At 72.2% G+C, this 53619-nt stretch carries 56 protein-coding genes, 1 tRNA gene and 1 riboswitch (1 of these 58 cut by a window edge); of the genes, 30 read left to right on the forward strand and 27 right to left on the reverse strand.

Annotation, left to right across the window (positions count from 1 at the left end; translation table 11 throughout):
* Positions 1 to 63 carry the 5' end (the start) of a uracil phosphoribosyltransferase gene (gene upp / locus AC5020_RS07760; protein WP_377018783.1) on the reverse strand. Its footprint begins 576 nt before the window's first position, so 63 of the gene's 639 nt are visible here — the first part of the coding sequence; its start codon is at positions 61 to 63; its stop codon lies off the left edge, out of view.
* Positions 64 to 140: 77 nt separating this feature from the next.
* Between upp and AC5020_RS07765 the strand changes: the two genes are divergently transcribed.
* From AC5020_RS07765 to AC5020_RS07780, 4 genes are all read left to right on the forward strand, one after another.
* Entirely contained in the window at positions 141 to 1097 is a 957-nt protein-coding gene (locus tag AC5020_RS07765; RefSeq protein WP_464987839.1) for a helix-turn-helix domain-containing protein, read from the forward strand.
* The gene (locus AC5020_RS07770) at positions 1094 to 1645 is read left to right on the forward strand and encodes a dihydrofolate reductase family protein (RefSeq protein ID WP_464987840.1); all 552 of its coding nucleotides are present in this window, start codon (positions 1094 to 1096) and stop codon (positions 1643 to 1645) included. The genes AC5020_RS07765 and AC5020_RS07770 overlap by 4 nt, the downstream gene beginning before the upstream one ends.
* A 5-nt stretch (positions 1646 to 1650) precedes the next feature.
* Entirely contained in the window at positions 1651 to 2112 is a 462-nt protein-coding gene (tadA, locus tag AC5020_RS07775) for a tRNA adenosine(34) deaminase TadA (protein WP_464987841.1), read from the forward strand.
* Positions 2113 to 2186: 74 nt separating this feature from the next.
* On the forward strand, positions 2187 to 2417 hold the full coding sequence (locus AC5020_RS07780) for a hypothetical protein (RefSeq protein ID WP_464987842.1): 231 nt from the start codon (positions 2187 to 2189) through the stop codon (positions 2415 to 2417).
* A 30-nt stretch (positions 2418 to 2447) separates the two neighbouring features.
* Here AC5020_RS07780 and AC5020_RS07785 read toward each other — a convergent pair whose 3' ends face one another.
* Complete coding sequence (locus tag AC5020_RS07785; protein ID WP_464987843.1) at positions 2448 to 3164, reverse strand: SDR family oxidoreductase; 717 nt, start codon at positions 3162 to 3164, stop codon at positions 2448 to 2450.
* Between the two features lie 98 nt (positions 3165 to 3262).
* Here AC5020_RS07785 and AC5020_RS07790 point away from each other — a divergent pair, with 98 nt between their 5' ends.
* Positions 3263 to 3643 (forward strand): MerR family transcriptional regulator, encoded by a 381-nt coding sequence (locus AC5020_RS07790; RefSeq protein WP_464987844.1) that lies wholly within the window; start codon positions 3263 to 3265, stop codon positions 3641 to 3643.
* On the opposite strand, the gene AC5020_RS07795 is transcribed toward AC5020_RS07790, so the two are convergent.
* The 3 genes from AC5020_RS07795 to AC5020_RS07805 are packed head-to-tail and all read right to left on the reverse strand — an operon-like array spanning position 3644 to position 5956.
* Complete coding sequence (locus AC5020_RS07795; RefSeq protein WP_464987845.1) at positions 3644 to 4267, reverse strand: response regulator transcription factor; 624 nt, start codon at positions 4265 to 4267, stop codon at positions 3644 to 3646.
* On the reverse strand, positions 4260 to 5438 hold the full coding sequence (locus AC5020_RS07800) for a sensor histidine kinase (RefSeq protein WP_464987846.1): 1179 nt from the start codon (positions 5436 to 5438) through the stop codon (positions 4260 to 4262). The genes AC5020_RS07795 and AC5020_RS07800 overlap by 8 nt, the downstream gene beginning before the upstream one ends.
* Positions 5439 to 5467: 29 nt before the next feature.
* Positions 5468 to 5956 (reverse strand): hypothetical protein, encoded by a 489-nt coding sequence (locus AC5020_RS07805; RefSeq protein ID WP_377804415.1) that lies wholly within the window; start codon positions 5954 to 5956, stop codon positions 5468 to 5470.
* A gap of 260 nt (positions 5957 to 6216) precedes the next feature.
* Here AC5020_RS07805 and AC5020_RS07810 point away from each other — a divergent pair, with 260 nt between their 5' ends.
* Genes AC5020_RS07810 through AC5020_RS07820 form a run of 3 tightly spaced genes read left to right on the forward strand, consistent with a single transcriptional unit; the run spans position 6217 to position 8814 of the window.
* A complete protein-coding gene (locus AC5020_RS07810) occupies positions 6217 to 7245 on the forward strand; it encodes a methionine ABC transporter ATP-binding protein (protein WP_464987847.1) in 1029 nt (342 codons plus the stop codon).
* Positions 7242 to 7943 carry a methionine ABC transporter permease gene (locus tag AC5020_RS07815; protein WP_377018794.1) on the forward strand — a complete coding sequence of 234 codons (702 nt, stop codon included), beginning with the start codon at positions 7242 to 7244 and terminating at the stop codon, positions 7941 to 7943. Before AC5020_RS07810 ends, AC5020_RS07815 begins: the two co-directional genes overlap by 4 nt.
* Positions 7944 to 7968: 25 nt before the next feature.
* A complete protein-coding gene (locus tag AC5020_RS07820; protein WP_464987848.1) occupies positions 7969 to 8814 on the forward strand; it encodes a MetQ/NlpA family ABC transporter substrate-binding protein in 846 nt (281 codons plus the stop codon).
* Between the two features lie 17 nt (positions 8815 to 8831).
* On the opposite strand, the gene AC5020_RS07825 is transcribed toward AC5020_RS07820, so the two are convergent.
* The 3 genes from AC5020_RS07825 to AC5020_RS07835 all read right to left on the reverse strand — a co-directional run bounded on the left by AC5020_RS07825 (position 8832) and on the right by AC5020_RS07835 (position 15079).
* Positions 8832 to 9998, reverse strand: a complete 1167-nt coding sequence (locus tag AC5020_RS07825; protein WP_464987849.1) for an endo-1,4-beta-xylanase — start codon at positions 9996 to 9998, stop codon at positions 8832 to 8834.
* An 87-nt stretch (positions 9999 to 10085) separates the two neighbouring features.
* On the reverse strand, positions 10086 to 12197 hold the full coding sequence (locus AC5020_RS07830) for a S9 family peptidase (RefSeq protein WP_464987850.1): 2112 nt from the start codon (positions 12195 to 12197) through the stop codon (positions 10086 to 10088).
* A complete protein-coding gene (locus AC5020_RS07835; RefSeq protein ID WP_464987851.1) occupies positions 12194 to 15079 on the reverse strand; it encodes a helix-turn-helix transcriptional regulator in 2886 nt (961 codons plus the stop codon). Before AC5020_RS07835 ends, AC5020_RS07830 begins: the two co-directional genes overlap by 4 nt.
* A gap of 233 nt (positions 15080 to 15312) precedes the next feature.
* Here AC5020_RS07835 and AC5020_RS07840 point away from each other — a divergent pair, with 233 nt between their 5' ends.
* From AC5020_RS07840 to AC5020_RS07880, 9 genes are read left to right on the forward strand one after another with little or no spacing between them, the layout of a single operon-like run.
* Entirely contained in the window at positions 15313 to 16650 is a 1338-nt protein-coding gene (locus AC5020_RS07840; protein WP_464987852.1) for a sugar transferase, read from the forward strand.
* Entirely contained in the window at positions 16650 to 17708 is a 1059-nt protein-coding gene (locus AC5020_RS07845) for a glycosyltransferase family 4 protein (RefSeq protein WP_464987853.1), read from the forward strand. Before AC5020_RS07840 ends, AC5020_RS07845 begins: the two co-directional genes overlap by 1 nt.
* The gene (locus AC5020_RS07850) at positions 17705 to 18760 is read left to right on the forward strand and encodes a hypothetical protein (RefSeq protein ID WP_464987854.1); all 1056 of its coding nucleotides are present in this window, start codon (positions 17705 to 17707) and stop codon (positions 18758 to 18760) included. The genes AC5020_RS07845 and AC5020_RS07850 overlap by 4 nt, the downstream gene beginning before the upstream one ends.
* Positions 18757 to 19875: a glycosyltransferase gene (locus AC5020_RS07855; RefSeq protein WP_464987855.1), complete on the forward strand. Its 1119-nt coding sequence runs from the start codon at positions 18757 to 18759 to the stop codon at positions 19873 to 19875. Before AC5020_RS07850 ends, AC5020_RS07855 begins: the two co-directional genes overlap by 4 nt.
* On the forward strand, positions 19872 to 20477 hold the full coding sequence (locus tag AC5020_RS07860; RefSeq protein ID WP_464987856.1) for a YveK family protein: 606 nt from the start codon (positions 19872 to 19874) through the stop codon (positions 20475 to 20477). Before AC5020_RS07855 ends, AC5020_RS07860 begins: the two co-directional genes overlap by 4 nt.
* Positions 20474 to 21661, forward strand: coding sequence for a polysaccharide biosynthesis protein (locus AC5020_RS07865; RefSeq protein ID WP_464987857.1), 1188 nt, complete (start codon positions 20474 to 20476; stop codon positions 21659 to 21661). Before AC5020_RS07860 ends, AC5020_RS07865 begins: the two co-directional genes overlap by 4 nt.
* Entirely contained in the window at positions 21662 to 22822 is a 1161-nt protein-coding gene (locus tag AC5020_RS07870) for a DegT/DnrJ/EryC1/StrS family aminotransferase (RefSeq protein WP_464987858.1), read from the forward strand.
* The gene (locus AC5020_RS07875; RefSeq protein WP_377792609.1) at positions 22819 to 23514 is read left to right on the forward strand and encodes a PIG-L deacetylase family protein; all 696 of its coding nucleotides are present in this window, start codon (positions 22819 to 22821) and stop codon (positions 23512 to 23514) included. The genes AC5020_RS07870 and AC5020_RS07875 overlap by 4 nt, the downstream gene beginning before the upstream one ends.
* Positions 23511 to 24806, forward strand: a complete 1296-nt coding sequence (locus tag AC5020_RS07880; protein WP_464987859.1) for a lipopolysaccharide biosynthesis protein — start codon at positions 23511 to 23513, stop codon at positions 24804 to 24806. The genes AC5020_RS07875 and AC5020_RS07880 overlap by 4 nt, the downstream gene beginning before the upstream one ends.
* 50 nt (positions 24807 to 24856) lie before the next feature.
* Here the strand turns inward: AC5020_RS07880 and AC5020_RS07885 are convergent, their stop codons facing one another.
* Both AC5020_RS07885 and AC5020_RS07890 read right to left on the reverse strand, forming a co-directional pair.
* Positions 24857 to 25753, reverse strand: a complete 897-nt coding sequence (locus AC5020_RS07885; RefSeq protein ID WP_464987860.1) for a dihydrodipicolinate synthase family protein — start codon at positions 25751 to 25753, stop codon at positions 24857 to 24859.
* A 37-nt stretch (positions 25754 to 25790) separates the two neighbouring features.
* Positions 25791 to 27374: a CehA/McbA family metallohydrolase gene (locus AC5020_RS07890; protein WP_464987861.1), complete on the reverse strand. Its 1584-nt coding sequence runs from the start codon at positions 27372 to 27374 to the stop codon at positions 25791 to 25793.
* Between the two features lie 108 nt (positions 27375 to 27482).
* Between AC5020_RS07890 and AC5020_RS07895 the strand changes: the two genes are divergently transcribed.
* The 4 genes from AC5020_RS07895 to AC5020_RS07910 all read left to right on the forward strand — a co-directional run bounded on the left by AC5020_RS07895 (position 27483) and on the right by AC5020_RS07910 (position 30289).
* Positions 27483 to 28310 (forward strand): universal stress protein, encoded by an 828-nt coding sequence (locus AC5020_RS07895; RefSeq protein ID WP_464987862.1) that lies wholly within the window; start codon positions 27483 to 27485, stop codon positions 28308 to 28310.
* A 64-nt stretch (positions 28311 to 28374) separates the two neighbouring features.
* A tRNA-Ser gene (locus AC5020_RS07900) sits at positions 28375 to 28459 on the forward strand.
* Between the two features lie 117 nt (positions 28460 to 28576).
* Positions 28577 to 28966 carry a hypothetical protein gene (locus AC5020_RS07905; protein ID WP_464987863.1) on the forward strand — a complete coding sequence of 130 codons (390 nt, stop codon included), beginning with the start codon at positions 28577 to 28579 and terminating at the stop codon, positions 28964 to 28966.
* A 108-nt stretch (positions 28967 to 29074) separates the two neighbouring features.
* Positions 29075 to 30289 carry an MFS transporter gene (locus tag AC5020_RS07910; RefSeq protein WP_464987864.1) on the forward strand — a complete coding sequence of 405 codons (1215 nt, stop codon included), beginning with the start codon at positions 29075 to 29077 and terminating at the stop codon, positions 30287 to 30289.
* Here the strand turns inward: AC5020_RS07910 and AC5020_RS07915 are convergent.
* From AC5020_RS07915 to AC5020_RS07925, 3 genes are all read right to left on the reverse strand, one after another.
* Positions 30190 to 31059: a helix-turn-helix transcriptional regulator gene (locus tag AC5020_RS07915; protein ID WP_464987865.1), complete on the reverse strand. Its 870-nt coding sequence runs from the start codon at positions 31057 to 31059 to the stop codon at positions 30190 to 30192. The two genes, AC5020_RS07910 and AC5020_RS07915, sit on opposite strands and share 100 nt — an antisense overlap.
* Before the next feature lie 57 nt (positions 31060 to 31116).
* Positions 31117 to 31389, reverse strand: a complete 273-nt coding sequence (locus AC5020_RS07920) for an HPr family phosphocarrier protein (RefSeq protein WP_377018815.1) — start codon at positions 31387 to 31389, stop codon at positions 31117 to 31119.
* 241 nt (positions 31390 to 31630) lie between these two features.
* Positions 31631 to 32470, reverse strand: coding sequence for a hypothetical protein (locus AC5020_RS07925; protein ID WP_464987866.1), 840 nt, complete (start codon positions 32468 to 32470; stop codon positions 31631 to 31633).
* 49 nt (positions 32471 to 32519) lie between these two features.
* Between AC5020_RS07925 and AC5020_RS07930 the strand changes: the two genes are divergently transcribed.
* A complete protein-coding gene (locus AC5020_RS07930; RefSeq protein ID WP_464987867.1) occupies positions 32520 to 33200 on the forward strand; it encodes a TetR/AcrR family transcriptional regulator in 681 nt (226 codons plus the stop codon).
* Here AC5020_RS07930 and AC5020_RS07935 read toward each other — a convergent pair whose 3' ends face one another.
* Positions 33201 to 34562, reverse strand: a complete 1362-nt coding sequence (locus AC5020_RS07935) for a M20/M25/M40 family metallo-hydrolase (protein WP_464987868.1) — start codon at positions 34560 to 34562, stop codon at positions 33201 to 33203.
* Positions 34563 to 34634: 72 nt separating this feature from the next.
* On the reverse strand, positions 34635 to 35126 hold the full coding sequence (gene dps, locus AC5020_RS07940) for a DNA starvation/stationary phase protection protein Dps (protein WP_377018819.1): 492 nt from the start codon (positions 35124 to 35126) through the stop codon (positions 34635 to 34637).
* 127 nt (positions 35127 to 35253) lie between these two features.
* Here dps and AC5020_RS07945 point away from each other — a divergent pair, with 127 nt between their 5' ends.
* On the forward strand, positions 35254 to 36165 hold the full coding sequence (locus AC5020_RS07945) for a hypothetical protein (protein ID WP_464987869.1): 912 nt from the start codon (positions 35254 to 35256) through the stop codon (positions 36163 to 36165).
* 6 nt (positions 36166 to 36171) lie between these two features.
* Here AC5020_RS07945 and AC5020_RS07950 read toward each other — a convergent pair whose 3' ends face one another.
* Both AC5020_RS07950 and AC5020_RS07955 read right to left on the reverse strand, forming a co-directional pair.
* Positions 36172 to 36633, reverse strand: coding sequence for a SufE family protein (locus AC5020_RS07950; RefSeq protein ID WP_464987870.1), 462 nt, complete (start codon positions 36631 to 36633; stop codon positions 36172 to 36174).
* Positions 36630 to 37541 (reverse strand): sulfurtransferase, encoded by a 912-nt coding sequence (locus AC5020_RS07955; protein WP_464987871.1) that lies wholly within the window; start codon positions 37539 to 37541, stop codon positions 36630 to 36632. Before AC5020_RS07955 ends, AC5020_RS07950 begins: the two co-directional genes overlap by 4 nt.
* Before the next feature lie 128 nt (positions 37542 to 37669).
* Here AC5020_RS07955 and AC5020_RS07960 point away from each other — a divergent pair, with 128 nt between their 5' ends.
* From AC5020_RS07960 to AC5020_RS07970, 3 genes are all read left to right on the forward strand, one after another.
* A complete protein-coding gene (locus tag AC5020_RS07960; protein ID WP_464987872.1) occupies positions 37670 to 38092 on the forward strand; it encodes a VOC family protein in 423 nt (140 codons plus the stop codon).
* Positions 38093 to 38215: 123 nt separating this feature from the next.
* Positions 38216 to 39529, forward strand: coding sequence for an alkaline phosphatase family protein (locus AC5020_RS07965; RefSeq protein ID WP_464987873.1), 1314 nt, complete (start codon positions 38216 to 38218; stop codon positions 39527 to 39529).
* Between the two features lie 21 nt (positions 39530 to 39550).
* Positions 39551 to 40534, forward strand: coding sequence for an HNH endonuclease (locus AC5020_RS07970; protein WP_464987874.1), 984 nt, complete (start codon positions 39551 to 39553; stop codon positions 40532 to 40534).
* Here AC5020_RS07970 and AC5020_RS07975 read toward each other — a convergent pair.
* The 4 genes from AC5020_RS07975 to rlmC are packed head-to-tail and all read right to left on the reverse strand — an operon-like array spanning position 40503 to position 43792.
* On the reverse strand, positions 40503 to 40910 hold the full coding sequence (locus tag AC5020_RS07975; protein WP_464987875.1) for a (deoxy)nucleoside triphosphate pyrophosphohydrolase: 408 nt from the start codon (positions 40908 to 40910) through the stop codon (positions 40503 to 40505). The two genes, AC5020_RS07970 and AC5020_RS07975, sit on opposite strands and share 32 nt — an antisense overlap.
* A 51-nt stretch (positions 40911 to 40961) precedes the next feature.
* A complete protein-coding gene (locus tag AC5020_RS07980) occupies positions 40962 to 41948 on the reverse strand; it encodes an asparaginase (RefSeq protein ID WP_464987876.1) in 987 nt (328 codons plus the stop codon).
* Positions 41945 to 42583 (reverse strand): SRPBCC domain-containing protein, encoded by a 639-nt coding sequence (locus AC5020_RS07985; protein WP_464987877.1) that lies wholly within the window; start codon positions 42581 to 42583, stop codon positions 41945 to 41947. The genes AC5020_RS07980 and AC5020_RS07985 overlap by 4 nt, the downstream gene beginning before the upstream one ends.
* A 39-nt stretch (positions 42584 to 42622) precedes the next feature.
* The gene (rlmC, locus tag AC5020_RS07990) at positions 42623 to 43792 is read right to left on the reverse strand and encodes a 23S rRNA (uracil(747)-C(5))-methyltransferase RlmC (protein WP_464987878.1); all 1170 of its coding nucleotides are present in this window, start codon (positions 43790 to 43792) and stop codon (positions 42623 to 42625) included.
* A 61-nt stretch (positions 43793 to 43853) separates the two neighbouring features.
* Positions 43854 to 43969, forward strand: a riboswitch (SAM riboswitch).
* A gap of 29 nt (positions 43970 to 43998) precedes the next feature.
* Between rlmC and AC5020_RS07995 the strand changes: the two genes are divergently transcribed.
* Positions 43999 to 45003, forward strand: a complete 1005-nt coding sequence (locus AC5020_RS07995; RefSeq protein WP_464987879.1) for a hypothetical protein — start codon at positions 43999 to 44001, stop codon at positions 45001 to 45003.
* Between the two features lie 27 nt (positions 45004 to 45030).
* Here the strand turns inward: AC5020_RS07995 and AC5020_RS08000 are convergent, their stop codons facing one another.
* Positions 45031 to 45510, reverse strand: coding sequence for a DUF3817 domain-containing protein (locus tag AC5020_RS08000; RefSeq protein ID WP_464987880.1), 480 nt, complete (start codon positions 45508 to 45510; stop codon positions 45031 to 45033).
* Positions 45511 to 45613: 103 nt separating this feature from the next.
* On the opposite strand from AC5020_RS08000, the gene AC5020_RS08005 reads away from it, so the two are divergent.
* Positions 45614 to 46267 (forward strand): GOLPH3/VPS74 family protein, encoded by a 654-nt coding sequence (locus AC5020_RS08005; RefSeq protein ID WP_377804051.1) that lies wholly within the window; start codon positions 45614 to 45616, stop codon positions 46265 to 46267.
* Between the two features lie 33 nt (positions 46268 to 46300).
* Here AC5020_RS08005 and AC5020_RS08010 read toward each other — a convergent pair whose 3' ends face one another.
* The 3 genes from AC5020_RS08010 to AC5020_RS08020 form a co-directional block, all read right to left on the reverse strand.
* The gene (locus AC5020_RS08010; RefSeq protein ID WP_377792323.1) at positions 46301 to 46918 is read right to left on the reverse strand and encodes a flavodoxin family protein; all 618 of its coding nucleotides are present in this window, start codon (positions 46916 to 46918) and stop codon (positions 46301 to 46303) included.
* A gap of 133 nt (positions 46919 to 47051) precedes the next feature.
* On the reverse strand, positions 47052 to 49631 hold the full coding sequence (gene hrpB, locus AC5020_RS08015) for an ATP-dependent helicase HrpB (RefSeq protein WP_464987881.1): 2580 nt from the start codon (positions 49629 to 49631) through the stop codon (positions 47052 to 47054).
* 8 nt (positions 49632 to 49639) lie between these two features.
* A complete protein-coding gene (locus AC5020_RS08020; protein WP_464987882.1) occupies positions 49640 to 50182 on the reverse strand; it encodes a hypothetical protein in 543 nt (180 codons plus the stop codon).
* Between the two features lie 140 nt (positions 50183 to 50322).
* On the opposite strand from AC5020_RS08020, the gene AC5020_RS08025 reads away from it, so the two are divergent.
* A complete protein-coding gene (locus AC5020_RS08025; protein WP_464987883.1) occupies positions 50323 to 51132 on the forward strand; it encodes a hypothetical protein in 810 nt (269 codons plus the stop codon).
* A 181-nt stretch (positions 51133 to 51313) separates the two neighbouring features.
* Here the strand turns inward: AC5020_RS08025 and AC5020_RS08030 are convergent, their stop codons facing one another.
* Positions 51314 to 51943 carry a MerR family transcriptional regulator gene (locus AC5020_RS08030; protein ID WP_494564407.1) on the reverse strand — a complete coding sequence of 210 codons (630 nt, stop codon included), beginning with the start codon at positions 51941 to 51943 and terminating at the stop codon, positions 51314 to 51316.
* 107 nt (positions 51944 to 52050) lie between these two features.
* Here AC5020_RS08030 and AC5020_RS08035 point away from each other — a divergent pair, with 107 nt between their 5' ends.
* Positions 52051 to 52539 carry a DUF2306 domain-containing protein gene (locus tag AC5020_RS08035; protein ID WP_464987885.1) on the forward strand — a complete coding sequence of 163 codons (489 nt, stop codon included), beginning with the start codon at positions 52051 to 52053 and terminating at the stop codon, positions 52537 to 52539.
* 4 nt (positions 52540 to 52543) lie between these two features.
* Here AC5020_RS08035 and AC5020_RS08040 read toward each other — a convergent pair whose 3' ends face one another.
* Positions 52544 to 53176 (reverse strand): DUF4352 domain-containing protein, encoded by a 633-nt coding sequence (locus tag AC5020_RS08040; RefSeq protein WP_464987886.1) that lies wholly within the window; start codon positions 53174 to 53176, stop codon positions 52544 to 52546.
* Positions 53177 to 53619: the final 443 nt, after the last annotated feature.

Below are 53619 nucleotides of genomic sequence, written 5' to 3' on the forward strand. Positions count from 1 at the left end.
GCGATTGCGCAGCACCGTCAGCTTGTGGGCGACGAGCGGGTGGTCGATCTCCAGGACGCGCATGGTGCGAATCTACCGGACCACGCAGAACAGCAAGACCGGTCAAGCGCGCGCCAGGCACGCGACGAATACTGGATCACATGGACGAGAACGAGGAGAACTCACCGGATCCGCTGCACCGGCTGCTCGACGCAGTCCTGGACGAGCGCCACCGCACCCTCGGCGACATGGCGGGCGGCGCGTTCCTCTCCCCGTTCCACTTCACCCGACAGGTCAGCGGGCGCAGCGGCGAATCCCCGCTCGCCCTGCGCCGACGGGTGCTGCTCGAACAGGCGGCCTGGCGCCTCCAGCGCGGCACGTCCGTCACCGACGCGGCCTTCGCCGCCGGATACGACTCCGTCGAAGGGTTCTCGAGGGCCTTCCGTCGCGCCTACGGCCACGCGCCGAGCGATCTCCCGTCGGCCGACGTGCGCGGCCACTGGCTGCCCTCGCCCAACGGCCTCCATTTCCATTCACCGACGGCGTTGTACCTCGACGCCGGGACACCGGAGGAGATCTCGGCCGGGGACGTGGTCGGGATCCAGGTGCGCCACGACCTCGAGGACATCGACGCCCTGCTGGAGGCGGCCGGCGCGCTCGGGCCCGATGAACTCGCGCGGGTACGACTGCCCGGCAGCGCCCCGCGCGGCTGGGACGGGGCCGACGAGACGATCGGGCAGCTGCTACGCCACCTCGTCCTCAGCAAGGAGCCCTGGCTGGCCAGTATCGAGGCCCGCACCGCGCCGGACCTCAGCAGCGGCGAAGATCCCGATGAGCTGCGCGAGCACCACCGCGAGATCGGCGCGCGCTGGCTCGCCCTGGTGCGCGACATCCAGCGCCGCGACGCCTGGCAGGACAGGATCATCGACGCCCTGTGCGAGCCGCCGGAGTCTTTCCTGCTCTCCCAGATCATCGCCCACGAGCTCACCTTCTCCGCCCACCGCCGACTGCTGGCGCGCTGGATGCTCGCCGACGCCGGCGTCGACCTCTCAGCCCCCGCATTGGACCCCGATCCGATCCTCTGGCACCGCCGCACGACAGGAGAGCAGCCGCTATGACCGCCTACCGCTTCTACACCGCCACCACCCTGGACGGCTTCATCGCCGACGAGCACGCCAGCCTGGACTGGCTGCTGTCCCAGCCGGAACCCTCGGGCGGCATCCTCGACTACAACCGCTTCATCGCCGGGATCGGCGCGGTCGTGATGGGGTACACCACCTACCAGTGGGTGCTCGACCATCCGGAGGCGCAGGGCGACGGCCCGTCCCCCTGGCCGTACGAGCAGCCCACGTTCGTGTTCACCCACCGCGAGCTTGACCCGGTCGCCTCGAACATCCGCCTGCTCTCCGGAGCGCCGGAGGCCCACCGAGAGATGCTCGAGGCCGCGGCCGACGGGAGGGACGTCTGGATCGTCGGCGGCGGGGACCTCGCCACCCAGTTCGCCGACGCCGGCATGCTGGACGAGATCGACGTCTCGATCGCCCCGGTCACCCTCGGCGCCGGCCGACCCCTGTTCACGGGCAGGTACGACCTCGAGCTCGAGGAGTTCGGCCGCAGCGGGGCCTTCCTCGAGGCGCGCTACCGGGTGGCGGGCAGGCGACAATAGCGGCCATGAGCGACGAGGAGCTGATGGGGCTGGCCATCGACCAGGCGCGCGCCGCCGCCGAGCGGGACCCGGCCGACGTCCCCATCGGTGCCGTCGTCCTCGGGCCCGACCTCGAGATCCTCGCGGCCGCCGGCAACCGCCGCGAGGCCGACCAGGACCCCACCGCCCATGCCGAGATCCTCGCCCTGCGGGAGGCCGCCCGGGTGCGCGGCCGGTGGATGCTGCCGGACTGCACGCTCGTCGTCACCCTTGAGCCCTGCACCATGTGCGCCGGCGCGATCGTGCTCTCGCGTGTGCACCGGCTCGTCGTCGGCGCCCCGGACCCTAAAGCCGGGGCCGCGGGATCTCTCTACGACCTCGTCCGAGAGCCCCGGCTGAACCACCGCGTCGAGCTCACCGACGGTGTGCGCGAGGCCGAGTGCGGCGACCTGCTGCGGGACTTCTTCCGCGCCCGCCGCCGGAGCTGAGCGGCCCACATGGCCCTGGCCAACCGGATCGACAAGATCTGGTCGGGCGGTCAGCATCGTCGTACGCTCATGAGATGAGCACCGTCCCCGCAGACCCACAGAACGTCGAGAGCGCTGCGCACGTGGTCAAGGTGCAGGAGGCGACGACGGCGCCGGCCCGTCGGCCGATGGGCTTTCTCCGCTACCGTCTCCCCGACACCTTTTTCGACGCGCTGCCGGAGCATGAGCTCCGGGCGTGGGACGCCGGCGAGGTCAGCGCAGACTCAGTATTCGACGGACTGCCGGGACTCGACCGCGTCTGGTGACCCAGAGGGCGCGGCGAACACGGACTGCACCTAGCCCGCCATGGACCGGACGTAGTCATTGGGCTCGCCCGTCAGCGAGGCTTTCGCGGCCCGGCTCTCGTCGTCGACCAGCACCTCGGCGTTGCCCGCCTCCAGTCCGTCGAGCGACGCGCGCACGACGTCCTCCGGCGAGATCTTCGGGATGTCGAACCCGGCGGAGAAATCCGTGTCGACGGCGCCGAAGTGCAGGCCCTGCACGAGGACGCCAGCCGGAGCGAGCTCGGACCGCAGACCGTTGGACAGGCTCCACGCGGCCGCCTTCGTCGCCCCGTAGGCGCCGTTCTGCGGCGGTGAGAACCACGCGATGGCCGAGAGCACGTTGACGACGGCGCCGCGCGAGGCGCAGAGCGCGGGCGCGAAGGCCCGGGTGAGTTCCCACGGGCCGAACACGTTCGTCTCGAACAGCCGGCGCGCCGTCTCGAGAGACCCCGTGACCAGCGACTCGAAGGCCACGGCGCCGGCGTTGTTGACCAGGATGGTGGTATCGCCCGCTGCCCCTGCGGCGCTGGCGATCTCGGTGCGGTCGGTGACATCCAGACGCACGATCTCCACGCGTGGGTCGTGGCTCAGCTCGGCATCGATCGACAGCGGATCTCGCACGCCGGCATAGACCCTGCCCGCCCCCCGCTCCAGGAAACCTGAGACGAATGCGCGCCCGATACCTCGGTTCGCGCCGGTCACGAAAGCGGCCTGTCCGCTGATCCTCATCGAGCTCCTTCTCGTCGGTTCGCCTCGCCGCCTGCGAGACGTCACTGACGATAGGACCTAACATCGGTGTGAGGGGCAAGCCGTCGAAGGGATCGGACATGAGGATCGGAGAGCTCTCCCGCGCCACGGGGGTGAGCATCCGGTCGCTGCGCTACTACGAGGAGCAGCGACTGCTCGCAGCCGACCGCACGCCGGCGGGACAGCGTGTCTACGCCCCGGACGCGCCGGAGAGGGTGCAGCTGATCCAGTGTCTCTACTCGGCCGGTCTGCCCAGCACCTCCATCGCGTTGCTGCTGCGCTGCGAATCGACGGGGCTCGTCAGCGCCGGCATGCTCGATGAGATACGAGGGCAGCGCGAGCGCGTCACACGCCGGCTCGAGCAGTTGACCGTGGCGGCCGCCAGGATCGACGCTCTCCTCGATACCATGGCGGCGTCCGCCGACGGGCCGCACGGCGACGCCGCTGAGCTGCCCGACTGATCAGATCCAGCCCTGGCGCCGGGCGATGCCCACGGCCTCGTGACGATTGCTCGCCTGCAGCTTCGCCTGCGCGCTGGAGAGGTAGTTGCGGACCGTGCCCTCGGCCAGATGTGCGCGGCGGGCGATCTGTTCGACGGGTGCGCCGTCGGCCGCGTACTCGAGCACATCGGCCTCGCGCGGGGTCAGCGGCGAATCCCCGGAGGAGATCGTCTCCGCCGCCAGCTCGGGGTCGATGGCGCGGCGCCCGGCGGCGACCGCGCGCACCGCCTGGGCGAGCTGCTCGGCCGAGGTCGTCTTGGGCAGGAAACCCAGCACGCCCTGTGCGAGGGCACGTTTGAGGTACCCGGGCCGGGCGTGCGAGGTGAGGATCAGGCACCGGGTGGCGGGGGAGACCTCGCCGATGCGGACGCAGGCCTCCAGGCCGTCCCCGTCGGGCAGCTGCAGATCGACCACGGCCACGTCGGGCTGCTCGGCGCGAGCCAGGTCCACCCCGTCGCTCACGGTCCCGGCCTCGCCGCGCACCTCGAGATCCGCCTCGAGGGAGAGCATCGTGGCCAGCGCGGAGCGGATCAGGTGCTCATCGTCGACCAGGATCACGCGCAGCGGGGAGGAGGGGTCAGTCATGGCGGCCTCCGGCATCGTCGTAGCGGACATCGAGAGTGAAGGTGCCGCCGTCACGGTGCACCACGAGGGAAGCACGATCACCGAGGCGCTCCCGCATGCCCGTGAGCCCATCGCCCTCGACGACCTGCCCGCCGGTGGGGACGCCGTCGTTGACCAGGCGGAGCCCGTCGGCCCCGAGCGTGATCGTGACCTTGGTGGGATCGGCATGGCGCAGGATGTTGGTGCCGCCCTCGCGCAGCACCCAGGCTGCGCTGTCGGCGTGATCGGCCGGGAGGTCAGAGACGTCGCCCTCCACCTCGACCTGCACCTGCGCCGAGCGCAGCAGGGAGATGGTGCCGCGCAGCTCGGCGGCCAGATCCGCTTCCCGGTACCCCCGCACCAGCCCGCGGATCTCGGCGAGGGAGGCCCGTGCGATCTGCGCGACCTCGCGGCCGTGCTCGATGGCCCGGGGGTCCTCCCGTTCGGCCAGCTGCGCGACCAGCTCGGACTTCACGGCGATCACCGACAGGTCGCGCCCGGTGACATCGTGCAGGTCCCGGGCGAAGCGCAGCCGCTCCTCGGCGACCGCGAGCCGGGACTGGCTCTGCCGGGCCTCGTCCAGCTCTCGGACCATCGCGGCCAGCCACAGGGAGGAGCGGAAGGTGAACACGGCGATCACGGTGAAGCCGCCGCAGACGAGCGCCGCGCGGGGAGGGAGCCCGAGCGCCGCCGCGACGAGCGAGACGATGATCGCGATGATGATGCCGACGCCCCACGGCCACCGCAGGCAGACGGTCCCGGCCAGCAGTACGAGCGGGACGATGAGCAGTCGGGGCTCGGCCTCGGCGAGGAGCACCGAGGCGACGATCACGACGGAGAGCGCCGCCGTGGCCGCGAGGGTCCAGTCCGACGGCAGGCGCCCCACCCGGGGAAGATCCCACGGGCCGCGCGCGGCCGGCCCGGCGGTGCGCGACCAGGCGGCCAGCGCGCGCCAGGCCGACCAGGCACCCAGGGCGATCTGGGCCGCGATGAGGACGACGACCACAGGATGGTCGGCGAGGATCACCGAGGGACCCACGCCTGTGTACGCCAGGAGGCTGGCGGGGTACAGCACCAGGATCAGCACCACGGACCACGCGGTGTAGGAGAAGAAGACGCGCCACTGTCGACCGGCGGCATGCGCGGTGCTCATGGCTGTCTCCTTCCCTGCTGGTCGCGAGCTTACAGCGCCGTGGACAGCAGGTTCCCGAAGAGGCCGAACAGCAGACCCCAGGCGGTGATCGAGACGCCCATCCACAGGTAGACGCGGCTGCGCGTCGCGCCGAGGGCGATCATGGTGGGCGCGGTGATCTGGGAGGCGATGACGAACGGGCCCAGCAGGGCGACCCCGGGGACGCCGTACCTGTCCAGGGCGGCCGCCACCTTCTGACGGATCTTCGAGGTCTTCTTCTCCGGACGCTCGCGGCGGCCGGAGACGGCGTCGCGGGCACGGCCGGACAGGGCGATGACGGCGAAGGTCGAGATCATGTTCCCGACTACCGCCGCGGGGATGGCGATGGCCGGGTGGATGCCGGCTGCCGTGCCCAGCAGCGCCGCGAAGAAGGACTCGATGAAGGGGATCGCCCCGATCGGGATCAGCGCGAGGACCTGCTGCCAGGTCTCCATGCCGTCGACCCAGGTGGCGAGCTGCTGAAGGATGTCGTTGACCATGTGAAGCTCCTCGGGAGTGTGCAATCGGTATGGCTTCACTCTTCCGCCGCGCCGGCACCTCGGGTAGGGCGGTGGCTCACCGGCTGCTGTGGCGTCCTCACCGGGCGGCGATGACAGATGTCATGGCGCTGCCGCCCGCGTCTCGAGGTGAGGCGGCGGTGTGACCTGGCCCCGCCTTATGACCCCCGAAAGCGTGAGGTGTATTGCCTCGTGTGAACGAGGGTGCGGGATACCGCCTGGGGGATGTTTCAATCCCGAGTGTGATCACTCTCGACGGCCTCACGAAGGTCTTCCCCGCGCCCGGCGGGGGAGGCTCTGTCGCCGCGCTCGACGGCATCGATCTGCAGCTGGACGCCGGCAGGGTCCACGGCATCGTCGGCCGCTCCGGCGCCGGCAAATCCACCCTCATCCGCTGCCTGACCGGACTGGAGAAGCCCACCTCGGGCCGGGTGGAGGTCGATGGCACCGACGTCGCCGCCCTCGAGGGGGCCCGGCTCCGCGCCGCCCGCCGCAACATCGGCATGGTCTTCCAGCACGCGAACCTGCTGGACTCCCGCACCGCCGCCCAGAACATCGCCCACCCGCTGGAGATCGCCGGGGTGCCCCGCGAACGCCGCCGGCAGCGCGTGGCCGAGCTGGTCGAGCTCGTGGGCCTGACCGGTCGCGAGCACAACTATCCCGCCCAGCTCTCCGGCGGGCAGATCCAGCGCGTCGGCATCGCCCGCGGCCTCGCCGCCGAGCCCAAGGTGCTGCTGTGCGACGAGCCCACCAGCGCACTGGACGGCGCCACCACCCGCCAGATCCTCCGCCTCATCCGTGACCTGCGTGAACGCCTCGGCATCACCGTCGTGATCATCACCCACGAGATGGCCGTGGTGCGCGAGGTCTGCGAGACCGTCACCCTCCTGGCCGACGGACGGATCGCCCAGAGCGGGGACCTGGTCGACGTCGCCGCCGACCCGCACGGGCCGCTGGCCGCCGAGCTGATCCCGCTGCCGCCGGTGCCCACCGGCATCGACGCCACCATCGTCAACTGCAACTACGGCGACTCGCCCGAGCTGCGCACCAGCGAGGACCTGGTGCGCCTGGCCGAGCAGCACGGCGCCCGCGCCGGGATCGTCGCCGGCACCATCGAGACCATCGGCGGCCGCCAGGTGGGCCGCGTCCAGCTGGCGCTGCGCAACGACTCCGGGCGGCCCATCAGCCACGACGGCCTGGCCTCGTTCCTGCGCGAGCTGGAGTCGGCCGGCGTCGTCGCCCAGATCATCACCGAGGAGGTGGCGGCATGATCGAGACCCTCCAGCAGTGGGCGCAGAACCCCATCCTGTGGCAGTGGGAGGACGGCCTGTGGCAGGCCGTCGGCGTCACCCTCTACATGACCGTTTGCACCATGATCCTGACCGTGGTGCTGGGGCTGCCGCTGGGCATCGCCCTGTTCGAGACCGAGGGCGCCCGCTCCACCTGGCTGCGCGGGGTCAACCAGGTCGTCGGCTTCGTGGTCAACGTGCTGCGCTCGTTCCCCTTCTTCATCCTCATCATCGCGCTGATCCCGGTCACTGCGTTCATCGTCGGCCGCTCCACCGGCCCCAACGCCGCGATGCTCGCCCTGACCGTCGCCGCGGTCCCCTTCGCAGCCCGCCTGTTCGAGCTGAACCTGCGCGAGATCCCCGCCGGGAAGATCGAGGCCGTGTCGATGATGGGCGCGAGCCGCTGGCAGATCATCCGCCAGGTGCTGATCCCCGAGGCCCTGCCCGGCATCATCGGCTCCATCACCACCACCACGATCGCCGTGATCGGCTACACCGCCATGGCCGGCTCCGTGAACAGCGGCGGCCTCGGTCAGCTCGCCTACAACCGCGGCTACACCGGCTACCAGACCGAGATCACCGTGGCCACCGTGATCCTGCTGATCATCATCGTCGTCGCCGTGCAGATGATCGGCGCCCGCCTGTCCCGAGCCGTCGACCACCGTGCCCGCACCGCCTGACCCGCATCCCACCCCAGGAGAAACCATGAGCACCCTGAACCGCCGCACCCTGTTCGCCTCCGGCGCCGGCCTGGCAGCCCTGTCCCTCTCGGCCTGCGGCGCAGGCTCCCAGGGGGAGAGCCCCACGGCCGACGAGAGCGGCGTGACCACCCTGCGGGTGGCCGCCTCCCCGCAGCCCCACGCCGAGATCCTCGCTTTCATCCAGGACAACCTCGCCGCCGACGCCGGCCTGGAGATCGAGATCGAGGAGGTCACGGACTACAAGATCCCCAACCGCCTGCTCAGCGACGGCGAGGTCGAGGCGAACTTCTTCCAGCACCTGCCCTACCTCGAGACCGAGATGGAGGAGAACGGCTACGAACTCACCCCCTTCGAGGGCGTGCACATCGAGCCGCTGGGCGTCTTCGCCGACTCGCTGACCAGCCTCGATGACCTGGCCGACGGCGACGAGGTGGCGGTGCCCAACGACCCCACCAACCGCGGCCGCGCCCTCGCGCTGCTCGCCGAGAACGGGCTGCTGACCCTCGCCGAGGGCGTCGAGCCCACCGAGGCCACCCCGGACGACGTCGAGGACAACCCCAAGAACCTCACGTTCCCGGAGGTCGACGCCGCCCTGCTGCCGCGCACCCTGGCCGACTACGCGGCCGCGGTGATCAACGGCAACATCGCCCTGGAGGCGGACCTGAACCCGGCCGAGGACGCCCTCGTGCTCGAGTCCGGCGAGGACAACCCGTTCGCGAACCTCCTGGTGGTCCGCACCGAGGACGCCGAGAACGAGGCCCTGGTGACGCTCGACGAGCTGCTGCACTCCGACGACGTGCGCACCTTCATCGAGGACACCTACAGCGGAGCCATCATCCCGGCGTTCTGATCCGCGCCCGCTCGTCCTCAGTCCCGCAGAGCCGGGTGGTCCGCGCGGCCGCTGGCCTCGGCGAGGGCATCCTGGACGGCGTGATAGGCGGGCTTGCGGGTGTAGTCCTCCCACAGCACGCAGGCGGCTCCCTGGCCCTCGAAGGTCGCCGGCACCCAGGAGTAGGTGTCGACGAAGCCCCACAGGGTCAGGGAGTCGCAGCCGTCCACCGCGAGCGCGGCCTCGGTGACGCGGCGGTAGTAGTCCGCCTGCTGGGCGAGCTGGGCCTCGGTGGGCTCGGCGCCGTCCGGCAGCGGCATGCGCACGTCGAGCTCGGTGACGGCGGTGTGCAGCCCGAGATCCGCGAAGCGCTGCAGGTTCTCGGTGAGGTCGCCGGGGAACCCGTACTCGATTGACAGGTGCCCCTGGGTGGAGAAGCCGTCCACGGGCACCCCGTCGGCCAGCAGGTCCGGGATCAGCGCGTAGTACGCGTCGGACTTGGCATTGATCCCGTCGACGTTGTAGTCGTTGAAGAACAGCAGGGCGCCCGGGTCGGCGGCGCGCGCCCAGCGGAACGCGTCGGCGACGATCTCGACGCCGAGCTCGCGGATCCAGATGTTGTCGCTGGTGCGCAGGTTGCCGTCGTCGTCGAAGATCTCGTTGGCCACGTCCCACTGGGAGATCCGGCCCCGGTAGCGGCCGACGACCGTGTCGATGTGCTCCTTCAGCAGCGCGCGCAGTTCGTCGGCGCTGAAGTCGCCCTCCTCGAGCCAGGCAGGGTTCTGGCTGTGCCACAGCAGGGTGTGCCCGCGCACGTCCTGGCCGTGCTCGGTGGCGAAGTCCATGATCGCGTCGGCATCGGCGAAGGCGAAGGTGTCGCGGTCCGGGCGCAGGTGGTCCCACTTCATCTGGTTCTCGGCCGAGAGCGAGGTGAACTCGGTCGCGAGGTGCTCGCGGTAGGTCTCGTCGTCGGTGAATGGCGGCGGGTACGGCTGGCTGGTGTGGTGTCCGCCGCCGGCCACGGCGGAGCCGATCTTCAGCGTCGTCCCCGCGGCGAAAGCGAGGGTGTCCTTCTTCGCGAGGCCGGGCGGGGTGCGCTTGCCCCGGTCGTCCTGCTTCGGGCCTCTGGCCTGTGCGGCGGCGGGCACCGCGGCCAGGGCCCCGGCACCCAGGGCGCCGGCGGTGAGAATCTGGCGTCGGTTCATGTCGTCTCCTTCGTCGACTGGCGAAAACTTTCGATACGGTTTCGCCTCGCCGTGAGCGTAAGGTGACGTGCATTACGTGTCAAGGAGTCACAGCAGCTCCGTGGCCCCGAGCTGGTCGAGCAGCCAGGCCAGCTCGTCGGCCCGCTGCTCCCACTTGCGGTAGCGGCCCGACCGCCCGCCGTGCCCGGCCACCATCTCGCAGCGGAACAGGATCGGGCGCTCGGCCGGATCCGAGGTCACCGTCTCGCGCAGCCGCGCGATCCACTTCGCGGGCTCCACGAAGAAGACGCGGGTGTCATTCAGGGAGGTGGCGGCGAAGATCGCGGGGTAGTCCACCGCGCGCACGTTCTCGTAGGGGGTGTACTCCTTCATGTACCGGTACACCTCGGCGCTGTCGACGGGGTTGCCCCACTCCTCCCACTCGCCCACCGTCAGCGGCAGCGACGGGTCCAGGATCGTGGTCAGGGTGTCGACGAACGGGACCCCCGCGATGATGGCCCGGAACCGCTCCGGGGCGAGGTTGGCGACGGCGCCCATGAGCAGTCCGCCGGCGCTGCGCCCTTCGGCGGCGAGCCGGTCCGGGGCCACCAGCCCCGTCTCGACCAGATGCTCGGCCGCGGCGACGAAGTCGCTGAAGGTGTTCTTCTTCTCCAGCAGCTTGCCGTGCTCGTACCAGGCCCGGCCCATCTCCCCGCCGCCGCGCACATGGGCGATGGCGACCACCACGCCGCGGTCCAGCAGCGAGAGCCGGGTGGGCACGAAGGAGGGGTCCACGGAGACCTCGTAGGAGCCGTAGCCGTACAGGTAGCCGGGGGCGGTCCCGTCGGCCGGGACCTCCCGCCGGGCCACCAGGGAGATCGGGATCGCGGTGCCGTCGGCCGCTCGCGCCCACTCCCGCCGCTCCACGTACAGCTCCGGGTCGTAGTTCGGCACCGGGGTGCGGCGCAGGACGCTGACCTCGCCCCCGGCGACGTCGACCTCGGCGATGGTGGGCGGGGTGAGCAGGCTGGTGAGCTCGTACCGCAGCGAGGTCTGGTCCCAGTTCGGGTTCGCGTCGAGCTCGACGGTGTCCAGCTCGCCCCCGTGGCTGACCTCCCGCGCGGCCTCGAGGTCGAACGACCCGTCGGCCCGGCGGGGCAGGAGCCGCACGCTCGCGAGCCCGCCGCTGCGCAGCTCGAGCGCCGCGAAGGAGGCGAAGGCCTCGACCGCGAGCAGGCGCTCGCCCTCGCCCGGGACCAGGAGGTCCGTCCAGGCCGACGGGTCCTGCAGCGGCGCCTCGGCCAGGGCGAAACCTTCGGTGCTCGCGTTGTGCACGATCAGCAGGCGGTCCCCGGCGTGCTCGAGGGTGTAGTCCACGCCGTCGCGTCGGCCGCCCGCGGGACGCGGCGCCGAGGTGGGGTCGGCCAGGTCCAGCAGCCAGGCCTCCGACGTCGTCGTCGACCCCGCCTGGATCACGAGAGTGGAGCCGTCGCGGGAGCGGTCGAAGCCGATCATGAACCGCTCATCGCTCTCCTCGAGGACGAGCTCGTCGGTCTCCGCCGCCGCACCGAGGCGATGGCGCCAGATCTGGTGCTGACGCCAGGCCTCGTCCACGCGGGCGTAGAACAGCCACTGCTGATCGGCCGAGAAGGCCAGGCCGTAGCCGGCCCCGGTGACCGCCTCGTCGACGATCTCCCCGGAGCTCAGGTTCTTGATGCGGATCGTGAAGCGCTCATCGCCGGCCGTGTCCACGGCGTAGGCGAGCAGGGAGTGGTCGGGGGAGGGGGCGAGCCCGCCGAGGGAGTAGAACTCCGCGCCGGCGGCCTCGGCCTGCGCATCCAGCAGCACCTGCTCACCCTCGAGCATGGTGCCCGGCTCCACCTGCGGCATCGAGCCGGTGTCCGCGACCCGCGTGAAGGCGGGATAGTCGTTGCCGGCCGTGGTGCGGGTGATGTACCACCAGTGATCCCGGCGCACCGGGACGGACAGGTCCGTCTCCTGGGTGTGGCCGACGAACTCCCCGACCAGGGCCTCTCGCAGCCCGGCCAGGTGCGCGGTGCGGGCGTCGGCGTAGGCGTTCTCCGCCTCCAGGTGCGTGATGACCTCAGGGTCCGTCTTGTCGCGCATCCACGCGTAGGGATCGATGACGGTGTCGCCGTGGACGATCCGCTCGGTGGGACGGCGCGGCGGGACGGGCGGCGTGGGCAGAGCGTCGGTCATGGACGCGAGCCTACGGGCTCCTCCCTGTGCTCGCCGTGGTGCGGACCGCGCACGATGCGGCGCAGCTCGACCCGCGAGGAGAGTCGGAGCTTGGCGAGCGTGTTGCGCACGTGGTACTCGACCGTGCGCACGGAGATGTACAGCGACTCGGCGATCTCCCGGTTGCTGAGGCCCTCGCCCACCATGATCGCGATCTGCTGCTCCCGCTTGGTGAGGTAGGCGAGCACCGGGGGCAGGGAGCTGCGCGATGCAGGGCGCTCCGGCTGGTCCTCCACCGGCGCCGCCGGCACGGCGAGGCTGTTCGCCTGCGCGGTGAGCCGCTCCAGCCCGGACCGGGCGAAGGCGTTCGCCGCCTGGGTGGCCAGCAGCCGGGCGCGCTCCCTCGCCGCGGCGGAGGCGCCGGCGTCGGAGAAGACGTGACGGGCGGCGTCCAGCGCCGCGAAGGCGCGGTACAGGCGCAGCCCGCCGCCGGGCAGGCCGGCGAGGGAGGGGCGCAGCGGCGGCACGGCGTCGAAGTGCTCGACCGCGTCGAGGTGCCGACGGGCCGCGTCCTCCCGGTCCCCGCGCGAGGCCGCCAGCAGCGCCCGCGCGTACGAGGCGATGCCCGCGCGGGCCCGCTCGGCGTAGGGGATCGCGGGGTCCTCGATGCGGTCGATGAGCGTGGGCAGCTCGCCGGTGCGCCCCGTCGCGGCCAGGGACCGCGCGAGGATCATCGCCGGGGCCAGGCCGACCAGCCGCCAGCCGGAGACGTTCTCGTCGATCGTCTGCAGGTGCTCGGTCGCCGCCGCGTCGTCTCCCGCGCGCACGGCGTGCCAGGCCCGTGCCAGCTCCTCCACCGCGGTCAGACCGGTGGTCGTGCGCAGGGCGGAGGGCGAGCCGTCGATGCGCCGGAGGAAGCGCTGGGCACGATCGGTCTCGCCGCGCATGCCGGCGGTGAGCGCGGCGACGGCGTAGGCGAACAGGGCGCCGGCGTCCTCGGAGGTCAGCAGGGTCCCGCCCAGGGCGTGCAGCGCCGCGTCGTGCGCTTCGTCGAGGAGCCCGGCGTCGAAGTGCATGAGTGCCAGGCACATCTGCGTGTGGATGGCGAACGCGCCCTCCGCGGACGAGGAGAACGAGGTCACCAGCAGCTCGCGGGCGGTGCCCGGATGGCCCTGGCGGTGCAGCAGGGAGCCGATGATCCTCCTGATGGCCAGCTGCGCGGGCTCGGTGCCCGGCGTGGCGGCCAGCTCCTCGGCGATCGCGGTCATGTCGGCCGTGATGCCGGCTCGGGACGACCCGTCGCCATCGGCGAACAGTGCCCAGCAGCGCAGGATGCCGCGCAGGCTGGCGACCTCCGCCGGCGGGGCGTCGGGCAGCTCGGCGAGCTGGTCCACGACGACGTCGAAGGCGTGCCGGCCGACGTGGAACTCCCCGAGGGATCCTGCCAGGCGCGCGGCCCAGGAGGCGGCGTGGCCGAGCAGCAGGGTGCCGTCCGTGGAGCGGGGCGCGCGCAGTGCCGTCTCGAGGTGGCGGACGCTGTCGGCGAGCGAATGGTCCTCGATGGCCAGCAGCGTCTGGATGGCGCCGCGCACCTGCGGGTCGGCGGCGGCGAGTGCCGAGGCTCCGAGCTGCCGCAGCAGAGCGGGACGGTGCGCGGAGACCGCCGCGCGGGTCGCGGCGGCCACCAGATCGGGGTCGGGGGTGAAGGAGGAGGCGGCGGCGAGCATCTCGAAGGCCACGTCGAACGAGTGGCGTTCGAGGGCCGCGTAGCCCTCCTCCGCGAGCTCGCCGACGAGCTCCGTGGTCGCCTGCGGGGACGGCGGCCTGCTCAGCAGGGCGAGACGGTGCCGCAGCCGCTCCGCGCGGGTGCCGTGCTCGGCGAGCACCGCGTGCACGACGGCCCGGCGGTTGCGCTGCGTGGCGAACCGGATCGCCCGCGCGACCATGGCGTGCACCAGCCGGACATGATCCTCGTCCACGAGGGTGACCAGCCCGGTCGCCAGCAGCGTGGGCTCGCAGAAGGGCGCCAGCCCCTGCGACTCGAGCGCCTCGTCCAGGAGCGAGGACGGCAGCGTGGTGTCCGCGAAGCTCAGCAGCTCGAGGACGGCGCGGGTGGAGGGGTCGGCGTCGACGAGGATCTGCGGGACGGCGCGGTCGAACCGGCCCGCCCGCTGCGAGACGTCGGTCTCGAGGCTCCTGATCGCCAGTTCCAGATCGCGTTCGCCGGGACCGGCGGCCATCAGCCGGTCCAGCACGATGGCGACGTGCAGCGGGGAGCCGCCGGTCGCGCCGTGCAGACGCGCGGCGAACTCATCGGGGACGGGCACGCCGAGCTTGTCGCCGGCGAAATGCTTGATCGCGGTCTCGTCCAGCGGGTGCAGGGTGAGGTGGCTGCCGTGCACCTCCGTCGTCGCGATGGACCTGATGCGGTCGAAGAACGACGAGCTGCCCGTGCGGGCGGTGACGATGAAGAACGCCCGGGCCCTCTGGTAGGTCTCCGCGATGTGCCACATGGCCTCGGCCGTGGCGTCGTCGATCCACTGCACGTCCTCGATGATCAGGCAGGTGGCGATCGCCTCGCTGTTGAAGGCCTCGATCATCCGCCCGAGCGGATCGGTGGAGGTCACCGGCGCCTCGATCGACGCCACGATGCGATCGGCGACGGCGCCGGGGTACGCCGCGTCCCCGGGCATGCACGAGATGACCAGCACGCGCCAGGTCTGCTGGTGGCGCAGCTCTGCGGCGATGCGCTTGACCAGTGTGGACTTCCCGATGCCGGGAGGCCCCTCGATGGTGAGGGCCTGGGCGCTGTAACCGAGCACCCGGGTGGCGAGCTCGCGGGCGCTGTCGAGGGCGAGGTCGCGCCCGTAGATCGGCGGGAGTGCGGAGTCAGCAGTGGGCATGGCAGGTCGATTCCGTTTTTGGACACGTGACCGCATCAGCTGGACGGAGAGTACCAGGTACCCCAGTGCCCAGCACAGGGGTACCCGCCCCTCAATACCGGGTTCTCCCCGTACCCCGTACCGGGTTATGCCTCCAGCCGGTGTGATCCGGGTCCCGGCAGGCCTACGTTGCGGGAGTGCTCCGGGCCAGTCGCCGGGGCCCGCATCCCTTTCCGTGCCGAGTCGGAGGAATCGTGTCCACGATCCAATCTGCCCTGCCCTCGCACCCCGTTCTCCCCTGGCCGATCCTGACCTCCCCACTGCGGCGCCGGGGCCTGGCCGCGCTGATCGCGGCCGGGCTCACCGCCGGCATCCTGGCCGTGGTGGGCACCGAGCCCCTGGTGCTCGGCGCGGGAGCCGCGTGGTTCGTGCTGGCGCTGGCGACTCATGCCTTCGACATCCGCCGCGGTGAGCGGCACCGTTCGGCGCCGCTGCTGGTGGCGACCGCGTTCACCCTCGCCGCCCTCGCCGCTCACTCCGCCCTGTGGGGGCAGGCCGTGCGCGGTGACGTGGCTGTGCTGCTGCTCGCCCTGACCCTCGCGCACTGGGCCAGCACGCCGCTGGTGCGTCTCGTCCTCGATCGTACCGTGCCGCCGCGGGCGATCATCGTCTGCCCGGCGGCGGAGATCGTCCGCCACCGCCACGGCCGCTCCCAGCGGGTGCGCGGATTCTCCGCCGAGACTCTCCAGGATCCCGACGTCGTCGTCGCCGCCGTGCTGCACGACGTGGCCCGCGGCGGCGCCGACCGCGTCGAGCTGCTGCCGGGCATCCCGGACCGCACCGTGCAGCAGCTGGCCTGGGCGCTGCGCCGGGACGGCGTGGAGCTCCTCCTGCACCAGCCCACCGGCAGGGTGCGCAGCTCGCGCACCGAACTGCTGATGACGGCCCACGGGCCCGGCCTGTTGCTGACGCCCCCGCGTCCGGGCCTGCTCACCCGGGTGGGCAAGCGCGCCCTCGACGTGCTGGGCGCCGCGGCGCTGCTGGTGCTGCTGGGCCCGGTGCTGCTGGGAACCGCCCTGGCGGTCCGCCGTGAGGACGGCGGTCCCGCCCTCTACCGGCAGGAGCGCATCGGTCTGGACGGGAAGCCGTTCCAGATCTACAAGTTCCGCACCATGGTCCAGGATGCCGACGCGCAGCTCGAGGCCCTGCTGCGCGAGCAGAACGCCGACGGCCGCCCGCTGTTCAAGGTCTCCGCGGACCCGCGGGTGACCCGCCTGGGAGCGTTCCTGCGCCGCAGCTCGATCGACGAGCTCCCGCAGCTGCTGAACGTGCTCGAGGGCACCATGAGCCTGGTGGGCCCCCGCCCGCAGCGGCCCGCGGAGGTCGCCCTCTACGACGGCGACGCCGAGCATCGCCTCGGGGTCCGCCCCGGCATGACCGGCCTGTGGCAGGTCTCGGGACGCTCCCGGCTCAGCTGGGAGCAGGCTCGCGAGCTCGACGTCTACTACGCGCACAACTGGTCACCGCTGCTGGACCTCACGATCCTGCTGCGCACCTTCAAGGCCGTCCTGACCAGCGACGGAGCCGTGTGATGCGCATCCTGCACCTGATCCACAGCACGCATGTCGGCGGCGTCGAATCCGCGGCCGCGCACCTGCGGGAGGAGCTCGCCGACCACGAGCGGATCCAGTACCGCATCGCCGTCCTCGCCGCGGCGGACCCGGACCAGGCCGTCCTGACCGCCGACGTCGCCGGCTCCGCCCTGAACTCCCCGCTCTCCGCCCTCGCTCTGCTGCGCCAGATCCGCCGCTGGGACCCCGACGTGCTGGTCACCTCCCTGTGGCGCAGCGTGGCTGTCGGCGCCCTCGCCCGAGCACTGGGGCGCAGACGGCCGTGGGCGATCTGGGTCCACAACTCCCGCTTCACCCAGCCCGTGGACCGGCTGGTCCATCACTGGGCCCTCCCGCGCGCCGACCTCGTGCTGTGCGACTCGATCGCCGCCCGTGACCTGCTCGCCGAGCCGATCCTGCGCCGCGCCGGCGCCCGCCACCCCGCCGTGCTCGTGCGTCCCGACGCGGCGCCCCTGCCCGCCCACACCGCGGCCGCCCCCGCCCTGCGGGCACAGCTGCGCCTGGTGACCTGGGGGCGGATCGCCCCGCAGAAGCGCCTGGACGTCGCCCTTGGGATCCTGGCGCAGCTGCGCGAGCAGTCGCCCGCCGGGGCGCACCTGACCATCATCGGCCCCGACAGCGGGGGCCTGGCGGACCTGCGCGCCGAGATCACCCGGCGGCGGCTCGCCGACGCCGTTACGCTGACCGGTCCCGCCGATCGCGCCGCGATCGCCCGCGCCGCCGCCGAGGCCGACGTGTTCATCCAGACCTCCGAGTTCGAGGGCTACGCGATGGCGGCCCACGAGGCGCTCGCCGCGGGGATGGTCAGTCTGCTCACGCCCGTCGGCGACCTCGCCTCCGACACGCGCGACGGCGACCACGCCCTGCACCACCACGGCGACGCCGCCCGCTCCGCCGCCCGTCTGCTCGAGCTGGCCGAGGACCCGGCCGCCTGGGCCGAGATGTCCCACCGGGCCCGCCACGTGCGCACCACCGCCATGGCCGACGAGTTCGCCGCCGCCTGCGAGGTGCTGGCATGAGAGCGATCCGTGAAGCAGGCATCGACAACCAGATCCTCGTGCTTCTGGCCGCAGCCGGCGCGCTGATGGCCTCCCTCGGGATCAGGCCGTACCTCCCCGAGCACTTCCTCTGGGACGACGGCCTGCTGCAGCTGACGATCCACGGCGGCAGCCTCGTCGACGAGGCCGAGTCGTTCGAGCGCGTCGGCCATCTGTACGCGCTGGCCGGGCTCGGGGAGGCGCCGCCGCTGGCCGCACTGCTCGGCGTGGCGCTCTATTGCAGCGGAATCCTGCTCGCCGTGGGCTGGGAGCGCACCGCCCGGCTCTCGATGCCGTCGCTGCTGGTGACCATGGCCTTCTTCGTGCCGGCGCTGGCCTATCTCGCGCAGTACTCCAAGGAGCTGGTCACTCTGGGCGTCGCGATGCTCGTCGTCGTGATCCCCGACGGGCGCGGCCGGCTCAGCACGGCCATGGGCGAGCTGGCCGTGATCGGCGGAGCGCTCGCCTACGGGGCCACGCTGCGCCCGTACTGGCTGATCATCGCCGTGATGTACATCGGCTGGCGGATCCTGCTGCCGCGCACCGCCCACCCGCTGCTGCTGGTCGCCCTGCCCGCCGCCGCCTACGCGGTGCTCCAGCCCCTGTTCCAGGCGGTGCTCGGGCACGGGCTGCAGGGGGCGCGCGAGTGGTCGAACGCCGAGCGCGCCGGCGAGCAGGTCAACACCCTGATCCAGAGCGTGGCCCCGGACGCCCGCGGGGCCCTCGGCGTGCTCGCGGCACTGGCCATGCTCGCGCTGATGGTGGTGCCCGTGCAGCTGCTGGTCTCCGGGGACGCCTTCCATCTGGCCAGCGGCATCGCGATCGTCGTGGTGTGGGCGCTGGTGCTGGTGCCCGTCCTCGGTGGGCGCTTCGTCGGCGCCCGCTCCCCGCGAGCCACCCGCGCCGCCTCCCTGCTGCTCGCCTTCCTCGTGGTCCAGGCGCTGTTCGAGCCGGACTACGGCTCCGCGCTCAAGCACCTGACCCCGCTGCTCCCGCTGGTCCTCATGGTGCACCTGCATCGGGGGCGGTCATGACCTCGTCGATCCTGCACATCACCGATGCCGCCTCCTCCGGCGTGCTCGCCGCCGTGACCACCTTCGCCCGCGCCCAGAGCGCCGTGCCGGGGATCGACGTCACCCTCGCCTACGTCCCCCGCCACGATTCGCCCTCCCCGGAACGGATCCAGGCGCTCGCCGGGGACCGCGTCACTGTGCTCCGCTGGAGCCGCAGCCCCCGCACCGCCCTGCCGGCCCTGCTGGTGCGCGCCACGGCCGAGCTCACGGGCCGACGGGACGTGCTGGTCCACCTCCACTCCTCCCGCACCGGGATGATCGGGCGGACCGTGGCGGTGCTGACCGGGCACCGGGATCGCACCGTCTACAGCCCCCACTGCTTCGCGTTCGACCGCAGCGACGCCGGCACCCTGCACCGCCGGGTGCTGACGGCCCTGGAGCGGGCCGGGACCCTGCTGGGCCCGCGCCTGCTGCTGGTCTCCGAGACCGAGGAGCGCCTGGCGCAGCGGGTCCTGCCCCGCGCCCGCACCGCCGTGCTGCGCAACCGGGTCGACGCCGAGCAGCTCGCCGCCCTGCCCCGGCCCGAGGTCGGGGCCGCATCCGGCGGCGACCTGCGCGTCGTCCACGTCGGCCGGATCGCCGCCCAGAAGCGGCCCCGCGAGTTCGACGCCGTCGCGCGCGGCTGGCATGAGCAGCATCCCGGAACCGTCTTCCGCTGGCTGGGGGAGGGCGAGCGCGACCTGCTGGGCCCGGACGTCGAGGTCAGCGGCTGGCTGGACCGGGACGCGCTGCTCGCCGAGCTCTCCCGGGCCGACGTCCTGCTGTTCACCAGCGCCGGTGAAGGGCTGCCGATCGCGGTGCTCGAGGCGCAGGCGCTCGGTGTCCCCGTCCTCGCCCATGACGTGACCGGCATGGCCGACGTGGTCATCGACGGCGTCACCGGGCTGCTGCGCGCGGACGCCGAGGGCCTGCTGCAGGCCCTCGGCGAGCTGGCCGCTGATCCGGCACGACGTCGGGCCCTGGGCGAGACCGCCCGGGCCCGGGTGCGTGCCTGCTTCGGCCTCACCCATCTCGCGGAGGACTCCTTCGCGGCCTATCGCCAGGTCGGCGTACCTATCGGAGAGGAATCAGCATGACGTCGGAGAGATTCTGGGAGGTGCTGCGCATCCGATGGGCGTGGCTGCTGATCGGGCTGGTCATCGGCCTCGTGGTCGCGGGCATCGCCCTGGCCCTGCTGCCGAGGACCTACAGCTCGGAGGCCGGGGTGCTGGTGGAGGCCGAGATGCCCGGCGGCGACGTCGCGGGCTTCAGCGCGACGGTCTTCGTCGATGAACGGCTGCCCACCTATGTCGATCTCGGTCGCGCAGATGCGGTCCACCAGGACATCCGCGAACTGCTCGGCCAGGACCTCTCCCGCGACCAGATCGAGTCGAGCGTGTCCTACGGGGCGACGCCGGGCTCGATGGTCCTGTCCATCACCGGCACCGGTGACACCGCGGCCGAGGCGCAGGACACGGCCGACGCCGCAGCGACGGCGCTGGCCACCTCCATCGAAAGCACCTCGACCGACTCCATCGAGGTCACCGCGACCCTCGTCCAGGAGGCGACCCTGCCCACCGGTCCCGAGGACCCCGACCCCCTCATCATCCTGCCCGCCGGAGCGCTCGCCGGTCTCACCGTCCCGCTGCTCCTCGCTCTCGCCCTCACTCCCCGCCGCCAGGAAGGACTCTCGTCATGATTCTCAGACTGCTCGGCCGTGGACACGGCCCCGACTCCCTCGACCGCGACCCCGCCACCACGAGCCCGCTGACCCCCTTCGGACTCGACATGTCCGCCCTGACCAGCCGGCTCACAGCACTGAACGGCCACACCACCAGGGCGCCGGACCTCGGCCCGGTGCGCGAGCTGGTCGCCGGCAAGCGCGTGCTGGTCACCGGCGCCGGCGGCTCCATCGGATCGGAGCTGTGCCGCCAGCTGCGCGGCCTCGATCCCGCCCGGCTGTCCCTGCTGGACCGCGATGAGTCAGCGCTGCACGAGCTGCAGATGTCGATGAACGGCGCCGCCCTGCTGGACACGCCCGACACCGTCCTCGCCGACATCCGCGATCCCCGCGCCCTGGACGCGGTCTTCGCCGAGCACCGGCCCCAGCTGGTGGTCCACGCCGCCGCGCTCAAGCACCTCCCGCTGCTGCAGCGCTACCCGCGGGAGGCCTGGATGACCAACGTGCACGGGACCCGGAACGTGCTCGAGGCCGCGACCCGCCACGGGGCCGAGCGGCTGGTGAACATCTCGACCGACAAGGCCGCCAGCCCGACCAGCGTGCTGGGCCGCTCCAAGCGGGTCGCCGAGGCGCTGACCGCGCATTACGCCGAGCGCACCGGCCTGCCGTTCGTCTCGGTGCGGTTCGGCAACGTGCTGGGATCGCGCGGCTCCGTGGTGCCCACGTTCGTGGAGCAGGTGCGCCGCGGCGGCCCGCTGACCATCACCCACCCCGAGGTCTCGCGGTTCGTGATGACGATCCCGCAGGCCTCCTCGCTGGTGCTCTCCGCCGTCACCGTCGGGGCGCCGGGGGAGACCCTGGTGCTCGACATGGGCCGACCGGTGCGGATGGTGGACGTCGCCACCGCCATCGCGGAGCTCGCCGGCGTCGAGTGCGCGATCGTGTACACCGGCCTGCGGCCGGGGGAGAAGCTCCACGAGGAGCTGTTCTCCGAGTACGAGCAGCTCGATCGCACCGAGCACGACGGCATCAGCCGGGTCCGCTGCGCCTCGATCGACCCCGCCACCCTGCCCGGCGTCGAGGAGTGGTCCGATCACGTGCGCGAGTTGATGATCCCCTCGGGGTACGACCCGCTGTTCACCACGCCCGAGCCGGCTGCCGTGGCGGCCGCGGAGCCCCAGCAGATCATGGCGGTGAGCTGAATGGGCCCGCGCATCCCTGTGTCCGTCCCCACCGTCGGCCCTGCGGAGCAGAGAGCCGTCGGCGAGGCGATCGCCGGCGGCTGGATCGCTCCCGCCGGCCCGGACCTGCGACGCTTCGAAGCGGCGCTGGCCGAGCGCACCGGCCGTGCCCGCGCCGTCGCGGTCGCCTCCGGCACCGCCGCTCTCCACCTGCAGCTGCTGGCCGCCGGCGTCGGCCCCGGCGACCGGGTCATCTGCCCGACCCTCACGTTCGTCGCCACCCTCAACGCGATCTCGCAGACCGGGGCGACGCCGGTGCTCGTGGACTGCGACGACACCGGCAACCTCGAACCCGAGCTCGTCGACGCCGCCTTCGCGCATCCCGCTCGCGTCGGCGGACCGATCACCGCGGTGCTGCCGGTGGACGTGTACGGCAAGGTCGCCGATCATGACCGCCTCGGGGCGATCGCCGCCCGGCACGGTGCGCAGCTGATGGTCGATGCCGCGGAGTCCCTCGGCGCCACCCGGGCAGGGCGTCCCGCCGGGTCGCAGGGGCGCGCGGCGGCGGTCTCCTTCAACGGCAACAAGATCATCACCGCCTCCGCCGGCGGGGCGGTCCTGACCGACGACGAGGAACTCGCCGACCGGGTGCTGTTCCTGTCCACCCAGGCCCGGGAGGACGTCCCGCATTACCTTCATCGCGAGCACGGGTTCAACTACCGGCTCTCGAACGTGCTGGCCGCGCTGGGGATGGCGCAGCTGGGGCGGCTCGACGAGTTCCTCGCCGCGCGCCGCGCCCATCGGGAGCGCTACCGCGCGCTGTGCGAACGCGTGCCCGGGCTGCGGATCCTCGGTGGCGACGACGCCGGAGACAACTGCTGGCTCACGGCGCTCGTCCTGGACTCGGGCATCGTCGCCGGTGAGCTGGGCGACGAGCTCGGTCGCCACGGCATCGAGACCCGCCGGCTGTTCACGCCCCTGCACGTCCAGCCGCTGTGCGCCGACCCCTCCCGCTTCCCCCGCCTGGTCGACGGCACCGCCGAGCGGCTGTTCGCGACGACCCTCGTGGTGCCCAGCTCCCCGGCGTCCTCGCCGCGGGAGATCGACGAGGTCTGCGACCGGATCGAGATGTCGCTGACCGGCAGCCGTGACCGGCGGCGGGAAGGAGCCCTGACCGCATGAATGCACCCTGCGCCCTCGTGATCGCCCCGCACCCGGATGACGAGGTGCTCGGAGCGGGCGGCACCATCGCCCGGTTGGCCGGCGACGGCTGGAGGGTGGTCGTCGTCGTGGTCTGCTCGGATCTGCCGCCGACGTACCCCGCCGGCATCGCCGAGGAGGTCGAGGCGGAGGCGCGGGAGGCACATGCGCTCCTCGGTGTCGCCGTCTCGGAGTTCCTGCACCTGCCGTCGGTCGAGCTCTCGCGCGGTGCCGTGACCACGCTGAACGGGCCGCTGCAGGCCCTGGTCGAGGAGCACCGGCCCACGCTCGCGCTGATCCCGTTCCCGGACCGGCACGTCGACCACCGCACCGTGTTCGACGCCTCGATGGTGGTCACCCGGCCCGTCGGCGCCGGCCGGGATCTGCGGACGGTCGCCATGTACGAGACCGTCTCGGAGACGTTCTGGAACGCTCCCGGGGCCGAGCCGACGTTCACCCCGTCCTGGCATGTCGACATCACCGAGACCGTCCGGACCAAGATCGATGCCTTCCGCTGCTTCGCCTCTCAGCTGCAGCCGGACCCGGGGCCGCGGTCGGCGCGGGCTCTGCAATCCTTGGCCGGCTTCCGCGGCAGCCAGGTCGGGCTGTCGTCGGCCGAATCCTTCCAGGTGGTGCGCTCCGTGAGCCCCGTCGGGCCGGTGATGGGACGGTGAACGGGCCCGACTCCCGGCGCCGTGCCGGCACGGACGCGGTGACGATCGCCCTGGGCTACCTCACGAGCTTCGCCTACCCCCTGGTCTCGCTGCCCTTCCTGGCCCGGGTGCTGGGGGTCGCCGACCTCGGCGTGGTGATGCTGCTGCTGGCAGTGCTGCAGGTCGTCATCCACGTCACCGACTTCGGATTCAGCATCAGCGCGCTGCGCCGGGCCAGCCTCGCCCGCACCGTCGCGGAGCGGTCGCAGGTGCTCATGGAGACGGTGTGGGCAAAGACCCTGATCTGGCTGGTCTGCACGGTCGTGATGATCGCGGTGACCCTCGTCGTCCCCGGGCTGCACGAGCACGCGGGCGCGATGATGCTGGGCCTGCTGCTGGTGCTCGCCGGCGCCTGGTACCCGGGCTGGATGCTGCAGGCGATGGGCCGCATGCTCACCTTCGCCCTGGTGATGTCGCTGTCGCGGATCATCGCCCTCGGCGGTCTGCTGCTGACCGTGCGCGATCCGGCGCACATGGATCTCGCCGTCGCGTGGCAGCTGGCCCCTCAGGCGCTCGCTGCGGTGATCGCCTGGTGGCTGCTCGTGCGCGTGTGGGGATCGGCGCGCGTGGTGCGGGTGACCCGGCTGGGCGTGACGACGGCGCTGCGGGACTCGGCGCCGCTGTTCGTCTCCAATGCGACCGTGGTGGTCACCGCCTCGACGAGCTCGCTGGCCCTGGGCGCCTTCGCGGCGCCATCCCAGGTGGCCTTCTTCGGCGCCGCCGAGCGCTTCGGCAATGCCGTGCGCGGGGTGATGCGGGGAGTGGTCGATGCGATGCTGCCGCGTATGGCGGCGGGGAACGTGGCGGGGATGCGCCGCTTCGTGAGCCTCGGGGTCGTGGCCGCGTACGGGACGGCGGGTGCCTGCCTGGCGATCGGGGCCGGCTGGGTGATCCCCTGGTACCTCGGTGCGGACATGGTCGGGGCGATCTGGCCGACGCGCCTGGTCGGCGTCATGATCATGATCGCCGGGATCACGACGGTGCTCACGCTGCACGCCAACGCCGAGCACCGGTACGGCCTGGTCGCGCGCCTCACCGCGATCGGCGCAGTCGTCCATGTGGCGCTCTGCATCCCGGCCGTCCTATGGGCCGGTGCGGTCGGCGCGACGCTCGCACTCATCGTCACCGAGACCGTGATGGCGACTCTGTTCCTGCACGACCTGCTGCGGCGGCGGTCCGCCGGGGTGCGGGGTGCGCAGGCCGGGGCCGACGCGCATGGCCGGCGTGCTCGCCGCGTCGACCTGGGGATCTGAGCGGCGACACGCAGATCCGGGCCGGCGGAGTCAGGCAGAGTCAGGCGGACTCAGTCGATGAGGTGCTCAGCGAGGCCGTCGACCTCGGCGAGGGCGGCGGCGACCCGGGCGTCGTCCTCGCCGTCGTGCTGGGCCATGGGGAAGCGGGCCTGGCCGACATCCACGCCGCGGGAGCGCATGGCCGATTTCAGCGCCGGGAACGTCTCGCCGCCACCGGCCAGGGCGTCGAGCATCCCCACGGCGATCGCCTGCAGGCGCCGCGCCTCGGTGAGGTCTCCGGCGCCGACGGCGCGGTACAGCTCCGTGTACAGCTTGGGGGCGAGGTTGAAGGTGGCGCCGATGGCACCGTCGGCGCCCTGTGACAGAGCCGCGACCAGCAGCTCGTCGGAACCGATGAGGATCGAGAAGTCGTCGCGGACCCGTGCGCGGATCCGAGCGAGGACCGCGAGGTCGCTCGAGGTGTACTTGAGCCCGTCCAGGACCCCTTCGGCGGCGAGGTCGCAGATCAGGTCGGCACCGAGGGTGCGGCCGGTGGAGGCCGGGATCGTGTAGCCGAGGAGGGGCAGGTTGCTGGATGCGCGCACGTCCCGGAAGTACGCGGCGAGCGAGTCGTCGCTATAGCCGTAGTAGATCGGGATGGAGGCGCTGATGGCCGTGGCGCCGCTGTCGGCGGCTCGCCGCGCGAGCTCCCGCACGGCGCGCTGGTCGGAGTGGGCGACCTGGAAGACGACCTCGCGTCCGTCCGCCACGTCTGCGACGGTCTCGAGGATCTGCAGCCGCTCCTCGACGCTGAGCAGGTAGTACTCGCCCGAGGTCCCGGTGACGAAGTGCCCGTCGACGCCGGCCTCGTTGAGCCGGCCGACGAGCGACCGGGTCCGTTCGACGCTGACAGCTCCATCGTCGTCGTACGCGGTGAGCAGGGCAGGCAGGACACCGTTGATCGTCATCGCACGGAGCCTACCGGGGTGCTGCGCCGTGGTCCTGTCAGAGCGCTCCGAGCCAGATCGGGTTCGTCAGCGCTGCCATCGCCCCGAAGCCCGCCGTCGGCCCCATCGTGGTTCCACCGGCGGAGCCGTCCTCGAGCGGATGGCGCACCTCGGCACGCACGAAGGCGCTGACCTCGGCGGCCGTGGTCCAGGTGATCGTGCCGCGCCCGTCCCCGGCCAGCACCGTCTGCAGCAGCTGTCCCTGATCCGTCAGCAGGCGCACCGTCCCGTCGGGCACCCCGGAGACCTCCAGCGTCACGGTGATCGTCTCGTCGCGGTCGACGTCGAGCCGGTCGCCGATGCCTGCCTCGGCCCCGCCGGCCGAGGCGACGAGGGACAGGTCGATGTCCGCCGACTCGGCCAGCCAGGAGCGGCCGGCTCGGATGCCGGCCAGCAGCGCGTCCCGGGAGAGACCGTCGGCCAGCACCACGTTGTGGGGCGAACCGACCGAGTCGCCGGGGCTGTGAGCGTCGCTGTTGCCCATCGCCGGCAACCACGACCCCGTTCCGCCACGCTTGCCGCCCTTGCCGCGCGCGGACTCGGCGAGGAGGTTCGCCCAGGTCGACACGGCGGTCTCGTCGTCCCAGCCCCAGGGGCCGGTCCATACCTCGGTGGCGTCGAGATCCTCGAGGCCGAACTTCCACTCGCACCCGATCCACGGGCAGTACAGGTGCGCCGAGACGGCGAGGGCGTCGGTCTTCTGGACCTGCTTGCGGTAGCGGTCGAACTCGTCGTCCCGGTTGCGGTAGCGCCATTCGACGAGCTCCCCGGCGGGCATCCCCAGGGCGAGCCAGTGCCCGTGGCGCGTGGTGACCTCCTCACCGGTGAGGATGAGCAGGTCATCACCGGCCAGCGGGCCCCACACCCCGTGAGAGCTGGTGGTGTTGTGATCAGTGGAGACGATGAAGTCCAGTCCCGCCTCGCGGGCCGCGGCCGCGACCTGCTCGGGTGTGTACTTCCCATCGGAGTGGACGGTGTGCAGGTGGGCGTCGCCGCGGTACCAGTCGCGCCCGCGGCCCGGGGCCTGCAGCGGCGGGTACTGCGGCTCGATGGCCTCCTCGGCGTCGCCGTAGGTGAGGGTGACGACCACCTCGTAGTCCATGCCCTGGGGCGCCACCTGGTACGGCGCGAGCAGCACGTTCCAGGTGCCCTCCTCGATGTCCCCGGCGATGTAGCCGGGCGTCGCCTCGGCGCGGCTGAGGAAGAACTCGGTGCGGAACCCGCCGGACCAGCCGCGGAACCCGCGTCCGCCCAGTTTCGTCCCGTTCTGATCGAAGATGCCGATGTCCAGCGCATTGCCCGGCGTCCCGTCGGGCACCTCGGGGCTCGAGTAGGAGTAGGCCACGTGCAGGCGGGAGACCCCGCGCGGGACCTCGACGGGGATCTCGGCGAAATCCGGGGCGCCGATCTCGAAACGGCCGGTCAGGGTACGGGTCTCGGGGTCGCCCGAGGCGCCCGGGTCCGCGGCCGCACGCCCGGTGAAGGACAGCGGGGCGAGGACGGCGACGGCGCCGGCCGCTGTGAGCAGCGTGCGACGCGACGGTGCGGACGGAGCGGAGGGGGCATGCGAGGAGGAGTTCATGCTCGCTGAACGTAGTCGCGGCAGGTGTCCTGGATCTGCATCGTGGGCGGCGGCGCGGTGAACGGTATCCTGGGGGCACGAGGCAGGGCCGCACGGGAGGTGTGGACCATGGATTTCACCGCAAGCATCGTAGTCGGCTACGACGACACGACGGCGTCGGCGGGCGCCGTGCGCTGGGCCGCCGAGCTCGCCCGGGACACGCGCAGACCGCTGCGACTGGTCCACGCCTGGACGCTGCCGATGCTGGGCCACGGCATGACAGGGGTCCCCGTGATGGACCCCGCCGGCCCCCGCAACCAGGCGCTGCGCGTACTGGACGACGCCGTGGACGCGGTCAGTGACGTGACCCGCGAGATCGCCGTGAGCACCGAGCTGCTGCCCGGCAATCCCCGCGACGTGCTCGGCGAGGTCTCGGTGACCGCCGATCTGCTCGTCGTCGGCACCCGGGGTCTCGGCGCCGTGATGGGCACCCTGCTGGGCTCCGTCAGCCGCGGCATCCTCCACGACGCCGGCTGTCCGGTCGCGATCATCCGCTCCGACCAGCACCGGGCCGGTCCCGTGCTCGCCGCGGTCGACGGGTCCGAGGCGGGCCAGGAGGCCGTGGACGCGGCCTCCGACCTGGCCGCCGCCTGGGGCACGGCGCTGCGCATCGTCCATGTGCGCGCCGGGGGAGCGGCGGCCGATGCCGACGGGCTGCTCGAGGCGGCGGTGCAGCGGGCGCGCGGCCGGCACGACGGGATCACCGTGGACGCCGGACTGCTCGAGGGCCGCTCGGTGCCCGACGCGCTGCTGACCGCGGCCGCCGGGGCGCGCATCCTGGTGATGGGCCACCGCGGGGTGAGCCGAGGGCCGTTCGGCTCCACTGCCCACGCGACGCTTCTGCACGCCACCGGGAACGTCATGGTAGCCCGGCAGTGCGACGGATCCGGCACGTGACCTGACTCGCGTCGAGGGCGGTCGGGTTTGAACGGCAGATGGCGCGATGGTTAAGCTGTCTGGCGGTAGCGTGTCCGAGCGGCCGAAGGTGCATCACTCGAAATGATGTGTACGGAAACGTACCGCGGGTTCGAATCCCGCCGCTACCGCCCTTTTCCTGAGTCGCGTCATCGTTTACGAACGGTGGCGCGGCTCAGTGCATTCGTGGGTGCACATGCCCGCGGGCAGCGGCACCGAGCACGCGCGCTGCCGTAGATTGACCGTCCATGGAACCGGCCCCGCACCCGTCCTCGCCGCCCTCGGAGCAGTCGTCTCGACGGCGCGGTCTCTCCGTGCTGCTGACGTTGCTCGCCTGGGCGGTGCTGCTGCTCATCCTGTACGCGCTGGGTCTCGCGATCGCTCCGGACGAGAATCCCGACGGGCGCTGTGAGGGCATCGGTTTCGGGTGTGCCCTCACCCCGCGGGACACGGTGGTCTTCGTGGGGCTGCTGCTGGGCGCGCCGACCCTGGGCGGACTGCTGCTGCTCGGCGGAGGACTGAGCGTCCTGCTGCTGCGGCGCACCCCCTGGCCGGGCGTGCTCATCGGGTCCCTCGGGGCGCTCGTCGGCGCGGGCGTGGTCTTCGCGATCACGGTCGCGCTGCTCGCCGGGAGCTAGCGGATCCGGAGGAGCTGGCACGGCGGCGGCCGGTTCCTCCGGCCGCGTGATCAATCGCTCCGGTGGTCGGATCAGCCGGAACCCCTCCCGGTGACCGATGCTGGAGTCATGACTTCCTCCTCACCCGAGACCACGTCCCGGCGTGGCCCCGCGACCACGGACCCCAGCGACCCCAGTGGAGGTCCCGCCCGCGCCCATCACCCCGTGGTGACGGCTCTCGCGCTCTCGGCCGGCACGGCCGCTCTGGTCGGCGCCGAATTCATCCCGGCGGGCGTCCTCCCCGGCATGGCCGCGGACCTCTCCGTGACCGAGGGCCGCGCCGGGCTCACCGTGGCGGCGACGGCCCTGGCCGGAGCGCTGACCGCGCCGACCATCGCCTCGATCCTGCCGCGCACCGACCGGCGCACCGTGCTGCTGTCCCTGCTGGGCCTGGCGATCCTCTCCAACCTCGTGGTGGCCCTCGCCCCGTCGCTCGCGGTGGTGCTCATCGCCCGCGTCCTGCTGGGGGCGGCGATCGCGGGGTTCTGGTCCTTCGCCCTGTCCGTGGGCGTCCAGGTGACCGGTCGCGCCGCCCTGGTCTCGACCACGGTGGCCCTCGGCACGAGCACCGCGACCATCATCGGCATCCCGGTCGCCTCGGTGCTCGGTGACATCATCGGCTGGCGTGCGGTGTTCCTCGTGATGAGCGCCCTCACGCTGGTGGCGGCCGCCGTGCTGTGGCGGCTGCTGCCGGCCGTGCCCGCACAGCCCGGTGCGGGCCTGGCCATGATGCGGGAGGCGCTCGGCAACCGCCGCCTGGTGGTGGGCGTCGCGGTGATCGCGGTCGCCGCCTTCGCCAACTTCACCGCCTACCCCTACATCCGGGTCGCGATCGAGGCGGTCGATGCCTCGGCGGTCGCCGCGCTGCTGCTGATCTGGGGTCTCGGCGGAGTGCTCGGCAACCTCGCCGGCGGATACCTCTCGCGCTGGATGCGCTGGGCCGCCACGGCGGGCCCGGCGATCCTCGCCGTCGCGCTGTTCGGGATGGCCACGACGGAGCAGACGGGTGTGCTGGTCGTCGTCGTGATCGCCTGGGGCCTGGGCTTCAACATGGTGCCGGTGACCACGCAGCTGTGGGTCTCCGCGGTCGAGCCCCGTCGCGTCGAGTCAGCGATCTCGCTGCAGGTCACCGCGTTCCAGGTGGCGATCATGGCCGGGTCCGCCGTGGGCGGGGTGCTGGTGGATCACCAGGGCCCGGCAGCGGCCATGGCGCTCGGAGCCGTCGTCTCCGCCGTCGCCGCGATCGGGTTCGCCTCGATCAAGGTGCGCCCGCGGGAGGTCTGACGCCAGCGGCCCGGAGTGGTCCCGGTGTGGGCGCGGAAGGCGCGGACGAAGGCCTCCGCCGATCCGTATCCGGCGTCGTGGGCGATGGCAGAGATCGGTGCGTCGGAGCCGGCGAGCTCGCCCATCGCCCAGCCCATGCGCAGCCGGCGCAGGTACTGCATGGGGGAGTGGCCGGTGGCGCGGCGGAACCGGTCCACCAGCGCCGTCGTGCCGACGTGGGCGGAGGCCGCCAGGTCCGTGAGCGTCCACGAGCGGCACGGCGCGGCCGCCATCCGGGCGACGACGCGAGCGACGACAGGATCCGCCTCCCGCTCCCGCTCCGGACCCCGACTCTGACCGGCATCGATCCTCGCCTCGCTGAGCATGGCCGCGCCGATCAGCTCGCCGTAGGCGCGGGCGACGTCGGGGCGTTCGACGGTAGTGGATCCGTCCAGCGGGCACTGGGCCAGCAGCCCGAGCACGCCGGCCTGTCGCCGGTCGAAGCCCGGCACGATCAGCGGGTCCCGCGGCGGCTCGGGGCCGAGGTGACGGAGGTCGGCCAGCTGGAGGGTGGAGGGCTCCAGGGTCGTGGCCGGGTGCAGCTGGGCGTGGTGGAGGTAGGCGGCGTCCCCGGCCTCGAGGCGCCGGGCCTCGCGCCCGGCGCCGAGGGAGACGGCGCCGGAGCGTACGTGCAGCCAGAGGGAGGAGCGGCGCGGGGCGACGGGGGAACGGGCGGGCAGCTCCACCGTCGTGGAGAGGGCGATGCGCCAGGTGCTCGGGACTGCGCTCATGCCAGGGCCAACCGTCCGCCGGTCCCGGGCATTCCCGCGAGCCACCGTCGCGTCGACTCAGAGGTCCTCGTCGAGGTTCTTCTCCAGCAGGTCGGCGAGAGCGGTGAGCGAGTCCTCGGCCCCGTCGCCGTCGGCGCGCAGCGTCACCTCGTCGCCATGGTCGGCGCCGATGGTCAGGAGCATCAGGATGCTCGAGGCGGGCACCGCCTTCCCACCGGGCTTCTTGATCGTCACGGCTGCGGGCTGTTCGCTGGCCGCCTGGGAGAAGATCGCCGCCGGGCGGGCATGGAGCCCGCTCGTGCTCGCGATCCTCACGGTACGTTCTGGCATCTCAAACGCCTTTCTCGACGTGTCGGCCCCCAGCGTAGCCTCGCCCGGGCCGTGCGAACGAGCGCCGGCTCGACGACCGGCGTCCCGGAGAGTTCATCGAGCGTTCACCGGCTGGTCCGATTACCCGAGAGAAACCGGACATGTGCCCAGAAGAGCTTTCCGAAATGCACCGGTTCGGGGTAGCGTGCATCCGGATCCGTCAGGGGTGGCGTGATGCAGGGAGGGGGAGCGCTCAGCGGGGTCAGCGGAATCCGCCGACGACGCCGGGGCTGTCGTAGCCGGACATGCCGGGAGGCGTGGCCTGGACGCTGGTCGGTCCGGACGCGTCGCGGCCGGTCCCGGTCAGCTCGAACCAGGCGATCATGTCCGGGCCGGGAGCGCTGCCTCCGACCGCCTGCCAGACGGTGACGACGTGCTCGATGACCTCGGCAAGCGGGAGGTTCCAGGGGGTGAAGCGGCCGTCGGTGACGAACCCCGCCCGGATCTCCCCGCGCGCGAGCATGCGGGCCAGCAGCGTCGGCCCCCGCCGCTCGAACTCCCGGTCGTCGAGGGCTCCGGCGGCCGTCATCACCTCTACCACGTGACCGGGATGCAGCCAGGTCCGCCGGCCGAGATCCTGCAGCCGCTGCTCCGGGGCGCCGGGCCGGGACGCCGCGAACGCGGCCAGCGCCTCCGGCGTCGCATGGACCGGCGGCCCGGGCGGATCCGCGGTGATCACCCCCTTCTCGTCAGCCCGCAGCCGGGCCCCGCGAGGGCCGCGCACCTCCCAGCGGGGCACGGTCGTCAGTCGCTGCGGGCCCGTCGACGTGGTGAGGGCGAGGGTGAGGTGCCCGTCGGGCAGCAGCTCCGCGCCGGTCACGGCGGCCGCGAGCAGGCGCGGATCGCGGAGGCCGACGGGCGTGTCGTCGAGCTGCTGGATGCGCGAGTGCAGCACCCAGCCACGGGCCGTGACAGTCCAGGTGCCGCGGGCGGCCACGCGGGTGTGGATGATGGTCTGACCAACGAGTTCATCCAGCAGTGGGTGGCGCTGTGGCTGCTGTCTGCGGGACATTCCCGGCAGGCCGGACATAAATGGAAGCATGCGTTCATCGTCCCCCATGGCCGGCCGACATCGTGGCTAGTATTGAAGAATGCCCAGCTCATGTGGCCGTGCGCCCGACCCTCGCCCCGCGCGGACCAGAGCGGCGATCTTCGCCGCCGCCCGCGATCTCAGTGCGTCCGACGGTGAAGTCACCGTCAACGCCCTCGTGCAGCGGGCGGGTGTCAGCCGGGCCGCGTTCTACAGCCACTTCTCCGGTCTCGACGACCTGATCGGCGCGATGCTCGCCGAGATGTTCGACGAGCAGCAGAAGCTCGAGTCCGATCTGGTGGGGCAGGGCCGCTCCACGCACGAGATGGTCCAGACGACGATCACGTCCCTGGTGCTCTACCTGGTGCGCCACCACGCCTTCCTGCGCGGGGCGCTGGACTGGAAGTTCGCCCACCGCACGTACCTGTATGTGGTGCGGCGCCTGTCCGAGCTGCATGAGGTCGCGCTGCGCAGCCTGCGCGACGAGGTGCCCTCTTACCTCCCCGTGCCCCGCACCGCCCGGTTCTTCGCCGGCGGCACGGCCGATGTGCTGATCCAGTGGCTGGTGGACACCGACGAGGAGGCCGCCGCGGGGGCGGAGCTCGACGCCTCCGAGCTCAGGGAGGCGCTGCTGCGGATCCTGCCCAGCTGGTACACCGGCCTGCAGCCCGAGGACCCGATCCCGCCGGCCGACGTCTCGACCAGCTCGGCAGGCCCCGCCCCGTCGGCCGACGAGAGCTGATCAGCAGTCGCGGACGAGCCGCAGCAGCACCCGCGCCCCGAAGCGCACCGCCTCAATCGGCACGCGCTCGTCGATGCCGTGGAACAGGGGCGCGAAGTCCAGGCCCTTGGGCAGCTGCAGCGGGGCGAAGCCGTAGCCGGTGATGCCGAGCATGCGGAACAGCGCCTTGTTGTCCGTGCCGCCGCTGAGGCAGTAGGGCAGCACCCGGGCGCCGGGATCCTCTGCCTGCACGGACTCGGTCATCGTCGCGACCAGCGGCGCATCGCGCGGGGAGTCCACGGAGTTGCCGATATGGTCGATGACCACCTCGACGTGCTCGCCGGTGAGCTCATCGAGCAGCGCCAGCAGCTCGTCCTGGTGCCCGGGCAGGAAGCGGGCGTCGAACGTCGCCTCGGCCGTCTGCGGGATCACGTTCCCCTTGTACCCGGCCTCCAGCATCGTGAGGTTCACCGAGTCGCCGAGGGTGCCGGCGACGAACTGGCGGGCCCCGCCCATCAGCGGCAGGGTCTCGCGGATGGTCTCCTCGTCCCAGCCGATACCGGTGATCTCGGTGACCCCGTCGAACAGGGCCCGCACGGCAGCGATGAACTCGAACGGGAAGACGTGCTCGTCCAGGGCGGTGATCGCCCGGGCCAGGCGCACGATCGCGCTCTCGTGGTTGGGGACGGAGCCGTGACCCGCGCGGCCGGTGGCGCGCAGGCGACCCCAGATCAGCCCCTTCTCGGCGGTCTGGACGAGGTAGGCGCGCACGTCCTCGCCGGTGTCCTTCTCGGGCAGGGTGATCGAGTACCCGCCGACCTCGCTGATCGCCTCGCTCATCCCCGCGAACAGCTCCGGGCGGTGCCGGCTCATCCATTCCGAGCCCCACACGCCGCCGTTCTCCTCGTCGGCGAAGAACACGAACAGCAGGTCGCGGGGCGGGCGCTGCCCGGTGCGGGCGAGGTGCCGGGCCAGCGCGAGGATCATGGCGACCATGTCCTTCATGTCCACCGCGCCGCGGCCGTAGATCATGCCGTCGTGGATCTCGGCGCCGAAGGGGTCCACGGACCAGTCCTCGGCGCGGGCGGGGACCACATCGAGGTGGCCGTGGAGGATCAGGCCGCCGCGCTCGCGGTCCTCCCCGTCCACGCGCACGAACACGCTGGGCCGGCCCGGGGCGGATTCATGGACCTCCGGGTCCAGCCCCACCTCGCGCAGCTTCGCCACGACGTACTCCGCCGCCTCCGTCTCCCCGCGGCCCCAGGTCGCCGGATCGTTGCCCCCGAAGTTGGTGGTGTCGATCCTGATCAGGTCACGGGTGAAGGCCACCGCCTCGTCCTGCAGCAGGGCGAGTTCGTCGGCGGTCGGAACGGCGATGGGCATGCGGGTCCTCCTCGGGGTCGGTCCGGGCCACGGTACTCTCCGCGGCCCGGACGCCCGGTGGGGAGGGGCCGGTCAGGCCTGGGAGCCCTCCAGGTGGGCGCGCAGGAACCACTGGAACTTCTCCAGGCCGCGGGTCTGCTCGATGAGGATGTCCTCGGACATCGGGTCGAGCTCGCCGGCGAGGGTGATCGCCTTGCGGTTCGAGGCGATGATGCCGGTGTAGACCTCGTCGAGGGCCTTGAGGTGCTCCTGGGTGTCGGCCTTGCCGAGGGTGTAGTCCGACCAGCTGCGCTCGCTGACGATGCGGCCCGGCGTGCCGACGGGGGAGGCGCCCAGCTGCGCGATGCGCTCGGCGAGGTCGTCGGTGTAGCCGCGCACCTCGGTCACCTGGGGGTCGAGCATCTCGTGGACGGCGATGAAACGCGGGCCGACGACGTTCCAGTGCGCGTGCTTGAGCGTGAGGTGGAGGTCGTTCATCGCGTGGAGACGGTCCTGCAGGGCCTCCACGAGGCGGACGGAGTCCTCGGTGCCGAGTCCGGGAACGGTGTACGAGAGGTCAGCCATGTCGTCTCCTCAGATGTCGCGTCGTGCTGGTGATGGCAGGCTAGCGACCATCGCCGTCTCCGGCCAGCGACGATCACCGCCGGCGTCCGTACGATGGGGGCAGATCCCCGAGGCAGGAGGTGCGCGCGTGAGACCGATAGCCACGATCCGGGAGCGGACGGCACGGCTCGCCCGGGTCCCCAGCGCCGTGCGCCGGCGCTCCGGTTCCGCTACGACCAGGGCGAAGATCGTCGCCGACGCGCGAGCACTGGTCCCGGACATCCCGCGCGACGCCGACGCCGGCCACCTGGTCCGCGCCGCCCGCCGACTGGTCCGACGGGCCGCCCAGGACGAGTTCGCCCGGGACGGCGTGCGGCAGGTGCGTCTACCGGAAGGTTGGGGACGCACGGAGCTGCGCAGAGCCGATGTCCCCGGCGATGCCAGCTTCCACGCGTTCGTGGAGGAGACGCTCGCGGCGATCGACATCGCCCCCGGCTCGCTGGAGCGGGACGACGCTCTCGAGCTGCGCGATGCGCCCACCTCGTCGGACGGGTACGGGCTCTCCCCGGAGGTCGCCTCCGACCTCGCCTCCTACCTGCTGGGCCTGGCCCGGGAGCTGACGGCGGCCGACGAGCAGGAGCTGGAGCCGGAGGACGAGTTCTTCGTCGGCCACGCGACCCGGATCCGCGAGGACGTGCGCGGCGCACTGATCCGCCAGGTGCGGGTGCCGCTGGAGCTGAAGGTGGCCCTGGACCGGCACGAGCGGATCGAGGGCGGCGAGCCGGATCCGGTGCTCGATACGGAGGATTTCACCTCGCAGGCCGGCGGCCCCGGGGACGCCGACGCCACCGAGGAGGAGCGCCGCAGCTTCGCCCAGCGCGCCCAGGCGGCCTACGACTTCGCGCAGTCCGAGGCCGGCCGGGCCGCGTTCAGCATGCTGCGCAGCGGCGCCGAGCGGGCCTACGAGATGTACGGTCAGCGGCCCGCCGGGGGCAAGACCTCCGGCAGCGACAAGTCCAGCGACAAGACCACCGGGAAGAAGCGCCCGCCGACGGGCTGAGGAGCCCTACAGCTCCGCCTTCTGCGCCACCTGGCGCTTGATGCGCACCAGCATCCCGGCCATGCCGTTCAGCCGCAGCGGGCTGACCACCTCGGCGAGGCCCAGCTGGCCGGTCACCGCCTCCGGGGTGTCCAGCACCTCACCGACGGTGCGACCGTCGAGGGCCTCGGCGAGGATCGAGGCGAACCCGCGCGTGGTGGGCGCCTCCGCCGGGGCCGAGAAAAACAGTCGCGTCGTGGCGTCCCGGCCGGTGCCGTCGACCTCGGTGGCCAGGAAGATCGGCGACTGGCACTCCGGGACCGGCTCGAGCAGCTCAGGATGGTCCGCATAGCGCTCGGGCAGCTCCGGCAGGGACTGGGAGAACTCCAGCAGCAGCTGCAGGCGGTCCTTCCCGCCGAGGGCGTGGAAGTCCTCGGCGATCTCGGCGAACGCCTCCGGCAGCGCAGGTCCGTCCGTCGCGGCGGTCATCGGGAGGGCACCTCGCCGGGTTCGGTGCCGACGGCGATCGGCAGACGCACGGCGTTGCCCCATTCGGTCCAGGAGCCGTCGTAGTTGCGCACGTTCTCGAAGCCCAGCAGGTACGTCAGCACGAACCAGGTGTGGGCGGAGCGCTCGCCGATCCGGCAGTAGGCGATCACCGGGGCGGAGGTGTCGAAACCGAGCTCCTCGCGGTAGATCTGCTCGAGCTCGGCGCGGGGCTTGAAGCGGCCGTCCTCCTGGGCGGCGCGGGCCCACGGCACCGACCGGGCCGAGGGGATGTGCCCGCCGCGGACGGTGCCCTCCTGCGGGTAGTCGGGCATGTGGGTGCGCTCGCCGGAGTACTCCTGCGGGGAGCGCACGTCGATCAGCTGACCGCCCAGGAAGCCCAGGACATCCTCGCGGTAGGCGCGGATGGGGGCGTCCTCGCGCTCGACGACGGGGTAGCCGGAGGTCGGGGTGATGTCCGGGGCGTCGGTGGTCAGCTCGCGGTTCTCGGCCTGCCACGCGTTGCGGCCGCCGTCGAGCAGGCGCACGTCGGGGTGGCCGAACAGCTCGAAGACCCACAGGGCGTAGGCGGCCCACCAGTTGGACTTGTCGCCGTAGATCACCACGGTGGTCTCGCGGGTGATGCCGGAAGCGTCCATCAGCTTCGCGAAGCCCTCGCCGTCGACGTAGTCGCGGGTGACGGGGTCGTTGAGGTCGAGGTGCCAGTCGATCTTCACCGCGCCGGGGATGTGGCCGGTCTCGTACAGCAGCACGTCCTCGTCGGACTCGACGACCGCCAGATCTCCTGTGCCCACGGAGCCCAGATTGTCGGCGAGCCACTGCGTGGTCACCAGCTTCTCGGGGTGGGCGAACTCCTGCAGGCCAGGAGTGGGATCAGAAGCAACGCTCATGAGATCACCTTTCGAGGGTGGAAAGTACCCCTCCAGTCTGTCACTGCCCGCGGTGGGATGGGGAGGTCGTCAGCGTGGCGTCGGCGCGGTTGCTTCCCCCACACCGCCCGGGCTCATACGGTGGCCCCATGGAGAACCTGGAGCAGGAACGCATCGTCCCGAAGCTCGACCTGATCATTCTCGACTGCCCCGACGCGATGGAGCTGGCCACCTTCTACTCGAAGCTGCTGACCTGGCGGCTGGAGGAAGGGTCCGATCGCGACTGGGCGACCCTCGCCCCGCCGCGCGGCGGCATCACTCCGGAGAACCCCGACGGGGAGGCCACCCTCGCCTTCCAGCGGATCGACGACTACCAGCGGCCCACCTGGCCCGGCGGTGCCCACCCCCAGCAGTTCCACCTCGACCTCTCCGTGCTCGACATCGACGAGGCCGAGCCGCAGGTGCTCGCCGCCGGCGGCACCGTGCACGAGCACCAGCCCTCCGAGAGCGGCAGCTTCCGCGTGTACCTCGACCCGGCCGGGCACCCGTTCTGCTTCATCCGCAGCGCCTGACGGGCCGGCCATGAACGGATCCGCACGATGAGTTCTCGTGCGGTTCACCCCCTCGCCGCTGGTCCGTGACCGGGCACTCCTAGCGTGGGAGCGCTACCACCACGCTGCACCGAGGAGTCGCCCGTGTCCCCGTCCGCCCGCCACCGCCTCGTGGTCCTCTCGATCGACGCCATGAGCGTGGTCGACGTCCCCTTCGCCCGCACCCTGCCGAACTTCGCCCGGATCCTCGCCGGGGGCTGGGGGAGCGCGGAGGCGATCTACCCGACGGTGACCTACCCCAACCACACCGCCCAGACCACCGCGCGCACGGCCGCCGGGCACGGGATCTACGCCAACGAGAAGGTCCAGCCCGGGGTGCGCCGGCCGGACTGGTTCTGGGACGCCCGCGACATCGCCTGCCCCACGATCTTCGACCTCGCGAAGAGCGCGGGCCTGACCAGCGCGAGCGTGGGCTGGCCGGTCACCGGCTGGTCCCCGTCGATCGACATCGCTGTGCCGGAGATCTGGGACGTCGCCGGCCTCGAGCAGACGAAGGCGCTCGTGCGGGAGGCCGCCAGCGAGCGGGGCCGGGAGTACGTGGATGCCCACGCCGGCGATATCCGCTGGGACTCCAAGCACCGCTTCGGCCGCTTCGTCACCTCCGTGACGGCCGACATCATCCGCACCGAGGGGCCCGACGTGCTGTTCGCCCATATCGTCGACGTCGACGGCGCCCGCCACAGCACCGGGCGCTACACGCCTGAGGTGCGCGAGGCGTTCGAGCGGGTCGACGGGTGGATCGGCGAGATCCTCGATGCGCTGGAGGAGGCCGGCGTGGCCGAGGAGACCAACGTCGCGATCGTCTCCGACCACGGGCACGTCGAGGTGGGGCGCTGCTTCCGCGCCAACCGGGTGCTGGTCGAGGAGGGCCTGATCCGCCTCGATGCCGGCGGCGAGGTCGCCTCGTGGGACGCCTGGGTGCACGGCTGCGGGCTGACCGGCCAGCTGCACCTGAACCCCGAGGCCGACGCCGACACCCGCGAGCACGTGCTCGCCCTGGTCGAGGACTGGGTCCAGGACCCCGAGATGCCCATCGCCCACTTCCACCCGCTGGCCGAGATGGTCGAGGACTACGGCTACTCCGGGCCCTTCGCCGGGATCCTCGAGGGCACCAGCGGTACCAACTTCCAGAACGTGTGGGAGGGGCGTGCGCTGTACAACCGCTTCGACGAGGACTACGCGTTCCTCATCAGCCAGCACGGCCACCTGCCCGAGCAGGACATCCAGGCCGTGTTCGCCATGGCCGGGCCGGACATCGCGGAGGGGACCAAGTTCGCGCGCTGCACGGTGACCGACGAGGCGGCGACGTTCGCGCACCTGCTGGGGCTGGAGTTCCCGGAGGCCGACGGGGTGGTCGTGTCGGGGATTTTGGCCGAGAACGTGGGCGTCGTGGCCTGATATGTGTGCCATGATGCGGACATGCTGACCCGCCAGGAGGATCTCGAGCTCCGCAATGCGGCCATGACTTGGCTCGAAGTGCGGACCCAGGACGGGTTGAACCCGATCGGGTATGAAGATCTCTTGCAGGACTTCTACTTCCGTGGCGAGCGGCGCGCGCTCAAAGACAGGCAGGCTGGGATCTGCAAGCCGGCCGTGCTCGAGACTGCTTTGTCGATAACCACGACATATCGCGCCGAAGGCAAAGAACGTCCTTATGATGACGCCCCGGGCCCTGACGGACTCCTTCGTTACAAGTGGCACAAGACCGATCCAAACCATGCGCATAACCGGGGGCTGCGTGAGGCGATGGCGCGCGGCTTGCCCCTGATTTGGTTCTGGGGCATTGCGCCTGGACTGTACAAGCCGATCTTCCCGGTGTACTTGGTCGCTGAGGAGCCGGAACTGCACCAGTTTGTCGTGGCGACCGACGGGCTCCACAATTTCGAGTCGAGCGGTCTTGGGGGCGAGGAAGCCTTCCGTGAATACGCAGAGTCGAAGACTAGGCGACGAATCCATCAGCCGGTTTTCCGCGGGCTTGTCATGCAGGCGTATGAGACCCGCTGTGCTATGTGTAATCTGCGGCACAGCGCCCTGTTGGACGCAGCCCATATCGTCCCGGACCGAGATGAGCGGGGCATCGCAGCGGTGAGGAACGGCCTGGCTCTCTGCAAGATTCACCATGCTGCGTATGACGCGGGCATCCTGGCCGTCACCCCGGACCTGAAGATCGAGGTCCGCGAGGATATTTTGGACGAGGTTGATGGCCCGATCTTGGAGTACGGCCTCAAACGGCTCCACGGGGAGGAGCTTCGGAAGGTGCCGAAACGGCGGGCCGATCGTCCGGACCGGGATCTACTCGCCCTGCACTACGCAGAGTTCATGAACGCCCCTGCATCAGCCGCGCCGCGCATCGATATCGGCTTCCCTGGACTCAGCGCGAGCGACCGAACCGGTCCTCGATGACTCGCAGCACCGGAACGTCGGCCGGGGACCACGCGAGGCCACGCAGGTCCTCGATGGCGAACCACGCCATGTCGTCATGGTCGGTACTGGCCGCGGGTTCAGGACCCTCCAGGGAAGCCCAATAGCACGCGAGATCGATCATCGCGTCACCCACCTGCGTGGTTGCCCGAGCCGCGAGCTCGCCGATTCTCACAGTGATGGCCAGCTCCTCGTAGAGCTCTCGGTGGAGGGCATCGGCTGGACTTTCTCCGGGAGCGATCTTTCCGCCCGGGAACTCCCATAGCCCTCCGGCACTGCGTTCAGGATTCCGGCGTGCGGCGAAGATCTGTTCGTCGCGGTGCAGGATCGCCCCCACCACCTCGATCGCTGTATCCACTCTCGAGAGGCTCCTTAGCCGTGAGTCGTCATATGGCGACCATCGATGACATCAGTACGCATGCGCGGTGAACGCTTCTCGAACGACCTCCGCGCTCGCCCCCTCCGCGAGCAGCACCTGCAGCAGCAACCGCGCCTTCTGCGGCGACAGCGCCCCGGCCATGACCACTCCGCGCGAGATCAGGTCCTTCTCGCTGCCGGGGTAGTCGTAGTGCCGATCCGAGGTGCCGCCACTGGGTATACGGGTCGCGACCACGACGGGCGTGCCGGCATCGACCAGTGCCGCCAGTCGCGGCACCGCGTCGGCCGCGACATGCCCCATCCCGACGCCGGCGACGACGAGCCCGTCGAGCGTTCCCGCAGGCAGTCCGTCCAGCAGCGTGAGGTCCTCGCCGACGCCGCCCATCAGGATCGGCACGTTCGGCAGCGTGCCCGGCAGCTGCCCATCCCGCACAGCCGGTCGCTCCAGCGGTCGGTACAGCAGGCGCACGTCGTGCTCACTCACGAGCGCCACCGGGCCCGAGGGCTCCGAGGTGAAGGCGTCGATCGAGCGTGAGGACGTCTTGGTGACCTGCTCGGCGAGGTGCACGGAGGCATCGAAGACGGCCAGCACGCCGAGGCCTCGTGCGGACGGGGCAACCGCGGTGCGCACGGCGTCGCGGATGTTCGCCGGCCCGTCGGCCCCCGGGGCGTTGCTGGGTCGCATGGCGCCGGTCAGCACGAGCGGCGCGTCCCGGTCCCAGTAGAGGTTCAGCAGGAACGCGGACTCCTCGAGGGTGTCGGTGCCGTGGCTGACCACCACGCCGGTCGCGCCCTGGTCGACGGCCTCGCGGGCGTATCGGAGCACGTCGCGCAGGTGCTCGGGGCGCACCGACGGGGAGCCGACGTTCGTGATCTCGTGATGGGTGACGGCTACGCCGTCGATGACCGACGGCGCCAGCGACGCTCCCGCGGTCCCGTCCGGGGCGGCGCCCAGCCCGGCCGCATCCTGCGACATGAAGATGGTGCCGCCGAGCGACAGCAGGCTCACCGAGTTCACGACAGGTCCGGCTCTTCACCCAGGTAGAACGCGGCGGTGCGCACGGCGGCCTTGCGGGCGGGCTTGCGGTCCGCACCGGAGGCGACGTGCGCGGCGGCCCAGGCGTCGGCCGTGGCCCGAGTGAAGTCCGCGCCCTCGTCGGAGGCGGCGAAGCCGCCTAGCTCCGAGAGCAGATCGGTCGAGGGGTTCTCGAGGTGCAGGGCGAGGGCGTACAGCGCGCCGTCCCAGCCGCAGCCCGTGGCGGCGGGCCCGAAGGTGCCCCAGTGCGCGTCGACGGGCACCGTGTGCCGCAGCTCGAAGCGGGAGCCGCCGCTCTCGGCCTCGGAGATCAGCAGCTCCATCTCGCTCGTGGAGCCGCCGAACTCCCAGGTCAGCTTGAGCCGGTGGGGCTCCTCGGCGCCGAGGACGGTGCCCTGGGTCTCCATGTCCGGCAGCTCGAAGCGGCCGCCGTCCTGCAGGTCCCCCTCGGCCCGGCCGAACCAGAGGGCGAGGCGGTCGGCGCTGGTGAGGGCGGCCCACACCTCGGCGGGCGGCGCGGGGAGGTCCTGCGCGAGGGAGATGACGTGCCCGTGCGGGGCGGGGATCACCGTGCGGGTGACCTCGGTCAGCTGGCTCTCGGGGGTGGGGGTGGCCATGGGGGCTCCTTCGTCGGGGGGACGTCGAGGTCCACTCTGTCAGGTGGTGCGTCGCAGGCGCACGATGACCTCGGCGTGCTCGGTGTGGGGGAACATGTCCACCCAGCGCCCGGCGACGATCCGCAGCGAACTCATCGCGGAGAGGTCGGTGGCGAGGGTGGCGGGATTGCAGCTGGAGTAGACGACGTCGCGCACCCCGGATCCCTCCAGCCAGGCGGCGAGGTCGGGGCCGATGCCGCGGCGGGGCGGATTGACGACGACCACGTCGGGCGGGCCGGCGGGACCCTCGGCCTCGCGCCGGGCCCAGGCGGTGGCGTCGTCGGCGAGGAAGGTGACCGGCAGCGCGGCGCCCTCCGCCGCGGCCCGAGCCCCGTCGATGGCCTGCGCGGAGACCTCGACGCCGGTGACGCGGGCATGGGGCACGGCCCGGGCGGCGTGCAGCGCGAAGCCGCCGAGCCCGCAGTACAGGTCCCAGATCCGCGGGGCCACATCGTGCTCGGCGGCGATCTCGGTGATCCAGGCGGCGCCCTGGCGGTACAGCTGCCCGGCGACCTCCGTGTTGGTCTGCAGGAAGGACTGCGGGGCCGCATGCAGCGTGACGTCCCCGGTGCGCACGGCGATCGAGGCTGCCCCGGCGAGATGGATCTCCTGTTCGCCCTCGACGCGCGTGGTGTGCTCGGGATGGATGTTCGCACTGACCGCGACGATCGACGGGTGCGCCCCAAGCAGGCGCGGCAGATGCTCACGGATCCTCCCCAGCGCCTGTTCGGAGCGCAGCACCAGGCGCAGCAGGTGCTCGCCGTTCGGGGAGGCGGTGATCAGGACGTTCTTGATCTCGCCGCGGCGTCGGGCCACGTCGTACGGCGGCACCTGCGCCCGACGGATCAGTGCCTTGACCCCCTCCAGCACCTCCTCGACCCCGTCGGGATACAGCGGGCAGTCGCAGAGGTCGGCGCCCGGGGCGCCCCCGGCCGCGCGGGGCAGGGAGAGGATCGGGTCCTGGGCCGTGCCGCCCACGGCCATCTTCCCGCGCGCCCGGAACCCGGCCTCGGGGCCGACGATCGGCTCGTCCCACTCGGCGCCCGATGCGAGATACGGGGCCAGCAGGGCCTCGACGCGGGCGCGGCCCTCGGCGATCTGCCGAGGGCGGGGGAGGTCCAGCAGAGTGCACGAACGGCACTCGCCGGAGTCGAAATGATGGCACCGCACCGCAGAAGTCTACGAGGCGGGGCCTCTGGACTGTCGGGCCCCGCGACTAGCCTCACGGGCAGGTCAGGAGACGCGGCCGGACTTCCTCGGCAGAGGCCGCGCGGCAACCGGAACCGAACCCGGTGCCCGTCGAGGAAGACCCGGCCGGAGTGCGCCCGCACCTCCGGCAAGCAGGCCCGCCAGGGCCGGACTCGGAAGGCACCGGCATGGACACTCACCGCTCCCACCGCCCGCACCCGCAGGATCAGCCCGCGGACATCGCCGCGACCTGGCGCGACCAGCAGATCGAGCTGGTCCTGCCCGGCGTCGGCGCGATCACCGCCTGCGCGGATCCGCGCCTGTTCCACGACCCCGACCCTGAACCCCGGGCCGAGCCCGACGAGGGCTTCCGCCGCCGTGAGCCGACCACCCCGCCGGATCCCGGGCAGGTCCGCGCCACGCTGCGAGCCCGGCCACCGCTCGAGCTCGAGCACACCTGGCTCGTGGTCCCGGCGCTCGGCCCGGTGCTGCCCACGCAGCAGAGCGAGGGGATGATCGTGGCAGATCTCAGCGGATGCACGTCGCCTGGCGAGCTCCGCCCGGGCGTGCCCGGTCGCGAGCCCGGGGTCAGAAAGCCGGCGCGCAGCTCTCGGGAGCACTGGTGGTACCGCGTCCCGTCAGTCGCCGCGGCGCTGCGCGTCCGCGGAACCATGGCCGGGCACGGCGCTCTCGTGGGATCGGGCCGGGAATGGTTCGAACCGGCCGTCGCCGCCCGCGAGGACCTGCTGGCCGCCCACCCCGATCAGGCGCTCGAGGTCGCGCTGAACGTGGCGCGCGAGCACGGCCAGGCCGCCGTGATCCGCCTCGGGCCGGCGGGCCTGGACGTCATACCCACCGGGGCCGATCCGCGGGTGCCGCAGCTGGAGGCGATCGACGTGCTGGTCACGGCGAGGCCGCCCCGGTGCCCGCTGCGGGGCACCGATGACGCCGAACCGTGCCGGCCCCACGGCGGCCCGTGGATCGAGGCCGCGCAGCGCGCCCAGGTGAGCTGGGAGGCGCGGCGGTCCCAAGCGCTGGCCGTGCAGGAGTGCGGGGTCTGCTTCGGCGAGGCGCTGCCACCGGAGCCGGATCAGCCCCAGCTGCCGCGCCTGGCGCTGCGCACGCCGGTCCCGTTCATCGACCGGCTCCACCTGCGCAGCGGCGAGGAGGTGCGGATCGATCCGCTGCGATAGAGCGCCGGACGGGCTCCGCCGGTCGGCTCAGCCGACGGGCGGGCCCACGATCAGCAGCACGACGAACACGACCGCCACCACGGCGATCGCGATCACGGCGGCCGGCAGCGGCCGGCGCAGGGCGAGCGAGATGAGCTTCGTCGGCGCGGACCGGCCGGGCTCCTGGCGCAGGCGCCACGTGGTCCCCAGCAGCCCGCGGCGCTCCGCCCACAGCTCGAAGGGCACGGTGGCGAAGGGGATGATGGCCGAGACGACACCGAGCACGACCTGCCCCACCCGCCAGCGCTGATCGACCGCGACCAGCACCAGGGTCAGCAGGAAGGCGAGGAAGACGAAGCCGTGCAGGCCGCCGCCGATGCTCACCAGCAGCTCCGTGCTGCGCACGACGTACTTCAGGAACATCCCCGCCAGCAGCAGGGCCCACGTCACCGCTTCGGCGACGGCGACGATGCGGAACAGCCGCGACGGGCTGAGGACGGACGGGGATGCGGTGGTCGTGGCGGTCATGGCCGACATGGTGCCAGGCGGTGCTGAGCCTCCGCCGAAGGCGGGCACGGCCGTCGACTTTCGGCGGATCCATCACCGCGGCGCCGCCCGCGAGGCTGGGGCCATGACGACCACCACCATCCCCGGAGAACTGTTCCTCCTGCTCACCGATGACGCCGGCCGCCAGGAGGCGACCTCCTCGCGGAAGGAGGCCGTGGCCGCCGCGGCGGTCGCCGAGCTGATGCTGCGCGAGAGGGTCCAGCTCAGCGAGGAGAAGCAGCCGCGTGTGCAGGTCACGGACACCAGCTCCACGGGGATCCCGGTCATCGACCAGGCCCTCGGCGCCCTCACCGAGCTGGCACCCGGACGGCTGCGATCGGTCATCTCGCACCGGTGGATGGACCTCACCGAGGTCACCGGCGAAGGGCTCGTCGCCGCCGGCGCGCTGCGACGCAAGGACGGCTGGTTCACCACCACCTGGCCCGCGCACGACGACACCCTCGAGACCGGACTGCGCGCCCGGCTCGGCGCCGCCGTGGCCGACCCCTCGAAGGCCAGCCTGCAGGACGCGATCCTGCTCGAGCTGCTGCGCGCCCTGGGCATCGCCCACCGGATCCTGAAGGACGACATCGCGGGCATGTCCCGTCGCGACCTCGATCGCGCGATCCAGGGCCTGGCGGTCGATCACCCGGCGGCGCGAGCGGTGAAGCGGGCCATGGACGACATGACCGCCGTGATGATCGCGACCACCGCGGCGACCACGACGGTGATCACCTGAGAAGCCTCGGGCGGGCCGCGACGCGGGCTCGCGTCACGACCGGCTGCCGGGGTACTGCCTCTCGCTGAGCAGCTGGGCGAGGTGGGCCGCGTTGGCGGCCAGCGTGCTGTTGGTGGAGGCGACCGCATCGGGGACCTTCTCGAGGTCCTTGTAGTCGCCCGGGGTCATGGCCTCGCCGTTCCAGTACGTCCCGCCCTGCGCGGGGATGGTGAAGCCGATGTCGTTCAGGGCCTGGAACGTATCGGCGATGATCTTGTGGGCCCCGTCCTCGTTGCCCACCACTGCGGTCACGGCCACCTTCCCGAACATTCGCGGCCGCTGCTGCTCGTCGAGGTCTGACAGCTCCGCGTCGAGCCGTTCGAGCACCCGCTGGGCGACGCTGGACATGTGGCCCAGCCACGTCGGGGTCGAGAGCACCAGGATGTCGGCGGCCTTGATGCGCTCGAGGATCTGCGGCCACTGATCACCCTCACCCATGTCGGCCTGGACGCCGGGACGGACGTCGTAGTCGACTACGCGCACGGCGTCCCCCGTGACGCCATGGGTGCCGAGCTCGTCGAGCACATGCTTGGCCATCACGTCGCTGCTGGAATCGCTCGGGGACGGCTTCAGCGTGCAGACCAGCGCGATCGCTTCCAGTGTCCTGTTCATGCGTGCACCCTCCTCATCTCGTGCGCCTCGCGAGAGGCGGGCGGTCGTCGGTCCCCGGTGTTCTCCACCGGACACCGGGACTCTACGCACCCGCTCAGGAGCGCGTCCGCTGCGCCGATCGGTCGGTCGGGACTCACCGGCGCCGCGTGGTGCGCGCCGTGGCCGGGGCCTCCCACGGATCCTCGGGCCACGGATGCTTGGGGTAGCGCCCGCGCATCTCCTTGCGCACCTCCCGGTAGGGGCCGTCCCAGAAGGAGCGCAGGTCATCGGTGATCGCGAGCGGGCGGCGCGCCGGGGAGAGCAGATGGAACAGCACCGGCACCCGCCCGCGCACCAGGCGGGGGGTCTCGGCCAGCCCGAACAGCTCCTGCAGCTTCACCGCGACCACGGGCCGGCCGTCCTCGGCCTCGGGCGGCGGGTACTCGATCCGGGCGGTCGAGCCCGACGGGACGGCGAGGCGCTCGGGGGCCAGATCATCGAGCTCGGAGGCCTCCGGCCACGGCAGCAGCAGCCGCAGGCCGCTGGTGACATCGATAGCGGAGAGCCTGGTGGTGCGCGCGGAGACCTGCGGCGCGAGCCACGTCTCCAGCCGTGCCAGCAGAGACTTCTCGTCCATGGCGGGCCACGGATCGCCCAGCTCGCGGCGCACCAGCGCCAGCCGCGCCCGCAGCCGCCCTGCGGACTCCGACGCCTCCAGCGCCTCCAGGCCTCTGGAGCGCACGTGGTCCAGGACAGCGGGGACGGCGTCCTCAGCCGTGGCCGTCACCGGGGTGGAGGCCAGCTCGATCGCGCCCAGCCGGCGGCGCCGGCGGGCCCGGACGGTGCCGGAGTCGAGGGTCGCGGAGCGCTCGGTGACCAGCAAGTCCGCTCCGGCGGCGAGGGCATCCTCCTCGGTCAGCGGGGCGGCGGTGCGGATCACGGCCCCGGTCCCGTCGGCCGCGCGGCCGTCGGCCCGCTGGACCTCCCACACCGCCAGCCAGTCGCTTCCCAGCAGGCCGCTGCCCTCGGGCAGTGCGGCGCGGGTGCCGGAGGCGAGCAGGTACGAGCGAGAACCCTCCGCGATCCGGCGGGCAAGGCGCTCGGGACGGGCGAGGGCCAGCACTGCGCCGGCCTTCTCGGCGGGCGAGACGCCCGTGAACGAGGGCACCGGCTCGCCGTCGGCCGCAGGGGTGCGCGCCTCGCGGGCGATCCGGGCCAGCCGGTCCCGTTCCCGCGCCCAGCGATCGGCGCCGGGCGCGCGGCCGGAGCGCAGCTCCTGCAGCAGACGGGGGAGGTCCGCGCCGACGGGACGGTGGTCGTCGGAGACCGCGGCGACGATCTCGGCAGCGTGCCGCGCGGCGTCCCGCCCGGGCAGCGCACGAGCCCCGTCGAGCAGTGCCCGCGCCTCGCGCACCCCGATCGGCAGCCGCGCCACCCGTCGGCCCCGTGCCGTCGGGCGGCCGTCGTCCTCGACCAGGCCGAGAGCGTGCAGCGTCGACTCCGCGGCGGCGATCTCGGCGGGTGGCGGGGGAGTCAGCAGCGGCAGGCCCTCGCCGCGCGGGGTGCCCCAGCAGGCCAGCCACAGGGCGGCATCGGTGAGGTCGGTGCTGGTGATCTCCGGCGGGGACTGGGCGGGCATCCCGGCCAGGTCCGACTCGGCGAAGACCCGCACCGCGCGTCCCGGTCCGAGCCGCGCGGCGCGGCCGGCCCGCTGATCGGCGGCTGCGCGGGAGGCGCTGACAGTGACCAGGCCCGTCATGTCCCGGCCCCGGTCCCGGCGCACCTCGCGCGAGAGGCCCGCATCGACCACCAGGTGGACGCCCGGCACGGTCAGGGAGCTCTCCGCGATCGAGGTGGAGACCACGATCCGGGGCGGCTCGCCGGGGCGCCGGCCACCGGTGGCGCGGTCCTGCGCAGCGGCCGGCAGCCGACCGTGCAGCGCCAGCACCTCGACCTCGTCCCCGCCGCCGTGGCCGATGAGCCCCTCGAGCCGCGAGACCAGCTCGTCGACCTCGCGGGCGCCCGGGACGAACACCAGCGCGTCGGCCCCGGAACCGGCCTGGGCTCTCACGGCCGTGCGGGCCAGATGATCGAGGTAATCGCGGGTGACGCCGCGCGCGTCCAGCCGCGGCGCAGGGGAGGGGGCGTACTCCACGCTGAGCGGGTGCAGGGCGCTGGGGACATCGACCACAGCGGCGCCATCGAGCACCCCGGCCACCGCCTGCGCGTCGAGCGTCGCGGACATCGCGCCGACCAGCAGATCCTCCCGCAGCTGCCGGGCCTCGGAGAGCATGCCCAGCAGCAGGTCGGTCTCCAAGGAGCGCTCGTGGACCTCGTCGAGCACGACGGCGGCGACCCCGGGCAGCTCGGGCTCGGCCAGCAGGCGCCGCAGCAGCACGCCCGGGGTCAGCAGCTCCAGCCGGGTCGCCTCGCCCACCTGCCGCTGGCCGCGCACGGTGAAGCCGACGGGTCCGCCCGGTGCGCTGCCGTCCAGCGACGCGATCCGCCGGGCCGCGGCGCGCACGGCGACCCGCCGCGGCTGGGTGACCAGGGTGAGGCCGCCGGACCGGTTCGCCACCAGCGGCGGAACCAGCGTCGTCTTGCCGGTGCCCGGCGGGGCGGTGACGACCATCGCCCCGGTGCGTGCGGCCGCCTCGAGCTCGGCACGGGCCCCGGTGACCGGGAGGCCGGCGCCGATGCTCTGGAGGTCGAAGCGGTGCGGGGAGGGCGTCACGTGGGCGGTCAGTCGATGAGGTCGAACTCGACCTGCTCCGTGTCGCTGCAGACGCTGGTCACCGCGATCGTCCACAGGTCGATCGTGACGGTCTCGCCGAGAGTGATGTCCTCGACAGGTCGCGGCTCGCCGTCGCCGACGGCCGCGGTGAGCTGGGCGTCGTCCCCCTCGATCCCGGTGAGCTCGATGGTCACGGATTCACCGGCCCGCTCGGGCAGCTCGGGCGTGGCGGCGGTGCCGACCTCTGCGAGGTAGGTGCCCTCGCCGTTGCAGGCCGCGGGCGGCTCGAAGCCGTCCGGGGCCGGGGTGACGGGGTAGGCCTCGACGGGGATGGCGGCTTCCGTCTGCCCGCCGCCGTCGGAGGCCGCGGAGCCACCGTCGGACGCCGAACCGCCATCGGAGGCGGAGCCGCCGCCGTCGGACGCCGCCGGAGGATCCTCGGGTGCCGGGCCCTCCCCACCGCTGCATCCCGCCGCGAACAGCGAGAAGGCGAGCAGAGCCCCGGCGAGACGGGCGCGGGACGAACGGGACGACGTGGCGCTGGTGGGCACGCGTGCACCTCCGGGGAGCGATCCTGGCTGACGGCGCCCACGCTACTGGACCGCCCAGCGCATGCCACCATCTGGGGGTGGGAAGCGCCGCCGACCGGGGCAGGCGCCCGACACGGTCACCGGAGAGGAGGACAGCGGACATGGGCCAGAAGAAGAGGCCGCCGCGCCCGACGCCGCCGACTCCGAAACCGCCGACTCCGAAACCGCCGACCCCGAAGGCGCCGACCCCGAAGGCGCTGCGCGGGCTGAAGGACCCCGCCCGCACGGTGCGGCCCGTCGACTACACCGCCATCGGTCGCCGCGACCCCGAACCTCGTCGCGACCCTGCACCGCGCCGGGCCCCCGAGCCCCGCCGCAGGCCCCGGACCATCGAGCCGCCCCGCCAGGCCCCTTCGCCGCCACCGGACGCCGTCCACACCCTCCGGGCCGAGGACCCGCGGCCGCTGCCGCGCCCGCTGCGGATCGCGGAGGAGGACATCCGCAGCGTCGGCATCCGGGACATCACCACCGAACGCATCGTCCACGTGGTCGCCGACCCCGAGGACGCCTGGACGGCCGACGCCGGCACCAGCGACCACTTCCTGCGCGGGGACCTGGTGGTCCAGGTGCGGCGCGCCGACAACGCCGTGATCGGCGTGTTCAGCGCCCGGTACGCGCTCTCGGTGCGCCCCGAGGACTACGAGCCGGCCCTGGACATCGCCGAGGAGGCCGCCGGTCCCGGCGCGCGCGGCGGCAAGGGCACGCGCCACCCCACGACGCGGCGGGAGCTGCTGCGGCGGATGGAAGCGGCCGGATTCGTGGTCACGCCCGGCGCGGGGCACGGGCGGGTGAGCCATCCGGATCATCCGGGCCTGTTCGTCCCCTTCGCCTCGACCCCGTCGGACCGCCGCTTCACGCGGCACGCCGTGGCCCAGATCCGGCGCGTGTTCGGGATCGACCTGCGGCGCTAGGACTCTGCAGGGATCCCGGAGAAGAAAGTGCCCCGGCCCGTCCCCACGGGCCGGGGCCATCCCTTTCCCCCGCGTCCCGGACGAGCGGAATCCGCCTCCTCCTCAGTCAGCGGGTTCCTCCGGTGACGCGTTGGGAACGAGTACACACCCCCTCCTGGAAAATGCACTGCAACAGCGCTGTTCATTCCCTGGGAGGGGCGCTGGCCTGCACACTCAGGGAGACGTGACCGAGGGCGCGCAGCAGCTGGACCAGCCGATCGAAGCCGATCGTGCCGGCCACCACACGCAGCACCACCACGTCGTGGGAGGGGGCGTCCTCGTCGTCGTCCGCGCCGCGCATGGAGGTCACGTCGTCCCGCGCGATCTGCGCCATCGGTTCGGCGTAGCGCATCAGCAGATCCACGTCGGTCGGCATCTCCCACCCCTCCAGGGTGCGCAGCAGATCGTCCAGGGCGCGCCGGGGGATCGAATCGACATCCGGCCAGCCCAGGCGCTCCAGCACGACGGCCACGGACGGGTGCTCGGGACGCTGTGACGCCGCCTCCAGCGCCTCCGGTGCTGCGCCGAGCGCGATCGCCTGGGCCTCCTCGAGGGCGTCGATCAGCGGGCGATCGGGGTCATCGAGCATCGCGGTCAGCCGGCGGATGCGGACGATGGGTGCATCGGCCACCTCCCGGAGCACCTGGATCAGCTGCAGGCGCTCGAGGTGGCGGGGACCGTACTCCTGCCGGGTGGCGGTCACGCGCTCGCCGGCGGGCAGCAGGCCCTCGCGCCGGTAGTACTTGATCGACGCCGCGCTGCAGCCGCTCACGGCCGCGAGCTCCTGCAGGAACATTCCTCTGCCCGCCTATGGATAGTGGGATCAGCGGCGACTATCTTGATGGCGCCGCGTTGGATAGCCACACTATCGTGAGCGTCGTGGACACTCTCACCCCGGTCATCGCCGTGCACGCCGTCGCCGCCCTGTACGTGCTCCTGCTCGGCCCGCTGCAGATCCTGCGGCGGCGCCGCGACCGGGCCCACCGCATGCTCGGCACGTCCTGGGTGGTCGCGATGGTGGTCGTGTGCGTCTCGAGCTTCGGCATCATGGACGACGGCTTCTCGTGGCTGCACGGGCTGTCGATCTGGACGCTCATCTGCCTGGTGCTGGCGATCGGCGCGATCCGCCTGCACAACGTCCCCACCCACCGCGGGTTCATGGTCGGCTCCTACCTGGGCACACTCGGCGCATTCGCCTTCGCGGCCCTGGTGCCCAGCCGGCTGATCCCGCACCTGCTGCGCAGCGAACCGCTCGTGGTCGCCGCGACGGTGCTCGCGGTAGCCGCGGTGGTCGCCCTGTTCGCGGCGCTGACGATCCGCAGCGCGCCGGCGAAGCCGACGCCGCGCCCGAAGGTCACCGCAGCCTGACCTCTCAGACGTCGATCTCGATCTCCTCGCCGCCGGTGGCGACGTAGTCCGAGAAGCCAACCGAGGTGATCGTCGTTCCCTCCGAGACGTCGGCGTACAGGAGCACGGACAGCGTCTCGCCCGGGGGGACCGTCTCGGCAGCGTCGGCCGTGAAGCCGTAGGCCACGGGATGCGGGGTGCCCGCGTCGTCGTAGAGCGTGAAGGCGGAGGGACTCAGCGAGAGGTCCTCGTCGGCCTCGTTGACCACCTCCACCGTGACCCCGAAGAACGTGCCGTTCATCGGCTCCTGGGCGCCGTCGGCAGTCTCGACCGTCGGCACCTCTCCGCTGTCCGTGACGCTCAGCGAGACGGTGGGCTCGGCACTGGGCTCCTCCGACGGTTCGGTGGTCGGGTCCTCCGTCGGCTCGGTCGTCGAATCCACGGAGGGCTCATCCGTGGGCTCGTCGGTCGACTCGGTGGCGGTCGTCGGCCCGTCCGTCGGCCCGTCCGTCGGCTCGCGCTGGAGCAGCCAGAACCCACCTCCGGCGAGGACGATCAGCACGAGCGCGAGCAGCAGGCAGCCGCACCCGAGCGCGATGTACAGCGGGGTGCGTCTCTTGGCGGGCGGCGAGCTCGGCATGCCGTAGGGGCTGCTCAACGGAGGACCTCCGGTGTGGGGCGTGAGGAATCGGGCGACTCGGGCTCACGCTATCTGGCCGGCACCACCGGGGCCATGGGGAGGAGTCCCCACCGGGAGGCGCCGCAAGCCGAATCAGGGCGGGTCGTCGAGGGGAAATATGCACCCGTGCGCGGAACGCGTGGTTGACTGTGCGCCACGCATCACCCATCGAGACGACGCCCCGACGGGCGGACCGAGACGTCCCCGACCTCGATCCGCAGGTCGGGACCGGAGGAGTCGAGAGCATTGCTCAATCGATTGCACGACGCCCTGCACCTGCGCACATCGCCGGTGATCTTCTTCAGCTCGGCGGCGATCATCATCGCCTTCGTGCTCGGGACGATCCTGTTCACCGATCCGCTCGGTGCCGCGACGTCGGCGGCGTCGACGTGGCTGATGACGAACCTCGGCTGGTTCTACAT

It is taken from the genome of Brachybacterium sp. SYSU DS0246, assembly GCF_059391765.1.

Coding starts and splice junctions, on each gene's coding strand:
- AC5020_RS07985 (WP_464987877.1), bottom strand. CDS start 42,583: ATGGCCACCCCCACCCCCGAGAGCCAGCTGACCGAGGTCACCCGCACG.
- AC5020_RS07825 (WP_464987849.1), bottom strand. CDS start 9,998: ATGAACCGACGCCAGATTCTCACCGCCGGCGCCCTGGGTGCCGGGGCC.
- AC5020_RS07765 (WP_464987839.1), top strand. CDS start 141: ATGGACGAGAACGAGGAGAACTCACCGGATCCGCTGCACCGGCTGCTC.
- AC5020_RS07855 (WP_464987855.1), top strand. CDS start 18,757: ATGACCTCGTCGATCCTGCACATCACCGATGCCGCCTCCTCCGGCGTG.
- AC5020_RS07800 (WP_464987846.1), bottom strand. CDS start 5,438: ATGAGCACCGCGCATGCCGCCGGTCGACAGTGGCGCGTCTTCTTCTCC.
- AC5020_RS07950 (WP_464987870.1), bottom strand. CDS start 36,633: ATGACCGCCGCGACGGACGGACCTGCGCTGCCGGAGGCGTTCGCCGAG.
- AC5020_RS07960 (WP_464987872.1), top strand. CDS start 37,670: ATGGAGAACCTGGAGCAGGAACGCATCGTCCCGAAGCTCGACCTGATC.
- AC5020_RS07910 (WP_464987864.1), top strand. CDS start 29,075: ATGACTTCCTCCTCACCCGAGACCACGTCCCGGCGTGGCCCCGCGACC.
- AC5020_RS07995 (WP_464987879.1), top strand. CDS start 43,999: ATGGACACTCACCGCTCCCACCGCCCGCACCCGCAGGATCAGCCCGCG.
- AC5020_RS08000 (WP_464987880.1), bottom strand. CDS start 45,510: ATGACCGCCACGACCACCGCATCCCCGTCCGTCCTCAGCCCGTCGCGG.
- AC5020_RS07830 (WP_464987850.1), bottom strand. CDS start 12,197: ATGACCGACGCTCTGCCCACGCCGCCCGTCCCGCCGCGCCGTCCCACC.
- AC5020_RS07865 (WP_464987857.1), top strand. CDS start 20,474: ATGATTCTCAGACTGCTCGGCCGTGGACACGGCCCCGACTCCCTCGAC.
- AC5020_RS07955 (WP_464987871.1), bottom strand. CDS start 37,541: ATGAGCGTTGCTTCTGATCCCACTCCTGGCCTGCAGGAGTTCGCCCAC.
- AC5020_RS08010 (WP_377792323.1), bottom strand. CDS start 46,918: ATGAACAGGACACTGGAAGCGATCGCGCTGGTCTGCACGCTGAAGCCG.
- dps (WP_377018819.1), bottom strand. CDS start 35,126: ATGGCTGACCTCTCGTACACCGTTCCCGGACTCGGCACCGAGGACTCC.
- AC5020_RS08005 (WP_377804051.1), top strand. CDS start 45,614: ATGACGACCACCACCATCCCCGGAGAACTGTTCCTCCTGCTCACCGAT.
- AC5020_RS07850 (WP_464987854.1), top strand. CDS start 17,705: ATGAGAGCGATCCGTGAAGCAGGCATCGACAACCAGATCCTCGTGCTT.
- AC5020_RS07835 (WP_464987851.1), bottom strand. CDS start 15,079: ATGCCCACTGCTGACTCCGCACTCCCGCCGATCTACGGGCGCGACCTC.
- AC5020_RS07815 (WP_377018794.1), top strand. CDS start 7,242: ATGATCGAGACCCTCCAGCAGTGGGCGCAGAACCCCATCCTGTGGCAG.
- tadA (WP_464987841.1), top strand. CDS start 1,651: ATGAGCGACGAGGAGCTGATGGGGCTGGCCATCGACCAGGCGCGCGCC.
- AC5020_RS07935 (WP_464987868.1), bottom strand. CDS start 34,562: ATGCCCATCGCCGTTCCGACCGCCGACGAACTCGCCCTGCTGCAGGAC.
- AC5020_RS07785 (WP_464987843.1), bottom strand. CDS start 3,164: ATGAGGATCAGCGGACAGGCCGCTTTCGTGACCGGCGCGAACCGAGGT.
- AC5020_RS07930 (WP_464987867.1), top strand. CDS start 32,520: ATGCCCAGCTCATGTGGCCGTGCGCCCGACCCTCGCCCCGCGCGGACC.
- AC5020_RS07970 (WP_464987874.1), top strand. CDS start 39,551: ATGCTGACCCGCCAGGAGGATCTCGAGCTCCGCAATGCGGCCATGACT.
- AC5020_RS07920 (WP_377018815.1), bottom strand. CDS start 31,389: ATGCCAGAACGTACCGTGAGGATCGCGAGCACGAGCGGGCTCCATGCC.
- AC5020_RS07915 (WP_464987865.1), bottom strand. CDS start 31,059: ATGAGCGCAGTCCCGAGCACCTGGCGCATCGCCCTCTCCACGACGGTG.
- AC5020_RS07770 (WP_464987840.1), top strand. CDS start 1,094: ATGACCGCCTACCGCTTCTACACCGCCACCACCCTGGACGGCTTCATC.
- AC5020_RS07870 (WP_464987858.1), top strand. CDS start 21,662: ATGGGCCCGCGCATCCCTGTGTCCGTCCCCACCGTCGGCCCTGCGGAG.
- AC5020_RS07895 (WP_464987862.1), top strand. CDS start 27,483: ATGGATTTCACCGCAAGCATCGTAGTCGGCTACGACGACACGACGGCG.
- AC5020_RS07790 (WP_464987844.1), top strand. CDS start 3,263: ATGAGGATCGGAGAGCTCTCCCGCGCCACGGGGGTGAGCATCCGGTCG.
- AC5020_RS08025 (WP_464987883.1), top strand. CDS start 50,323: ATGGGCCAGAAGAAGAGGCCGCCGCGCCCGACGCCGCCGACTCCGAAA.
- AC5020_RS07905 (WP_464987863.1), top strand. CDS start 28,577: ATGGAACCGGCCCCGCACCCGTCCTCGCCGCCCTCGGAGCAGTCGTCT.
- AC5020_RS07890 (WP_464987861.1), bottom strand. CDS start 27,374: ATGAACTCCTCCTCGCATGCCCCCTCCGCTCCGTCCGCACCGTCGCGT.
- AC5020_RS07845 (WP_464987853.1), top strand. CDS start 16,650: ATGCGCATCCTGCACCTGATCCACAGCACGCATGTCGGCGGCGTCGAA.
- AC5020_RS07885 (WP_464987860.1), bottom strand. CDS start 25,753: ATGACGATCAACGGTGTCCTGCCTGCCCTGCTCACCGCGTACGACGAC.
- AC5020_RS07795 (WP_464987845.1), bottom strand. CDS start 4,267: ATGACTGACCCCTCCTCCCCGCTGCGCGTGATCCTGGTCGACGATGAG.
- AC5020_RS07875 (WP_377792609.1), top strand. CDS start 22,819: ATGAATGCACCCTGCGCCCTCGTGATCGCCCCGCACCCGGATGACGAG.
- AC5020_RS07805 (WP_377804415.1), bottom strand. CDS start 5,956: ATGGTCAACGACATCCTTCAGCAGCTCGCCACCTGGGTCGACGGCATG.
- AC5020_RS07860 (WP_464987856.1), top strand. CDS start 19,872: ATGACGTCGGAGAGATTCTGGGAGGTGCTGCGCATCCGATGGGCGTGG.
- AC5020_RS07925 (WP_464987866.1), bottom strand. CDS start 32,470: ATGCTTCCATTTATGTCCGGCCTGCCGGGAATGTCCCGCAGACAGCAG.
- AC5020_RS07780 (WP_464987842.1), top strand. CDS start 2,187: ATGAGCACCGTCCCCGCAGACCCACAGAACGTCGAGAGCGCTGCGCAC.
- AC5020_RS07820 (WP_464987848.1), top strand. CDS start 7,969: ATGAGCACCCTGAACCGCCGCACCCTGTTCGCCTCCGGCGCCGGCCTG.